Origin of the sequence: Lentzea sp. NBC_00516, from assembly GCF_036346835.1 — a bacterium.
Classification (GTDB): domain Bacteria; phylum Actinomycetota; class Actinomycetes; order Mycobacteriales; family Pseudonocardiaceae; genus Lentzea; species Lentzea sokolovensis.
The window spans coordinates 6,685,529-6,741,912 of record NZ_CP107840.1 but is presented as its reverse complement, the minus strand read 5'-3'; the positions used below and the strand labels follow the sequence as shown (position 1 = coordinate 6,741,912).

At 67.6% G+C, this 56,384-nt stretch carries 54 protein-coding genes and 1 tRNA gene (2 of these 55 running past the window's edge); 21 read left to right on the top strand and 34 right to left on the bottom strand.

Translation table 11 applies throughout. The features are described 5' to 3' along the window. Nucleotides 1-88: the start of a LacI family DNA-binding transcriptional regulator gene (locus tag OG205_RS30540; protein ID WP_093594115.1), read on the bottom strand. 950 nt of this gene lie to the left of the window's left edge; only the first 88 of its 1,038 coding nucleotides appear in the window; the start codon lies at nt 86-88; its stop codon lies beyond the left edge, outside the window. A gap of 222 nt (nt 89-310) precedes the next feature. Here OG205_RS30540 and OG205_RS30535 point away from each other — a divergent pair, with 222 nt between their 5' ends. From OG205_RS30535 to OG205_RS30525, 3 genes are all read left to right on the top strand, one after another. Further along, a complete protein-coding gene (locus tag OG205_RS30535) occupies nt 311-1,570 on the top strand; it encodes an extracellular solute-binding protein (protein ID WP_330271439.1) in 1,260 nt (419 codons plus the stop codon). A gap of 96 nt (nt 1,571-1,666) precedes the next feature. Beyond that, nucleotides 1,667-2,545, top strand: coding sequence for a carbohydrate ABC transporter permease (locus OG205_RS30530; protein WP_330278259.1), 879 nt, complete (start codon nt 1,667-1,669; stop codon nt 2,543-2,545). Continuing rightward, complete coding sequence (locus OG205_RS30525) at nt 2,545-3,441, top strand: sugar ABC transporter permease (protein WP_330271438.1); 897 nt, start codon at nt 2,545-2,547, stop codon at nt 3,439-3,441. Before OG205_RS30530 ends, OG205_RS30525 begins: the two co-directional genes overlap by 1 nt. Here the strand turns inward: OG205_RS30525 and OG205_RS30520 are convergent. Then, nucleotides 3,431-3,976, bottom strand: a complete 546-nt coding sequence (locus OG205_RS30520) for a dihydrofolate reductase family protein (protein WP_330271437.1) — start codon at nt 3,974-3,976, stop codon at nt 3,431-3,433. The genes OG205_RS30525 and OG205_RS30520 overlap by 11 nt on opposite strands. A gap of 193 nt (nt 3,977-4,169) precedes the next feature. Here OG205_RS30520 and OG205_RS30515 point away from each other — a divergent pair, with 193 nt between their 5' ends. From OG205_RS30515 to OG205_RS30500, 4 genes are all read left to right on the top strand, one after another. Beyond that, nucleotides 4,170-5,264, top strand: coding sequence for an ABC transporter ATP-binding protein (locus OG205_RS30515; RefSeq protein ID WP_330271436.1), 1,095 nt, complete (start codon nt 4,170-4,172; stop codon nt 5,262-5,264). Nucleotides 5,265-5,362: 98 nt separating this feature from the next. Continuing rightward, nucleotides 5,363-6,274, top strand: coding sequence for a metal ABC transporter solute-binding protein, Zn/Mn family (locus OG205_RS30510; RefSeq protein WP_330271435.1), 912 nt, complete (start codon nt 5,363-5,365; stop codon nt 6,272-6,274). Then, the gene (locus OG205_RS30505; RefSeq protein ID WP_319975952.1) at nt 6,271-7,062 is read left to right on the top strand and encodes a metal ABC transporter ATP-binding protein; all 792 of its coding nucleotides are present in this window, start codon (nt 6,271-6,273) and stop codon (nt 7,060-7,062) included. Before OG205_RS30510 ends, OG205_RS30505 begins: the two co-directional genes overlap by 4 nt. After that, nucleotides 7,059-7,874, top strand: coding sequence for a metal ABC transporter permease (locus OG205_RS30500; RefSeq protein ID WP_330271434.1), 816 nt, complete (start codon nt 7,059-7,061; stop codon nt 7,872-7,874). Before OG205_RS30505 ends, OG205_RS30500 begins: the two co-directional genes overlap by 4 nt. Here the strand turns inward: OG205_RS30500 and OG205_RS30495 are convergent. The 6 genes from OG205_RS30495 to OG205_RS30470 all read right to left on the bottom strand — a co-directional run bounded on the left by OG205_RS30495 (nt 7,860) and on the right by OG205_RS30470 (nt 15,316). Continuing rightward, a complete protein-coding gene (locus OG205_RS30495) occupies nt 7,860-9,218 on the bottom strand; it encodes a GGDEF domain-containing protein (RefSeq protein ID WP_319975950.1) in 1,359 nt (452 codons plus the stop codon). The two genes, OG205_RS30500 and OG205_RS30495, sit on opposite strands and share 15 nt — an antisense overlap. Before the next feature lie 319 nt (nt 9,219-9,537). Continuing rightward, the gene (locus OG205_RS30490; protein WP_330271433.1) at nt 9,538-10,764 is read right to left on the bottom strand and encodes an MFS transporter; all 1,227 of its coding nucleotides are present in this window, start codon (nt 10,762-10,764) and stop codon (nt 9,538-9,540) included. A 590-nt stretch (nt 10,765-11,354) separates the two neighbouring features. After that, nucleotides 11,355-12,326, bottom strand: a complete 972-nt coding sequence (rlmB, locus tag OG205_RS30485) for a 23S rRNA (guanosine(2251)-2'-O)-methyltransferase RlmB (protein ID WP_330271432.1) — start codon at nt 12,324-12,326, stop codon at nt 11,355-11,357. Nucleotides 12,327-12,331: 5 nt separating this feature from the next. Continuing rightward, nucleotides 12,332-13,726: a cysteine--tRNA ligase gene (cysS, locus tag OG205_RS30480; protein ID WP_330271431.1), complete on the bottom strand. Its 1,395-nt coding sequence runs from the start codon at nt 13,724-13,726 to the stop codon at nt 12,332-12,334. Next, entirely contained in the window at nt 13,723-14,346 is a 624-nt protein-coding gene (locus tag OG205_RS30475; protein ID WP_330271430.1) for an HAD family hydrolase, read from the bottom strand. Before OG205_RS30475 ends, cysS begins: the two co-directional genes overlap by 4 nt. 25 nt (nt 14,347-14,371) lie before the next feature. Then, complete coding sequence (locus tag OG205_RS30470; protein WP_330271429.1) at nt 14,372-15,316, bottom strand: toll/interleukin-1 receptor domain-containing protein; 945 nt, start codon at nt 15,314-15,316, stop codon at nt 14,372-14,374. Nucleotides 15,317-15,369: 53 nt separating this feature from the next. Between OG205_RS30470 and OG205_RS30465 the strand changes: the two genes are divergently transcribed. After that, nucleotides 15,370-15,666, top strand: coding sequence for a DUF6191 domain-containing protein (locus OG205_RS30465; protein ID WP_330271428.1), 297 nt, complete (start codon nt 15,370-15,372; stop codon nt 15,664-15,666). Nucleotides 15,667-15,671: 5 nt separating this feature from the next. Here the strand turns inward: OG205_RS30465 and OG205_RS30460 are convergent, their stop codons facing one another. The 4 genes from OG205_RS30460 to OG205_RS30445 are packed head-to-tail and all read right to left on the bottom strand — an operon-like array spanning nt 15,672 to nt 17,758. Further along, nucleotides 15,672-16,064: a PPOX class F420-dependent oxidoreductase gene (locus OG205_RS30460; RefSeq protein ID WP_330271427.1), complete on the bottom strand. Its 393-nt coding sequence runs from the start codon at nt 16,062-16,064 to the stop codon at nt 15,672-15,674. A 5-nt stretch (nt 16,065-16,069) separates the two neighbouring features. After that, nucleotides 16,070-16,537 carry a 2-C-methyl-D-erythritol 2,4-cyclodiphosphate synthase gene (ispF, locus tag OG205_RS30455; protein ID WP_330271426.1) on the bottom strand — a complete coding sequence of 156 codons (468 nt, stop codon included), beginning with the start codon at nt 16,535-16,537 and terminating at the stop codon, nt 16,070-16,072. Beyond that, complete coding sequence (gene ispD, locus OG205_RS30450) at nt 16,534-17,226, bottom strand: 2-C-methyl-D-erythritol 4-phosphate cytidylyltransferase (protein WP_330271425.1); 693 nt, start codon at nt 17,224-17,226, stop codon at nt 16,534-16,536. Before ispD ends, ispF begins: the two co-directional genes overlap by 4 nt. Before the next feature lie 43 nt (nt 17,227-17,269). Beyond that, a complete protein-coding gene (locus tag OG205_RS30445; RefSeq protein ID WP_012782996.1) occupies nt 17,270-17,758 on the bottom strand; it encodes a CarD family transcriptional regulator in 489 nt (162 codons plus the stop codon). Between the two features lie 230 nt (nt 17,759-17,988). Between OG205_RS30445 and OG205_RS30440 the strand changes: the two genes are divergently transcribed. Continuing rightward, complete coding sequence (locus OG205_RS30440; protein WP_330271424.1) at nt 17,989-18,783, top strand: hypothetical protein; 795 nt, start codon at nt 17,989-17,991, stop codon at nt 18,781-18,783. Nucleotides 18,784-18,963: 180 nt separating this feature from the next. Here the strand turns inward: OG205_RS30440 and OG205_RS30435 are convergent, their stop codons facing one another. Next, a complete protein-coding gene (locus OG205_RS30435) occupies nt 18,964-19,398 on the bottom strand; it encodes a hypothetical protein (RefSeq protein WP_330271423.1) in 435 nt (144 codons plus the stop codon). Nucleotides 19,399-19,552: 154 nt separating this feature from the next. Between OG205_RS30435 and radA the strand changes: the two genes are divergently transcribed. From radA to OG205_RS30420, 3 genes are all read left to right on the top strand, one after another. After that, nucleotides 19,553-20,947: a DNA repair protein RadA gene (gene radA / locus OG205_RS30430; protein ID WP_330271422.1), complete on the top strand. Its 1,395-nt coding sequence runs from the start codon at nt 19,553-19,555 to the stop codon at nt 20,945-20,947. Between the two features lie 506 nt (nt 20,948-21,453). Then, nucleotides 21,454-21,987 (top strand): hypothetical protein, encoded by a 534-nt coding sequence (locus OG205_RS30425; RefSeq protein WP_330271421.1) that lies wholly within the window; start codon nt 21,454-21,456, stop codon nt 21,985-21,987. A gap of 34 nt (nt 21,988-22,021) precedes the next feature. Continuing rightward, the gene (locus OG205_RS30420; RefSeq protein ID WP_330271420.1) at nt 22,022-22,792 is read left to right on the top strand and encodes a hypothetical protein; all 771 of its coding nucleotides are present in this window, start codon (nt 22,022-22,024) and stop codon (nt 22,790-22,792) included. 32 nt (nt 22,793-22,824) lie between these two features. Here OG205_RS30420 and otsB read toward each other — a convergent pair whose 3' ends face one another. From otsB to OG205_RS30405, 3 genes are all read right to left on the bottom strand, one after another. Beyond that, nucleotides 22,825-25,356: a trehalose-phosphatase gene (gene otsB / locus OG205_RS30415; protein WP_330271419.1), complete on the bottom strand. Its 2,532-nt coding sequence runs from the start codon at nt 25,354-25,356 to the stop codon at nt 22,825-22,827. Between the two features lie 45 nt (nt 25,357-25,401). Then, on the bottom strand, nt 25,402-26,835 hold the full coding sequence (locus OG205_RS30410; RefSeq protein ID WP_319976117.1) for an alpha,alpha-trehalose-phosphate synthase (UDP-forming): 1,434 nt from the start codon (nt 26,833-26,835) through the stop codon (nt 25,402-25,404). 69 nt (nt 26,836-26,904) lie between these two features. Next, a complete protein-coding gene (locus tag OG205_RS30405) occupies nt 26,905-28,248 on the bottom strand; it encodes a threonine/serine ThrE exporter family protein (RefSeq protein WP_319975934.1) in 1,344 nt (447 codons plus the stop codon). 259 nt (nt 28,249-28,507) lie between these two features. Between OG205_RS30405 and OG205_RS30400 the strand changes: the two genes are divergently transcribed. Then, nucleotides 28,508-28,580: transfer RNA gene (locus tag OG205_RS30400), tRNA-Thr, on the top strand. A gap of 62 nt (nt 28,581-28,642) precedes the next feature. Here OG205_RS30400 and OG205_RS30395 read toward each other — a convergent pair. After that, nucleotides 28,643-30,292 (bottom strand): hypothetical protein, encoded by a 1,650-nt coding sequence (locus OG205_RS30395; protein WP_330271418.1) that lies wholly within the window; start codon nt 30,290-30,292, stop codon nt 28,643-28,645. A 40-nt stretch (nt 30,293-30,332) separates the two neighbouring features. Between OG205_RS30395 and mgrA the strand changes: the two genes are divergently transcribed. Further along, complete coding sequence (gene mgrA, locus OG205_RS30390; protein WP_330271417.1) at nt 30,333-31,361, top strand: L-glyceraldehyde 3-phosphate reductase; 1,029 nt, start codon at nt 30,333-30,335, stop codon at nt 31,359-31,361. Here the strand turns inward: mgrA and OG205_RS30385 are convergent, their stop codons facing one another. Next, nucleotides 31,362-32,777 (bottom strand): sensor histidine kinase, encoded by a 1,416-nt coding sequence (locus OG205_RS30385; RefSeq protein WP_330271416.1) that lies wholly within the window; start codon nt 32,775-32,777, stop codon nt 31,362-31,364. It lies immediately after the preceding gene. Between the two features lie 8 nt (nt 32,778-32,785). Then, complete coding sequence (locus OG205_RS30380) at nt 32,786-33,484, bottom strand: response regulator transcription factor (RefSeq protein ID WP_211335635.1); 699 nt, start codon at nt 33,482-33,484, stop codon at nt 32,786-32,788. Nucleotides 33,485-33,620: 136 nt separating this feature from the next. Between OG205_RS30380 and OG205_RS30375 the strand changes: the two genes are divergently transcribed. Genes OG205_RS30375 through OG205_RS30365 form a run of 3 tightly spaced genes read left to right on the top strand, consistent with a single transcriptional unit; the run spans nt 33,621 to nt 36,234 of the window. Continuing rightward, nucleotides 33,621-34,979 carry a ferredoxin reductase family protein gene (locus OG205_RS30375; protein WP_330271415.1) on the top strand — a complete coding sequence of 453 codons (1,359 nt, stop codon included), beginning with the start codon at nt 33,621-33,623 and terminating at the stop codon, nt 34,977-34,979. Nucleotides 34,980-34,993: 14 nt separating this feature from the next. Beyond that, entirely contained in the window at nt 34,994-35,491 is a 498-nt protein-coding gene (locus OG205_RS30370; RefSeq protein ID WP_330271414.1) for an FMN-binding protein, read from the top strand. 2 nt (nt 35,492-35,493) lie between these two features. Further along, complete coding sequence (locus OG205_RS30365; protein ID WP_330271413.1) at nt 35,494-36,234, top strand: FAD:protein FMN transferase; 741 nt, start codon at nt 35,494-35,496, stop codon at nt 36,232-36,234. A 345-nt stretch (nt 36,235-36,579) separates the two neighbouring features. Here the strand turns inward: OG205_RS30365 and OG205_RS30360 are convergent, their stop codons facing one another. Then, nucleotides 36,580-37,593 (bottom strand): ADP-ribosylglycohydrolase family protein, encoded by a 1,014-nt coding sequence (locus tag OG205_RS30360; RefSeq protein ID WP_330271412.1) that lies wholly within the window; start codon nt 37,591-37,593, stop codon nt 36,580-36,582. Nucleotides 37,594-37,717: 124 nt separating this feature from the next. On the opposite strand from OG205_RS30360, the gene OG205_RS30355 reads away from it, so the two are divergent. Continuing rightward, nucleotides 37,718-40,483 (top strand): AfsR/SARP family transcriptional regulator, encoded by a 2,766-nt coding sequence (locus tag OG205_RS30355; RefSeq protein ID WP_330271411.1) that lies wholly within the window; start codon nt 37,718-37,720, stop codon nt 40,481-40,483. Between the two features lie 143 nt (nt 40,484-40,626). On the opposite strand, the gene OG205_RS30350 is transcribed toward OG205_RS30355, so the two are convergent. The 7 genes from OG205_RS30350 to OG205_RS30320 all read right to left on the bottom strand — a co-directional run bounded on the left by OG205_RS30350 (nt 40,627) and on the right by OG205_RS30320 (nt 48,804). Continuing rightward, nucleotides 40,627-41,415 carry an SGNH/GDSL hydrolase family protein gene (locus tag OG205_RS30350; RefSeq protein ID WP_330271410.1) on the bottom strand — a complete coding sequence of 263 codons (789 nt, stop codon included), beginning with the start codon at nt 41,413-41,415 and terminating at the stop codon, nt 40,627-40,629. A 675-nt stretch (nt 41,416-42,090) separates the two neighbouring features. Continuing rightward, on the bottom strand, nt 42,091-43,104 hold the full coding sequence (locus tag OG205_RS30345; protein ID WP_330271409.1) for an N-acetylglucosamine kinase: 1,014 nt from the start codon (nt 43,102-43,104) through the stop codon (nt 42,091-42,093). Nucleotides 43,105-43,109: 5 nt separating this feature from the next. Continuing rightward, the gene (locus tag OG205_RS30340) at nt 43,110-44,378 is read right to left on the bottom strand and encodes a 6-phospho-beta-glucosidase (RefSeq protein WP_330271408.1); all 1,269 of its coding nucleotides are present in this window, start codon (nt 44,376-44,378) and stop codon (nt 43,110-43,112) included. Beyond that, complete coding sequence (locus OG205_RS30335; protein WP_330271407.1) at nt 44,375-45,268, bottom strand: carbohydrate ABC transporter permease; 894 nt, start codon at nt 45,266-45,268, stop codon at nt 44,375-44,377. The genes OG205_RS30340 and OG205_RS30335 overlap by 4 nt, the downstream gene beginning before the upstream one ends. Then, a complete protein-coding gene (locus OG205_RS30330) occupies nt 45,265-46,239 on the bottom strand; it encodes a carbohydrate ABC transporter permease (protein WP_090070004.1) in 975 nt (324 codons plus the stop codon). The genes OG205_RS30335 and OG205_RS30330 overlap by 4 nt, the downstream gene beginning before the upstream one ends. A gap of 11 nt (nt 46,240-46,250) precedes the next feature. Beyond that, on the bottom strand, nt 46,251-47,576 hold the full coding sequence (locus OG205_RS30325; RefSeq protein ID WP_330271406.1) for an ABC transporter substrate-binding protein: 1,326 nt from the start codon (nt 47,574-47,576) through the stop codon (nt 46,251-46,253). 16 nt (nt 47,577-47,592) lie between these two features. Beyond that, on the bottom strand, nt 47,593-48,804 hold the full coding sequence (locus tag OG205_RS30320) for an ROK family transcriptional regulator (RefSeq protein WP_330271405.1): 1,212 nt from the start codon (nt 48,802-48,804) through the stop codon (nt 47,593-47,595). A 126-nt stretch (nt 48,805-48,930) separates the two neighbouring features. Here OG205_RS30320 and OG205_RS30315 point away from each other — a divergent pair, with 126 nt between their 5' ends. The 3 genes from OG205_RS30315 to OG205_RS30305 are packed head-to-tail and all read left to right on the top strand — an operon-like array spanning nt 48,931 to nt 51,637. Then, nucleotides 48,931-49,590 carry a DUF3159 domain-containing protein gene (locus OG205_RS30315; protein ID WP_330271404.1) on the top strand — a complete coding sequence of 220 codons (660 nt, stop codon included), beginning with the start codon at nt 48,931-48,933 and terminating at the stop codon, nt 49,588-49,590. A 59-nt stretch (nt 49,591-49,649) separates the two neighbouring features. Then, entirely contained in the window at nt 49,650-50,903 is a 1,254-nt protein-coding gene (locus OG205_RS30310; protein WP_330271403.1) for an AAA family ATPase, read from the top strand. Nucleotides 50,904-50,947: 44 nt separating this feature from the next. Next, a complete protein-coding gene (locus tag OG205_RS30305; protein ID WP_330271402.1) occupies nt 50,948-51,637 on the top strand; it encodes an HNH endonuclease in 690 nt (229 codons plus the stop codon). Nucleotide 51,638: 1 nt separating this feature from the next. On the opposite strand, the gene OG205_RS30300 is transcribed toward OG205_RS30305, so the two are convergent. The 7 genes in view from OG205_RS30300 to OG205_RS30270 are tightly spaced (at most 43 nt apart) and all read right to left on the bottom strand, a layout consistent with a single transcriptional unit that may run on beyond the window. Then, nucleotides 51,639-52,820, bottom strand: a complete 1,182-nt coding sequence (locus OG205_RS30300) for a hypothetical protein (protein ID WP_330271401.1) — start codon at nt 52,818-52,820, stop codon at nt 51,639-51,641. Continuing rightward, the gene (locus tag OG205_RS30295) at nt 52,817-54,121 is read right to left on the bottom strand and encodes a hypothetical protein (RefSeq protein WP_330271400.1); all 1,305 of its coding nucleotides are present in this window, start codon (nt 54,119-54,121) and stop codon (nt 52,817-52,819) included. Before OG205_RS30295 ends, OG205_RS30300 begins: the two co-directional genes overlap by 4 nt. After that, on the bottom strand, nt 54,118-54,444 hold the full coding sequence (locus OG205_RS30290; RefSeq protein ID WP_330271399.1) for a hypothetical protein: 327 nt from the start codon (nt 54,442-54,444) through the stop codon (nt 54,118-54,120). The genes OG205_RS30295 and OG205_RS30290 overlap by 4 nt, the downstream gene beginning before the upstream one ends. Beyond that, nucleotides 54,444-54,962 (bottom strand): YbaB/EbfC family nucleoid-associated protein, encoded by a 519-nt coding sequence (locus OG205_RS30285; protein WP_330271398.1) that lies wholly within the window; start codon nt 54,960-54,962, stop codon nt 54,444-54,446. The genes OG205_RS30290 and OG205_RS30285 overlap by 1 nt, the downstream gene beginning before the upstream one ends. 43 nt (nt 54,963-55,005) lie before the next feature. Beyond that, nucleotides 55,006-55,176, bottom strand: coding sequence for a DUF397 domain-containing protein (locus OG205_RS30280; protein ID WP_330271397.1), 171 nt, complete (start codon nt 55,174-55,176; stop codon nt 55,006-55,008). Continuing rightward, nucleotides 55,176-56,009 carry a helix-turn-helix domain-containing protein gene (locus OG205_RS30275; RefSeq protein ID WP_330271396.1) on the bottom strand — a complete coding sequence of 278 codons (834 nt, stop codon included), beginning with the start codon at nt 56,007-56,009 and terminating at the stop codon, nt 55,176-55,178. The genes OG205_RS30280 and OG205_RS30275 overlap by 1 nt, the downstream gene beginning before the upstream one ends. 23 nt (nt 56,010-56,032) lie before the next feature. Then, nucleotides 56,033-56,384, bottom strand: partial view of a class I adenylate-forming enzyme family protein gene (locus OG205_RS30270; protein ID WP_330271395.1) — the end only. It continues 1,034 nt past the right edge of the window; the window shows 352 of its 1,386 coding nt (coding positions 1,035-1,386); the start codon falls outside the window, past its right edge; its stop codon occupies nt 56,033-56,035.

Sequence of the window (56,384 nt, the reverse complement as noted above, 5' to 3'; positions counted from 1 at the left end):
CGTTCACACCGGCGCGCCTGTTGAGAACACGGCTCACGGTCGAGATGGACACCCCGGCTGCCCTCGCGATCTCGGACAGTCCGGACACGTTGCCTCCCAGCTCAGATCAGGTTTGGCGCAAGCCTGCCGTGTTAAGAAAAAATTTGCAACGAGCGTTTGCAAGACAGGGCCGTTACGGCTTGGTTACGGTCGACGTCTTGACCTGACCATGGTTCTGGTAGTGAAATCGCCCGCAACATTATCGCAAAACCTTGCAAGACCCTCGCCTCACTCGGAGACGAGGCCCCAGCTGGAGGGAACGGCAGCAACGATGCGACGGACAACCCTCGTGACCGCCATGGCGACGGGTGTCGCCCTCGTGCTCACCGCCTGCGGAAGCGGTGGATCGAGCAGCAACAGCGGAACCGACTCGGGCGAGGTGACCTTCTGGGACACCAGTGGTCCCAACGAGAGCCCGGTCTTCAAGAAGATCGCCGAAGGCTGCGCCACCAAGGACGGCTACAAGGTCAAGGTTGAGACGCAGGCGTTCGACGGCGCGCTCAACAACTACAAGACCGCGGCTCAGGGTGGTCAGGGCCCCGACGTCTTCCGCTCCGAGGTCGCGTGGGTGCCGCAGCTCGCGAAGCTGAGCCTGGTCGAGGACCTGTCGGACACCGACCTCGCGAAGGACACCTCCGACTTCCTGGAGGCCCCGCTCGGTTCCACGAAGTACGAGGGCAAGACCTACGCGGTGCCGCAGGTGACCGACTCGCTCGCGTTGATCTACAACAAGAAGAAGCTCGCCGACGCCGGTGTCGAGCCGCCCAAGACCTGGGACGAGCTCAAGGCCGCGTCCGCCAAGCTGGGCGGCGAGAAGTCGTTCTTCCTCAACAACGACGCGTACTACGCGCTGCCGTTCATCTACGGCGAGGGCGGCGACCTGGTCGACGCGTCCGCCAAGAAGATCGTCGTGAACTCCGCGCAGAACGTGAAGGCGCTCGAGACCGCGAAGAGCCTGCTCGACGGCAAGTCCGCCACCACGGCGCTCGACGCGACGAACTCGTACTCGAACATGCAGGCCGCGTTCTCGTCCGGTGAGGCCGCCATGGTCATCAACGGCCCGTGGGCCGTCGCCGACTACCTCAAGGGCGCCGCGTTCACCGACCCGGCGAACCTCGGCATCGCCGCGGTCCCCGGTCCGTCCGCGGGCAAGGGCAGCGCGCCCGTCGGTGGCCACGACTACGTGATCCGCAAGGCCACCAAGGCGAAGCAGTCGTCGATCAAGTTCATCACCTGCATGGCGTCGGTCGAGTCGCAGTCGGCCATCGCGAAGGAGCTCGGCCTGCTGCCGAGCCGCAAGTCGGCCTACCAGAACGCCGACGTCAAGGCCAACGCCATCGTCGCCGCGTTCGAGCCGGTCGCCAAGGTCGCGCACGAGCGTCCGTGGATCCCGGAGGGTGGCGAGCTGTTCGACCCGCTGAAGATCGGTTACGCCGACTTCCTGGCCGGCAAGAAGGACGCCAAGACCGCCCTTGACGACGTCGCCAAGGCGTACAAGGACAAGGTCGTTCCCGAGTACTCCATCGGCTGATTGATGCTGGACGGCCGGGGCCTCGCGCCCCGGCCGTTCGCCTGAGGGGAGATCTCGGTGCGTCGGTTCCTGGACAGGTACTGGTACGCGTATGCGATGGTGCTGCCGGTCGTGGTGGTCATCGCGGTGTTGGTGCTCTACCCGCTCGCCCAGGGCGTGTTCTTCACCTTCACGAACATCAACGAGAGCAACATCGCCAACCCGATCCTCGATCGGCCGGCCACCTACGACGTCGTCGGCTTCAAGAACTACCTCAACGTGCTCACCGGCGGTGAGTCGTTCGGCGACTTCTGGGGCACGCTCGTCCGCACGCTGATCTGGACCTTCTCGTGCGTGGTCCTGCACTACGCCATCGGTCTCGGCCTGGCGATGCTGCTGAACCGCCAGGTGCGCGGCCGTTCGTTCTACCGGGTGCTGCTGATCCTGCCGTGGGCCGTGCCCGCATTCATCAGCGCGTTCGCGTGGAAGTACATGTTCAACGCGCAGTACGGGATCATCAACCAGCTCCTGCGCTCGGTCGGCCTGCCGGACCCGGTGTGGCTCGGCCAGTCGAACTGGGCGCTGGTGTCGGTGATCATCGTGAACACCTGGCTCGGCGTGCCGTTCATGATGGTGGCGCTTCTCGGTGGCCTGCAGTCGATTCCCGGCGACCTCTACGAAGCGGCCGAAGTGGACGGTGCCACGCCCTGGCAGCGGTTCCGGCACGTCACGTTGCCAGGACTGCGTTCCGTGTCGTCGACGGTGGTGCTGCTGGGCATCATCTGGACGTTCAACATGTTCCCGGTGATCTACCTGATCGCCGGCCCGAACCCGAACGCCCGGATCCTGGTCACCTACGCGTTCGAGCGCTTCTTCTCGGGTGCCTCCCGTGACTACGCCATCGCGTCGACCTACGGCGTGCTGATCCTTTCGGTGTTGTTGGTGTTCGCCACGATCTACCGGCGAGCGCTGCGCAAGCAGGGCGAGGTGTGGTGATGACGCTCGACGCTTCGTCTCTCCAGGTGGTCGCGGCCACCGATCGCCGGTTGCGCAGGAAGGACCGGTCCAAGGGCGCGTCGATCGCCCTGCACGCCACGCTGATCGTCGCCGCGGCCATCGCGGTGTTCCCGGTCTTCTGGGTGTTCGTCACCTCGCTGAAGCCGGACGCCCGCGCGGTCGAGCCGACCCCGAAGCTGGTCAACGAGTCCTCTTTGGACAACTACACGCGGATCCTGGCTGGCGAGAAGGGCGACTTCCTCGCCTGGTTCGGCAACTCCGTGGTGATCGCGCTGATGACCACGGTGATCGGCGTCTTCATCTCGGCCACCGCCGGGTACGCGGCCTCGCGGTTCCGCTTCCCCGGCAAGCGCGGCCTGATGATGTCGTTCCTGCTGGTGCAGATGTTCCCGTTCGCGGTGCTCATCGTGCCGCTGTACAACATCCTGATCGCGCTGGGGCTCAACGGAACCTCCATCGGCCTCGTGCTGGTCTACTGCACGACCGCGGTCCCGTTCTGCACCTACATGTTGAAGGGCTACTTCGACACGGTGCCGGCCGACATCGACGAGGCCGGCCGCATGGACGGGCTCTCCCCGTTCGGCGTGTTCTGGCGGCTGATCATTCCCCTGGCCAAGCCGGGTCTCGCGGTCACGTCGTTCTACGCGTTCCTGACGGCCTGGGGCGAGGTGGCGTTCGCGTCCGCGTTCCTGTCCGCCGCGGACGAGTCGAAGACGCTGGCGGTCGGGCTGCAGGTGTTCGTGCAGCAGAACAGGACGGAGTGGGGCCACCTGGCCGCCGCCTCCATCCTGGTCGCGATTCCCGCGATCATCGTTTTCTACCTGGTGCAACGGTTCCTGGTGCAGGGCCTCGCGTCCGGCGCCGTCAAGGGCTGATCGTCTCCCGCACCGGCCGATACCGCACGTCCACCTCCGAGTGGGCGTCCGCGGTGTCGAGCCGGTGCAGGTGGATCGGCGCTCCGCCTGGGTTGTCGTAGAGCCTGAGGCCGTCGCCGAGCAGCACGGGCGCGATGTGCAGGGCGATCTCGTCGAGGAGTCCCCGCTCGATCAGCTGACGGGCGATGGTCGGCGAGAACACCTCGAGGTCCTTGCCGTCCGCGGCCTCGAGCCCGATCCGCACCGCCTCGGCCACGTCGCAGGTCAGGAACGTGACACCGTCGTGGGGCGTCGCGTCCTCCGGGTGGTGGGTCAGGATGAAGAGCTTGCCCACGAACTGACCGTTGTACGCGGCGCTGGGGTCCGGCATCTGGTCCCAGCCCTTGCGGCCGCCGAGGATGGCGCCCGTGCGCTCGGCGTAGCTGTTGACGAGCTCTGGCTGGTCCGTCGTGTGGGCCAGCCAGCCGAAGCCGTTGCCCGGGTCGGCCACGAAGCCGTCCAGTGACATCGAGAAGTGCACTCGCACGTTGCCCATCTGTCTCCTCCTGTGTTCGGTGTTCACAGGGGTGGACCGGGGCGCCGCGGAGAACTCATCGGTCGTGCGCGGAAGCGTTCCGAACGTAAGCGCTTACGTTGTCCTGCCTCGAAACGTAAGCGCTTACGTCTGTTCCCGTAAGCGCTTGCAATGCATAACGTCGCGCCCAGACAAGCGGTGAAAGGTGCGTCACATGGCAGAGGTGTCCTACGTCAAGGCTTCGCGGATCTTCTCCGGTAACCCGCCGGTCCGCGCGGTCGACGAGCTTTCCCTCGAGGTGAGCGACGGCGAGTTCCTGGTGCTGGTCGGTCCGTCTGGTTCCGGTAAGTCGACGGCGCTGCGCATGCTCGCGGGCCTCGAGGACATCGACGAGGGCGCCATCCAGATCGGTGGCAAGGACGTCACGAACGTGCCGCCGAAGGGCCGGGACATCGCGATGGTGTTCCAGTCGTACGCGCTGTACCCGCACATGACCGTCGCGGAGAACATGGGCTTCGCGCTCAAGCTGCGCGGTGTGCCGAAGCCCGAGATCAAGGCGAAGGTCGAAGAGGCCGCCAAGATGCTCGACCTGCAGAAGTACCTGGAGCGCAAGCCGAAGGCGCTGTCCGGCGGTCAGCGTCAGCGCGTCGCCATGGGTCGCGCCATCGTGCGTGAGCCGTCCGTGTTCCTCATGGACGAGCCGCTGTCCAACCTGGACGCCAAGCTGCGCGTCGAGACGCGTGCGAACATCGCCGCTCTCCAGCAGCGTCTCGGCACCACCACGATCTACGTCACGCACGACCAGGTCGAGGCCATGACGATGGGCCACCGCGTCGCGGTGCTCAAGGACGGCCTGCTGCAGCAGTGCGACACGCCTCGCGCGCTGTACGACCGTCCGGCCAACGCGTTCGTCGCGGGCTTCATCGGCTCGCCGGCCATGAACCTCAAGACCGTGCCGATCTCGGCGGAGGGCGCGAAGCTCGACGGCATCATCGTGCCGCTGAGCCGTGCCGCGCACGATGCCGCCGGCGGTCTGGACGAGGTCACCTTCGGCATCCGGCCCGAGGCGCTCGGCATCGTGCCGTCGACCGACGAGGGCATGGAGATGACCGTCGAGCTGGTCGAGGAACTCGGTGCCGACGCGCTCGTGCACGGTGCCGTGAAGATCGGCGACTCGTCGCAGCGCTTCGTCGTCCGCGTCGACGGCCGCACGCCGCCGACCCTGGGGCAGCACGTGAAGGTCGCCGTGCGCGACGACACCGAGATCCACCTGTTCCACCCCGAGACGGGCGAGCGCCTGGAGTCCTGAGTCACACGTTCGAGCCCCCGGCGTGACCGCCGGGGGCTTTTTCGTGTCGTAAGCTGAACTCGACAACGGTTTCCATTACCTGATCGAGGGACGGCGTGATGACTCTCCGCAATGCTCTGGTCGGCACTCTCGCCGTCGTGAGCCTGGCCGCCTGCGGCACTACCACGCCGTCTGCCGACAGCGGCAAGATCCAGGTCGTCGCCTCCACCAACGTGTGGGGCAGCGTCATCAAGGCGGTCGGCGGCGACGAGGTCGAGGTCAAGGCCCTGCTCGACGACCCGGCGGCCGACCCGCACTCGTACGAGAGCAAGCCCGCGGACGCGGCACTGGTCAAGGACGCCAAGCTGGTCGTGTTCAACGGCGGCGGCTACGACGACTTCTTCGCCAAGCTGATCACCAGCGACGCCACCAAGAAGATCGAGGCGTTCCCACTGCGCGACAACCACGCGGAACCGCAGACCGGCGCGCCCGACGCCGACGGTCACGACCACAGCGTGAACGAGCACGTCTGGTACGACCTGCACACCGTCCAGGCGGTGGCCGAGGCCGCGGCGAACGAACTGGGCGCCCTCGCGCCGGACAAGAAGACGACGTTCGAGAAGAACACGGCGGACTTCACCACCAAGCTCGAGGAGCTGGAGAAGAAGGTCGCCGGCATCGGCAAGGACCGCAAGGTCGCGTCGACCGAGCCGATCGCGCACTACCTGATCGACGAGTCCGGCGCCGAGGACGTGACGCCCGAGGCGTTCAGCAAGGCGATCGAGGAGGAGTCGGACGTGCCGGCCGCCGCCCTCGCGTCGATGAACCAGCTGGTCGAGTCCAAGCAGGTCAACGTCCTGGTGGAGAACACCCAGACCGAGAACCAGGTCACGAAGAGCGTGGTCGAGAAGGCCAGGGCGGCGGGCGTTCCCGTCGTCGCGGTCACCGAGACGTTGCCCGAGGGCGTGACCGGCTACCTTGACTGGATGAGCAAGCAGGTTGACGCGCTCACGCAGGCGCTCAAGGCATGAGCGCGATCTCGCTGCGCGGGGCCCGGCTGTCCTACGGGGACAGAGTGTTGTGGGACGGGCTCGACCTCGACGTCGAACCCGGTGAGTTCCTCGCGGTCCTGGGGCCGAACGGCTCCGGCAAGACCAGCCTGATGCGCGTGCTGCTCGGACTGCAGCCGCTGTCCTCCGGCACGGTCTCGATCGCGGGCGGCAACCACTCCATCGGGTACGTCCCGCAGCAGCGAGCGCTCGACCAGTCCATGACGTTGCGCGGCCGCGATCTCGTCGGACTGGGCCTGGACGGCCACCGGTGGGGTTTCGGGCTGGGCGGCCGCCGGGAGCGCAAGATCCGTGTCGACGCGGCCATCGAGGCCGTGGGCGGTACCCGATACGCGGATTCGCCGATCGGGGTGCTGTCCGGCGGGGAGCAGCAACGGTTGCGGGTCGCGCAGGCGCTGGTCGGCGACCCGACCGTGATGCTGTGCGACGAGCCGTTGCTGTCGCTGGACCTCGCGAACCAGCGGATCGTGTCCGAGCTGATCGACAAACGGCGTCGTGAGTCCGACACCGCGGTTCTCTTCGTGACGCACGAACTGAATCCCGTGCTGCCGCTCGTCGACCGGGTCCTGTACCTGGTGGGCGGGCGGTTCCGCGTAGGTACGCCGGAAGAGGTCATGAACTCCCGCACGTTGTCCGAGCTGTACCGGACGCCGGTCGAGGTCGTGCGGGTGCGCGACCAGATCCTGGTGGTCGGCGCCGGCGCCTGCGAGGAGCAGACGCACCACCTGTCGGCGGAGGCCGCGTCGTGACGTTCTTCGACCTGCTCGAACTGGACTTCGTGCAGACCGCGTTGATCGCGGCCGCGGTGCTGGGGCTGGTGGCCGGCGTTCTCGGTCCGCTCGTGGTCACGCGCAAGATGGCGTTCGCGGTGCACGGCACCAGTGAGCTCGCGTTCACCGGTGGTGCGGCGGCGTTGCTGCTCGGCGTCGGCATCGGGTACGGCGCGCTGGCCGGGTCGATCATCGCCGCGGTGCTGCTCGGTGTGCTGTCACGCCGCGAGAGCGACCGCGACTCGGTGATCGGCGCGATTCTCGCGTTCGGGCTCGGCATGGGCATCCTGATGCTCGCGCTCTACAAGGGGCGCACGTCCAACAAGTTCGGTCTGCTGACCGGTCAGATCGTCGGCGTCGACTCCACCGACCTCAAGCTCCTGGTGATCTCGTCCATCGCCGTCCTGGTGGTGATGGCGTTCATCTACCGGCCGTTGTTCTTCGCGTCGGTGGACCCGGACGTGGCGGTGTCGCGCGGGGTTCCGGTGCGGACGCTGTCGATCGTGTTCGCGGTGCTGGTCGGTGTCGCGACCGCGCTGTCCGTTCAGGTCGTGGGCGCGTTGCTGGTGCTGGCGTTGATGATCACGCCGGCGGCCGCGGCGATGCGTCTCACCGCGTCGCCTTTGCGGGCCACGATCCTGTCCGTCGTCTTCGCCGAGATCGCCGCGGTGGGAGGCATCCTGCTGTCGCTCGTGCCGGCGCTGCCCGTCAGCGCCCTCGTGACGGCCCTGAGCTTCGTGATCTACCTGGTCTGCCGGGCCGTGTCCTGGCGACGGTCACGCACTGCGTGAGCTGATCGGCTTGGTCACGTCGTCCTGACGGGGCGCGGGCATCAGCCGCGGCGGGATGTCCAGGCCTGCCACGCGGACCTGGTTGCGGCCGTTCTCCTTGGCCTTGTAGAGCGCCGCGTCCGCCGAGTGCTGTGCGGTGGCCATGTCCGGGCCGTTGTCCGGGATCACCGCCACGCCGATGGACGCCGAGATCGCCTGCAGCGACTCGCCTTCCGGTTCCGGGGGCTGGATCTCGCGGCCGTACAGGGTGACCACGTTGCGGTGCTTGTCGGTGGTCGGGACGGCCAGGGAGCCGATGGCCTCGCGGATGCGTTCGGCGATCGTCACGCCCTGGGCCACCGGGGTGTCCTTCAGCGCCACCACGAACTCCTCGCCGCCGTCCCTGCCCGCCACGTCGCCGGGGCGGAGCTTCTCGCGCAGGATCCGGCCCACCTCGGCCAGGACGGCGTTGCCCGCCGGGTGGCCCCAGGTGTCGTTGATGCGCTTGAAGTGGTCGAGGTCGATCACCAGGACGGTCATCGGTTCGCCGTCCAGGCGGCAGCGTTCGGCCAGGCGGCCCGCGTACTCGGTGAGTCCGTTGGTGTTGAGCAGGCCCGTGCGGTAGTCGGTGTGGGCGTCCGCGGCCAGGCGCTGGTGGAGCTGTTCCTGTTCGCGCAGCAGGCGTTCCAGGTGGGTGCGGCGTTCACCCGCACGCGACAGCAGCGCGTTGACCAGGATCACCGGCACGGTCAGCAACAACGGTCCGACCCAGTGGCTCGTCATGAGCATGCCGAGCATGGCGCCGGCGCCGAGCGTGCTCATCTCGAGCATGTTGTCGACCTTGGAGCCGAGGAAGTCGAGGATCTTCGAGTTCGGCGTCACGATCTTGAACGCGGCCGCGACGGTCATCACCTGGACCAGCCAGTAGACGACCGCGGCTATCGCGAGGATCAGGACGAGGCTCAGGTCCGTCGGGATGTTCCCGGTGGCGGCCAGCGAGACGCCCGACAGGTGCACCAGTGCCCAGGACAGGAGGGTCGAGGCGAGCATGGAGGCGGTGCCGAAGACGAAGCGGTAGGGCTGGCGGCGGGCGATCGGCTGGATCAGGATTCGCATCCAGATCGTGGCGATCACGGCCAGGCCGCCGGGCAGTGCCACGGCCGCGGCGAAGGTCCAGACCGAGGTCAGGTCTATGTGGGGCCCTGAGGCCTCGTTGCGGCGGGCTTCTTCCGCTCTGCGCACGACGGTCAGGTGGATGGTGATCGCGGCGATGAGCGCGGCGAATCGGAGCCAGTCGGTGGTCGCGACGTCGGTGAGCTTCGTCAGCAGCCAGATGGCGGCAACGGCCACGGCCGCTTCGAGCACGAAAAAGTATGCGATCGCACTGGGCGCAACGGTCCAAAGGTCCCAGTTGCGAATCGGAGTCAAGCCGAGTGCCCGCGATCGCCCGCGATCAGTCAAACTGTTCTTCACCACGACCCCCTACGCTCATGGCAAGTCATGAGCTAAGCCGCCGCTGACCAGGTCGTAGACCACCGCGCTGCCGCTTGTCGCAACGAGGAGGTGTCCTTCCATGTGCAACCGAGACTTCTGAACGCCACCCTTCCTCTAGTCGGCTTCAATCTCGCATCCAGATCATCATGGTGCCTCTACGACGGATATCGCTATTGGTGACCGTTCTGTTTCAGATTGCCACCGCCTTCGTGCCATCGCGACCCCGAGCACGTCGCCAGGCGAAGGTTGCCTGCGTCGCGAGCAGCAGTCCGATGCCGCCCGCGCCGGCGATCGTGGCCGTCACCGATCCGATCGAATGAGCGACGACACCGGCCAGCGCCATTCCACCACCCTGGCTCGAACGCAACGCCGCGCGCCCAATGCCATAAGCCCTTCCGCGGTACTGGTCGGGTAGCAGGCGCATCCACGCCGAACGAGCGGGTGTGTGATAAGCCCCGCCTATACCGGCAATCACGAGCAGAACGATCGTCCAGGTCAGGTTCGGGTTGAAAGCGAACATGACCAACGGCGCCAGCGACAGGATCGCCAGCGGGCCGATCAGCCGTTCTCGCTTCGCCGGATCCCGCACGAGACGGAAGAGCAGCGCCACACCCAGCACGTTCGCGGCGGGTTCGATGGCGAGGATCAGGCCGACCGCCCACACGGCGTTCAGGCTCGCCGCCAGCGGGACCGCGAGTCCTTCCGGGACCATCGCGAGGCCCGCGAGCATCCGGACGCCCAGCAGGGTCCTCAATCGCGGCTCCGACACCATCAGCGTGAGCACGCCGCGCGGTTCTTCGTCGTCCTTCTTCTTGCGGCCCAGCGGATCGGCGGCCGGGCGGTGCTTCACGGACGTCTGCACCAGGATCGCCAGGGCGGCGAACGTGACCGCGTTGATCCCGAGCGCGAGGCCCGGGCCGCTGTGGGCGACGAGGAAGCCCGCGGCGGCGAGACCCGCCATCTGGGCGATGTCGACGGACGTGCCGAAGAGCGCCACACCGTCGTCGTAGCGTTTCGGCGGGAGTACGTGAGGGAGGCTCGCCTCCTGGGCCGCGAGGTACGGCGAGGAGATCGCCAGAACCACCACGAGCAGCACGATCATGGCCCACAGGGGCATGCCGGGAATGGCCATCGCGCCCATGAGCACGGCCTGCATCCAGGCCGTCGTCACCATTACGGTGCGTCGCGGGAACCGGTCGGCGACCCAGCCGAGCAACGGGCCCGAAATCAGTGGCGGGAACAGCGTCAGCGACCACGTGAGGGCGGTCCAGGCAGCGGATTGTGTTCGCTCGAATACGAGCAGTGACAATGCGACCGCCGCGAGCTGGTCTCCGGCGGTCGAAGCGGTCGAGCCGATCCACATGGCGCGGAACTCGCGCAAACCCACGAGCTCGCGGAGCGCGCCGCGGGTCGTCATGCGGTGCTCCGGACAGCCGCTCCCCGCGCGCGGTGAATCGGCACGTCCCGATTCGCTCTACGCCGAGTCACGTCGCCCCCGCCGGTGGTAATCAATTCCTATCGACAATCACGGTAGAAGCTGTCTGACCGTTCAACGTCTGTCCTACCACAGTGTGTACCTAAACGGAGCAGGGCAGTTACCTAAAGTAGTTACAATAGCGAAACGTAGAGCTGATCTTCTTGACAGTTGACCTGGGCGTCGCCTGATTGGACCCCAAATGGTCACGGTGTGTGTCAGCCGGTGCCAAACGGATGTCTCGTGTTCCGCCGACCGGCGCAACTCGCACCGGCTCCTACCTGGTGAAACAGGCGAATTGCGATCGAGACGAAGGTACCCGCGTCCGGGAGTGGCGCGGAATAGGCCACGCCGTTTGTCATCCCGATGAGTCGCGAAGTTCTGGCAAGTGTGGAGATCCCGTTTCCCCGCCCGCGTAACGAAACCGGTTTCGCAGGCGAGGAAAACGATCACTAACGTCGGCAATGAAGGCGCTTAGCGTCGCGAACTAGCCGATAACGTCAGGCAACCGTCAGACAAGGCCGTCTGACGTGTCAGCCTTTGGCGTCGAGACGGCGGCGGCGAGCGATCTCGGCCAGCACGACACCGGACGCGACGGACGCGTTGAGCGACTCGACGCCCTTCGCCATCGGGATCGACACGGTCTGGTCGCACGTCTCCTTGACCAGACGGCCGAGACCGCGGCCCTCCGACCCGACCACGACGACGAGCGGGCCCGTCGCGAGGTCGAGACCGTCGACGTCGACGTCACCGTCGGCATCGAGGCCGACGATCATCAGACCCGCCTCCGCCCAGTCGCGCAGCGTGCGGGTGAGGTTCGTGGCCATCGCGATCGGGATCTTGGCGGCCGTGCCCGCGCTGGTGCGCCACGCGACAGCGGTCATCGACGCGCTGCGCCGCTGCGGCACCACGACGCCCTGAGCGCCGAACGCAGCCGCGGACCGCACGACAGCACCCAGGTTGCGCGGGTCCGTCACGCCGTCCAGTGCCACCAGCAACGGCGGCGTGGTGGCGCGTTGAGCGAGCTCGAGCAGCTCGTCCGCGGTCGCGTACTCGAACGGCGGCACCTGCAGGCCGAGGCCCTGGTGCATCGCGCCGGCGGTGATCCGGTCGAGCTCACCGCGGGCGACCTCCAGCACGGTGATGCCGCGGTCGGCGGCCAGGCGCACGGCCTCGGCCACGCGGTCGTCCGCGTCGATGCCCAGCGCCACGTACAGCGCCGTCGCGGGCGTACCCGCGCGCAGACACTCCACGACGGGGTTGCGGCCCGCCACGGTCTCCGCGGAGGCCTTCTCCTTGGTGTGCCGGCGCCGGGTGTTGACCGCGTCGGTCTTCGCCGCCACCTTGGCCCGCTTGTAGGCGGGGTGGTTCGGGCGCTCGATCGCCTTCGGCGTCGGACCCTTGCCGGTCAGCCCCTTGGACTTCTGCCCGCCGGAGCCGACGACCGCGCCCTTCTTGGAGCCCGGATTGCGCATCGCGCCCTTGCGCTTGGAATTGCCAGCCACGGAAGTCAGTCGTCCTTCAAAGTCCACTGCGGACCGTCGGGGGTGTCCTCGACGGCGATGCCCGCGTCGTGCAGCTGGTCGCGCAATGCGTCAGAGCGCGCGAAATCCCTGCTCTTGCGGGCTTCTTGGCGTTCGACGAGAAGTCGATCCACCAGGGTGGTCAACGCCTGTCGCATGCCGAGATCGGCAGGCGACGCGTCGTTCCACTTCGGCGACAACGGGTCGACGCCGAGGATGTCAGCCATCCGGCGCACGCACTCGGCGGCCGCACGGGCCGTCTCGTGGTCGCCGTCGGCGAGTGCCGTGTTGCCCTGGCGCACCTTGTTGTGCAGCGCTGCCACGGCTTGGGGCGTGTTCAGGTCGTTGTCCATCGCCACGACGAAGTCCGGGCACATGTCGCCGCGGAGCTCGATCGGGCCGACGCGTTCCGCGGTGCGGCGCAGGAACGACTCGATGCGCCCGTAGGACGTCACCGCCTCCTGCAACGCCTCTTCGGAGTACTCGATGTGCGACCGGTAGTGCGGCGAGACCAGGTAGTACCGCAGCTCCTGGGCGCGGACCAGTTCCAGCATCGCGGGGATGGACACGGTGTTGCCGAGCGACTTGGCCATCTTCTCGCCCGACAGCGTCACCCAGTAGTTGTGCATCCAGTAGTTCGCGAAGCCGTCGCCGGCCGCGCGGGACTGGGCCTGCTCGTTCTCGTGGTGCGGGAAGATCAGGTCGAGCCCGCCGCCGTGGATGTCGAACGTGCTGCCGAGGTACGTCGTGGCCATCGCCGAGCACTCCAGGTGCCAGCCGGGCCTGCCGTCGCCCCACGGGGTCGGCCAGGACGGCTCGCCGGGCTTGGCGGCCTTCCACAGCGTGAAGTCGCGCGGGTCGCGCTTGCCGCGCACCGCCGTCTCACCCTGCTCCACGCCGTCGAGCCGCTGCCCGGACAGCGCGCCGTACTCGGGGAACGAGCGCACGTCGAAGTAGACGTCGCCGTCGACGTCGTAGGCGTGGCCCTTGTCGATCAGCCGCTGCATCAGCTCGACCATCTGCGTGACGTGGCCGGTGGCGCGCGGCGCGTACGACGGCGGCAGGCAGCCCAGCGCGTCGTAGGCGTCCTCGAAGGCGCGCTCGTGCTTGTACGCCCACTCCCACCAGGGCCTGCCGTGGTCGGCGGCCTTGGTGAGGATCTTGTCGTCGATGTCGGTGACGTTGCGGACCAGCGTGACGTCGGCGCCGTCACGGGCGAGCCAGCGGCGCAGTACGTCGAAGTTCAGGCCGCTGCGGACGTGCCCGATGTGCGGCACGCCCTGCACGGTCGCCCCACACACGTAGATCGACGCCGTTCCGTTGACCTGCGGGTGGAACTCCCGCATGGACCGGCTCGCGGTGTCGTAGATGTGGAGGCTCACACGGGAATGGTACGGGCCACATCCAAAAGAGCGGTCGGGCGGTCACTCGTCGGAACCGGGTTGACGAGCCGGAAGGAGCAACCGATCGACTCCGCTCCGCCGTCCGCCTCCTCGCTGTCGCCGACCATTACGGCATTGCGGGGATCGACGCCCAGCCGTTCGCACGCGGTGGTGAAGATCTTCGGGTCCGGCTTGATGACGCCTTCTTCGTAGGACAGCACGAACTCGTCCACGAGGTGCGTGAGGCCGTGCAGCTCGAACACGGTGCGGATGTCCCAGCCGATGTTGCTGACGACCGCGACCGGGACGTCCTTGAGGTGCTCCAGCGTCGCCCTGGTGTCCGGGTAGGGCTGCCAGGACTCGGGGTGCAGCAGCTTGTCGTAGAAGGCCTCGGCGTCGGGCACCAGCGCGTCCTCGAGGACCTTCACGTGCACCCAGCGGTGCACGTCGGGGTCGAGGTCGCGCCGGTGCCAGCCGTCGGCCAGCTCGGGGTCCATGCCGTCGGCGATGCCGACCGGGGCGGTGAGGGCACGCATCAGGGCACCGTTGGACTCCAGCTCGGGGTGTTCGAGCCGGAACAGCGTGCCGGAGAAGTCGAAGAGCGCGGCGCGGATCGTCACGCCCCCGACTCTACGTGCCGAACGGCTAGGTGGTCTGGACCTTTTTGAGCTCGGCCTCGACCGCCGACGGGTCGTAGGAGAGGGTCAGCCGCAGGTCGCCCGTGCCGCGGACGCTGGCAGCCGCGAACTCCTCGACGAACTGCTCGATCTGCTGGAGCGGCTGGTCGGCGAGCTGGGACGCGGCCTTGTAGAGCGCGGTGAAGCGGTCCGGTGTGGTGGTGCCGCGCAGGTCGGCGGACCAGTCGAGGAGATTCTCGTAGGCCTCCACGAAGCTGTTGGCCAGGTACTTGATCTTGTCGCTGTCGCCGGGCTTGCTGGCCGGGCCGAACGCGCTCTGCAGCCTGCCGGGGGAGAGCAGGTCCGCGATGCCGTTGATGATCCCGTCGAACGTGCGGCTGCGCGCCGTGAAGGTGTCCAGCGCGTCGACGTCCGAGGTGATCATGCGCTTCGGCCGCACGCTGCCCATCTCGTGGCTGATCCGCTTGTCCTTGAGGTTGCGCATGTGCAGCCCCACGGTGTCGGAGAACAGCTGGTACTCCCAGCCGGGCGGCGGTCCGGCCACCGGGACGCCGACCTTCTTCGCGATCATCTCGGCCAGCTCGCGGGGCGTGCGGCCGCGCAGGTCCAGGTACCCGGTGCCGACGCGCAGCGCGGGGATCTCGGTGTCGTCGAACCGGACGGGCAGCACGTACTCGGTGTCGGAGGTCAGGGCGCGGTCGAACGCGGACTGCCGCTCGTGCTTGGTCCACATCTTCCTGGCGTAGGCCTCCGAAATGAACATCACGCAGAAGCGCGAGTCGTGGCGGTAGATCTGGTCCAGGTGCTCGACGAGGTTCTTGCCCCAGAGATCGGCCTGCTCGTCGGTGTCGTAGAAACGGGAGACGCCCAGCTCGGTGAGGTGGCGGGCCACCTCGTCGACGTAGGGGCGGTCTTCGCCGGCGAAGGAGAGACAAACGTCGTACTTGGGCACGAGGCGCATGTTAGTGGCGGGAACCACACCGACGTACGGGGAGTTGTCCAGGTATGAGCCTGGGGTTCCTGTTCGCGATGTCGTTACCCGCGTTGGTGGCGGCGTTGTTCGTGCTCGCCGTGGTCGAGCGCTTCGTGCGGGGCAAGAAGAAGGGCACGCCGATGTCCACCGCCGGGATCGGTGAGCTCGGCGCGACGTTCGAGGCCGGCAAGCGCGAGGAGATCGAGTTCCGCAAGGAGGAACGCCTGCTGCGCGACGACGAGGGGGACGGCGCGCCGCCGCGAAGCCGGGTGGACCTCGACGGCGGCCGTGCCGTGCTCAACGTGCCCGCGCAGAGGCAGCCGAGTTAACGGCTCTAGGCGTTTCCGGTGGTCTTGGCGACCTTGATGCGGACGATGACGCGCACGTTGTCCGTGCCGGCGTCGCCCGGGTAGTCCTTGCCGAGGTACTTGTGCGACAGCTCGTTGATGAGCTCGGCGCCGCCCTCGGTGGTCAGCGACGCGTCACCGCGGAACTCGCTGTACTGGTACGGGTTGTCCTTGTTGATGACGGTGATGCTCACCCGCGGGTCGTTCTGCAGGTGGCGCTCCTTCGCCCGGCCGACGACGGTGGAGAACAGCACGTCGTCGCCGTCGCGCTTGATCCAGACGACCGAGGTCTGCGGGCTGCCGTCCTTGGTCAGCGTCGCGACCGTGGCGTAGTTCGGGCTGTCGAGGAGTTCGCGCTGCGTTTCTGAAAGCGTGGCCATGTTCGTCAGGCTACGGGGAACAGCAAGGCTGTCGCGATCGCCGCGATGCCTTCGTTTCGCCCTGTGAGACCCAGGCCGTCCGTGGTGGTGCCGGCGACCGAGACCGGACCGCCCACGGCGTCGGAAAGCGTTTTCTGGGCCTCGTCGCGGCGCTTGCCGATGCGCGGCTCGTTGCCGATGACCTGCACTGTGGCATTTCCCACACGGAATCCGGCCTCTTCGACGAGGCGGCGCACCTCCGTGAGCAGGACCACGCCGTGCGCGCCCGACCAGCGCGGGTCTGACGTGCCGAACACGGCGCCCAGGTCACCCAGGCCCGCCGCGGACAGCAGCGCGTCGCACAGGGCGTGTGAGGCCACGTCGCCGTCGGAGTGGCCGGCGCAACCGTCGACGCCCTCCCACAGCAGACCGGCGATCCAGCACTCCCGGCCCGACTCGATCGGGTGGACGTCGACGCCCTGGCCGATCCTCACTTCTGGCCTCCGCTGAACAGTGCTTCCGCGACCGCGAGGTCGAACGGCGTGGTGATCTTCATGGCGTGCGCGTGCCCTGGAACCGTGTGCACGGCGACACCGTTCTTCTCGACGAGACCGGCGTCGTCAGTCGCGGCGATACCGGAGCAATAGGCGGCTTTGAGAGTCTCGGCGCGGAAACCCTGCGGGGTCTGCACGATCCGCAGACCGGCTCGATCAGGTGTGGAGACGACCACTCCGACCTCGTTCACCTGCTTGATCGTGTCGGCGACCGGAAGCACCGGGATGACGGCGTCGTGTCCGCCGCGCACAGCGGCGACGACGTCGGCGATGACCTCGGGAGGGGTGAAGGCACGGGCAGCGTCGTGGACCAGCACGATCGAGGTGTCCGGAATCACGCGGAGCGCGTGTTCGAGGGCGAGCCGCACCGAATCGGTGCGTTCGGCGCCCCCTGAAAGCACGTGCACCGCCCCGCCGGCCGGGGCCAGCGAGGCGGTTGCGGTGTGCACCAAGTCCACATCGGACGGTGGAGCTGCGATGACGACGTGCTGAACCTGGCCTGACTCGAACAGACCACGTACGGCACGAGTCAACAGCGGAACGCCGTTGACCGGCACGAGCGCCTTGGGCATCCCGTAGCCCAGACGCTCACCTCGCCCCGCCGCGGGCACGAGCGCGACAACACTCATGTTCGCGACTAAGTCCGATGCTCTGATTTGTTTGTTTGAAAAACTACGAGGCGGTGGCGAGAACTTCGTCGAGGAGAACCTCGGCCTTGTCCTCGTCGGTGCCCTCGGCCAGCGCAAGCTCGCTGACCAGTATCTGCCGCGCCTTCGCCAGCATCCGCTTCTCGCCGGCGGAAAGCCCGCGATCCTTCTCGCGCCGCCAGAGGTCGCGCACCACTTCCGCAACCTTGTTCACATCGCCAGAGGCGAGCTTCTCAAGATTGGCCTTGTACCGCCGAGACCAGTTGGTCGGCTCCTCGGTGTGGGGAGCACGCAAGACCTCGAAAACCTTGTCGAGCCCTTCCTGGCCGACAACGTCACGCACGCCTACGATTTCGGCGTTGTCAGCGGGAACCCGAACGGTGAGGTCGCCCTGCGCTACCTTGAGAACGAGGTACTTCTTTTCCTCGCCCTTGATCACGCGGGTCTCGATTGCTTCGATGAGAGCGGCACCGTGGTGCGGGTAGACGACGGTCTCTCCGACCTTGAAAACCATGTGTCCTCTGCCCCTTTCGATGCCTCCATCCTAACACGTCCGGCAACCCTTCGATCGCTGCTCGATGATCCGTTAGTGCTGGTCAGGGCCATGCGGGGGGTTGACAAACCACCTGTTCGCGTGCAAGGTACGTCTCATCGAAGATCGACTGGCATCCCGTCGCGTCCTCGATTCGGCTCCCGGTTAGGCTCCTTGCCTGGTGGTTGTTCCCTAGGAAGGACGCTGGAGCCGTGAACTCAGGAGTGTCTCGCCGGATGATCGTGACGGCAGCGCTGGCCGCGGGCCTCGGCCTGGTGGCGGTCGGCTGCAGCGCCGGTCAGGTCACCCAGACCGACACCCAGGTCGCCGCCGTCGACGGTGCGAGCGGCAACGCGGGCCCGATCGCGGTGCGCAACGTAATGCTCGCTTTCCCGCCGGACGGCAACCGGTACCACGAAGGCGACGACGCGCCGCTGACGTTCGTCATCGCGAACTCGGGCTCCGCCCCGGACAAGCTGCTGTCGATCAAGTCGGACGCCTCGGAAGCCGAGGCCGAGGTCGTCGGCTCGAAGGAGATCCCGGCGCAGTACGCGCTGCGGGCCGAGTACGACGCCTCGAAGGCGCCGGTGAAGTCCTCCGCGCCCTCGTCGTCCGCTGCCTCGTCCTCGTCGGTCGTGCCGACCTCGGGTGCCCCGTCGTCGAACCCGTCCTCGTCGAATCCGTCGTCGTCGGTGACGCCGTCGTCCGGTGCCCCGTCCTCGGGCGTGTCGTCCTCGAACGTGTCGCCGTCCTCGGGCGCGTCGTCGAGCGGCCGCCCGTCGGGTTCCTCCGTCGCGCCGACCTCGTCGTCGGCCGCGGTCGACCCGAGCCTCGAGGTGCTGGAGATCCGCTGCACCTTCAAGAAGCTGAACCGCGACGTGGTGGCGGCCCAGACCGTCAAGGTCACGTTCCTGTTCGAGAAGGCCGGCTCCGTGACGCTGGAGGTGCCCGTGGCGCCGTCCGAGCACAAGCGCACGAGCGAGGGCCACGAGTCCGGCGGTCACTGAGTTTTTGGCCGCTGCTCCGCAGACGGCGGCGAGTTCGCCTTTGAGTCGGTCGTCCGGCCACCGCTTCGGCCCGAATCGCCTGCGGCGGTTGACCCGAAGAGGCGACCGGACGACCGACGCGAACTCGCGACAACGCGAAAACGCCGCCTCCTGGCTTCAGGGGGCGGCGTTTCGCGTTGTTCAGGAGGCCTTGAGCATCGGCAGGAACTTGTCGCGGTACGCCCACGCCAGGCCGATCTCGGCGGCGACCACGAGCAGTCCCATGACCATGCCGCTCGGCTCCAGGAAGACGTGGAACAGGAAGATGTTCACGACCACCGGGGCGAGCAGGGCCAGCGCCAGCGGCACGAACCGGCCGATGATCAGCAGCAGCCCGGAGACGAGCTGGACGCCGGACAACAGCTGGACCATGTACCCGGTCGCGTAGAGCGCGGTGTTGAAGGCGACGCCGGCAGGGGCCATCGTGCTGGGGTCCGGGGCAGGCATGAACATGATGAAGCCGTTCAGGCCGGTCGTGGCGAACAGCAGGCCGGTCAGCACGCGGGTGACGACGGTGGGGTAGCGGCCGAGGGCGAACTTGCGGGTCTGCGTCGCGGAAACGGTTGCGGTGCTCACTGTGTCCTCCAGGTTCGTCGTGTCCTTCCACTGATGCGTCGAACGGGCCTGGGCCCGGATCGACAAACCCGCCGAAAAATCTTGAAGTTTCTCCGGCGACCGTCCTGACCTGCGGCGCACGTTTCTGTCGGTGCTGTGCTCTAACGTTCGGTTCGTGGCGAAGACAGCGCGGCCGATCTTTCGTTGTGCCGAGTGCGGGCACGAGGTGGCGAAGTGGTTCGGCCGCTGCCCCGAGTGCCAGGCGTGGGGCAGCATCGAGGAACGAGGCACCGCGTCGGTGACGCGCGTGGTGGCGGGCGCGCCGACGTCGAAGGCCCGGCCCATCGGCGAGGTCGACATCGAGTCGGCGCGGGCGCTGTCCACCGGTGTCAGCGAGTTCGACCGGGTGCTGGGCGGCGGCCTGGTGCCCGGTGCCGTCGTGCTGCTGGCCGGTGAGCCCGGCGTGGGCAAGTCGACGTTGCTGCTGGAGACGGCGCATCGCTGGGCCGAGTCGCACGGCCGTTGCCTCTACGTCACCGGTGAGGAGTCCGCGGGGCAGGTGCGGCTGCGCGCGGAACGCACCGGCAACCTGCACGGCGAGATGTACCTGGCGGCCGAGAGCGAGCTCAGCGCGTTGCTCGGGCAGGTCGACCAGGTGAAGCCGTCGATGCTGATCGTCGACTCCATCCAGACCATGTCGACGGTGAGCGTCGAGGGCGTGCCCGGTGGCGTCACGCAGGTGCGCACTGTCGCATCAGGACTGATCGCGATGGCCAAGGAGCGCGGCCTTCCGGTCGTCCTGGTCGGACACGTCACGAAGGACGGATCCGTTGCGGGGCCCAGGGTTCTGGAGCACCTGGTCGACGTGGTGCTGCAGTTCGAGGGCGATCGTCACTCCAGTCTGCGGCTGCTGCGCGGCATCAAGAACCGTTACGGCGCGGCGGACGAGGTGGGCTGCTTCGAACTGCGCGACGACGGCATCGCGTGCGTGCCGGACCCGTCCGGGCTGTTCCTCACGCGCCGAGAAAAGGCCGTCGAGGGCACCTGCGTCACGGTGATCGTCGAGGGCAAGCGGCCGATGCTCGGCGAGGTGCAGGCGTTGGTGGCCAAGACGAACCTGCCCGCGCCCCGCCGCGCGGTGAGCGGGCTCGACTCGGCGCGCATCTCGATGGCGCTGGCGGTGCTGGAGAAGCGCGGCAAGGTCAACCTGTTCCAGAAGGACGTCTTCACCGCCACCGTGGGCGGCATGCGACTGGTCGAGCCGGCGGCGGACCTGGCCGTGGTGCTGGCGGTGGCCTCCGCGGAACGCGAGATCGCCCTGCCCGCCGACCTGGTGGTGCTCGGCGAGGTCGGCCTGGCCGGTGAGATCAGGCGCGTCAACGGCGTCGGCAAGCGGCTCAGCGAGGCCGCGCGGCTCGGGTTCAAGAAGGCCCTGGTGCCGCCGGACCACGGCCCGCTGCCGGACGGGGTGCGAGCGCTGGTGGCGAACGACCTGGTGTCGGCGCTGGAACTGCTCGGCCTGAACCGCAAGCGCAGCAGCAAGTCCGAGGACAAGCCCGAGGACGACTGACCTGCCGCCGCGCCATCGTCATGAGGAAGTGGTGGCGGGGCCGCCGGACGACGGGGCGCAGGTTCGGGGAGCCGGGGCAGCCAGTCCATGATCGCGAGTTGTCCACAGGGTGTCGACTCTCTGACCTGCGACTATCCGGATTCGGCTAGCCTGTGGACAACGCGGGAACCAAAAACGGGGATCGCGCGTTGCGTCAGGAGGAATCGCGCGGGGGAGCGGCACGGCTGGTGATTCGCGTCGACCCTCGTCTCGTGTCCGGCGCTCGTGTCCAGCAGCACGGCTTCGATCCCAGGCAGGGTGAGCACAGCCCGTTGTGGAATCTGGGTGACACCGACCTCTGAGTGCAGGGGCGTCGAGCGAGTCGAGTCCGGTCCTGGAGGCAGGCGGCCGAGCGACGGTCCGGCGGCCGGCGCCGGAGAGATGGCACAGCCCCGCACCGGGCGACGTGAGCACCATGCATGAGGGACAGCCGGTGGCCGGTACGGCGACTGTGATCGAATACGCGGGTGTTGGGGAGACACGACAGCGAGATAGGTGAGTTACTGCGGTTCGCGGCGTCCTTGGTGCCCGCGGAGGTGCAGGGCTCAGAGCTGCTCGACTACCTCGACCTCGAAGAGTGGGAACTGGTCCTCACCCTGTTGGGAGACTTCGACGGCCACACCTGGCAGACCCCGCGCTACTGGGCCCTGCTCGCCGAGGCGGCGACCCAGATGGATCAGGACGAGACCTGGTTCCAGTGGCGCTGCGTGGAGTCGATCCAAGGCCTGCTGCGGGTCGAGCTGACCCTGTCGGTCGACGCGGAACCGTTGCAGGCCAGGGGAGAACGCCCGATGTGGGACGTAACCGGCAAACACCAGCGGGTGGCCGCGCTGTGGATCGAGTCCAAGCCGGTGCTGGGTCCGGGCGAACGCGCGACCGCACGGCTGAGGCCGTTCGTGCCGCCGGCGTGGGCGCATCTCATCCGGGGCGACGTGATCACGCTGCACGGCAGTTCGCCGGGGACCGCGAAAATCATCGAGAAAGTGCCGCCCCGACCCTGAATACTCCCCTTCGGGGGCGTCAGGGGGAGGCGTGATGATCAACTTCTATCAGCTGCGGGCGTGGCAGCTCGACGGCGTGGACGAGCGCGAGGTCGCGCGGCGGCTCATGCGGAGCACCATGTCGAAGGACGAGATTCTGACCGCGTGGAGCACGGCCTTCGACGTGTCGCTGGACGAGGCGGACGCGGCCATGCGGCGCGGGTACGCGGGGCAGGTCCAGTACGACTTCATGCGCGGGATGGAGCGCTTCTCCGACGGTGAGCTGGACGAGGTGGGCGGCGTGCTCAGGCTCGCCCTCGCTCAGGTGCCGCCGGACGCGCTCACCGCGACGGGGCTGACCCTGGCCGACATCGAGGACGACGCCGACGCCGACCACAAGTGGTGGGATCTGCTGGAAGCCCTGGGGGACTTCGAGGACGGCACCTGGCAGACGTACCGGTACTGGGATCTGCTGGCGGAGGTCGCGGTGCAGCTGGAGGCCGATCCCGCCTGGTTCCGCTGGCGGCGCGCCGAGACGTTGTACGGCTTCGTCCGGGCCGAGCTGACCCTGGACGCGAGTGCGGAAGCCGTGAAGGAACAGGAGACCAGGCCGGTGTGGGTGCTCGGGGAGGGCGACCGCGCGGTCGCGTCCCTGCGGCTGGGGCAGCCGGTCCTGGAGCCGGGGCAGAGCGCGTCCGTGCGTCTGCGGCCGTTCCTGATGAGCGGGTGGGAGCGTCTGAACGCGGGTGACCGGATCACCTACCAGCAGTACGGCCAGGACCGGGGCACAGCGGAGATCCTGGAAATGGCACCGCCGCGGCCCTGAAGCAGGACCGCGGCGGCAGCAGAACTACGAGATCACTGCGAGAGCAGCTGGGCGCAGCGGATCAGGCCCAGGTGCGAGTACGCCTGCGGGTGGTTGCCCAGCGAGCGCTCGGCGATCGGGTCGTACTCCTCCGGCAGCAGGCCGGTGGGGCCCGCGGCCGCGACGATCTGGCCGAACAGCTCCTCGGCCTCGGTGCGACGACCAGTCAGAAGATAAGACTCGATCATCCAGGCGGCGCAGAGGTGGAAGCCGCCCTCGTCGCCCGGCAGGCCGTCGTCGCGGCGGTAGCGGTACACGGTCGAACCGGACCGCAGCTCCGCCTCGATGGCCGTCACGGTCGACTGGAAGCGCTCGTCGGTCGGGTCGATCAGGCCCGACAGGCCCACGAACAGCGAGGCGGCGTCGAGGTCGTCGCCGTCGTAGGCCGTGGTGAAGGACTGGACCTCGTCGTTCCAGCCGTTCTTCAGAACATCCGTGGCGATCGTGTCGCGCAGCGGCACCCACGACGGGTCGAGCTCACGACCGAACTGTTCGCCGAGCTTGATCGTCCGGTCGATCGTCAGCCAGCACATGACCTTCGAGTACACGTGGTGGCGCGGCGCGTGCCGTTCCTCCCAGATGCCGTGGTCGGGCTCGTGCCAGCGCCGGGAGACGGCCTCGGCCATCGCCCCTGCCATCGTCCAGTCGGCGTCCGACAGGGAACCGCGGGCGGTGGCCAGCTGCACGACCAGGTCGACGACCGGGCCGAACACGTCGAGCTGCACCTGCTGGTTCGCGAGGTTGCCCACGCGGACCGGACGGGAGCCGGCGTAGCCGGGCAGCGACTCGATGACGGCCTCGGCACCGAGCTGGGTGCCGTGCAGCGTGTACAGCGGGTGCAGCCGCTCCGGGCCCGGGATGGTCTCCAGGACGCCGTGCAGCCACGTCAGGAAGCCGTCGGCCTCCGCGAAGGAGCCTACCGACACGAGTGCGGCGGCGGTCATCGCGCCGTCGCGCAGCCAGCAGTAGCGGTAGTCCCAGTTGCGGACGCCGCCCAGCTCTTCCGGCAGCGACGTGGTGGCCGCGGCCATGATCGAGCCGGAGTCCTTGTGAACCAGGCCGCGCAGCGTCAAAGCAGACCGCAGCACCAGGTCGGTCTGCACCTTCGGCAGGTGCAGACCCGCCGCCCAGTCCGACCAGTAGCCGGCGGCGCGGTCACGGCGCACCGACTCGGCCTGAGCGTGCTCGGAGATGTCGTCGGTGCCGCAGCGCAGCTCCAGCAACACCGGCGCACCCTCGCGTGGGCGGACCACGGCGCGTGCGGTCTCCTGCACGCCGTCCGAGGTGATCTCCCAGTCGACACCGGGGGAACGCAGCACCATCGGGTCCGAGGTGCCGACGACGCGCAGGCCGTCGCGCTCGCGCAGCAGCCGCACCGGCACCTGCCCGAACTCGGGACGCGGCGCGAACGTGATCACCGCGTTGGTCGAACCGGAGATGCGGCGCACCAGGTCGGTGCGGTGCGAGGCGAGGTCGTGCTCCAGGTAGTCCGTCACCAGGAGCCGCGACCAGCGGGTCTCCACGATCATCGTGCCCGGCAGGTAGCGCTGGCCCAGCGGCAGCGACCCGTGCTCCGGCTTGATCGAGAAGTGACCGGCGGCGGGGCCACCGAGCAGGTCCGCGAAGATCGCCGCGGAGTCCGGTTCGGGATGGCACAGCCAGTTGACCTTGGCGTCCGGGGTCACCAGGGCCACCGAACGCTCGTTGGCGAGCATGGTCAGGCGCTCGATCGGCACGGCCTGGTCGCCGTGCAGCCACGCGCGGCGCTCCTCCAGGAGGAACGCCAGCACCGTCGCCACGTCGGCGGGGTCGGCCACGTAGTGCTCGGCCAGCGACTCGCCGGCACCCACGCGGATGCCGACGTCCGGGCCGGACAGGCGTGCGAACGCCTTCTCGTCCGTCACGTCGTCGCCCAGGAAGATCGCCGCGGTGGCGCCGACCTGGTGGCGCAGGATGTCCAGCGCCTGGCCCTTGTTGGTCTCGACGACGGCGAGCTCGATGACGGCCTTGCCCTCGGTGACCTGCACACCTTCCCAGGTGCACGGGCCGGAGCGGACGGCGGTGAGCACGGCCTCCCCGATGGCCTCGCTCGCGGCACGGCGCACGTGCACCGCGACGGAGGCGGGCTTGACCTCGAGCTGGACGCCTTCTTGGCCGTCGGCGATCTCTTCGAGCTCGGCTTCGATGCGCCGCAGCAACGCCTTGGCGTTCGCGTCCAGCGCGTGGACGAAGCCGACGTCGAACTCGGAGCCGTGCGAGCCCACCAGGTGGACCTCGCCAGGCAGGCGGGAAAGGGTGGCCAGATCGCGCAGCGCGCGACCGGAGATCACGGCTGACGTGGTCTCGTGCAGGCTCGCCAGCGAACGCAGCGCGTTCACCGACTCCGGAAGCGGGCGAGCAGCCTCCGGGTCGGCCACGATCGGAGCGAGTGTTCCGTCGTAGTCGCTGGCGACCAGCAGTCGTGGGGTCCTGGCCAGCTGCACGATCGCGCGGCGCAGTTCGGCGGGGAGGGCCTCGGCGGTCAACGCCCCTCCTGGAGCACTCGATGGGTCAATGGGATCTGAAAGGATTCAGACCGAGGTCTGCGTGCCCAACGCCTCCAGGAACGACCTTGCCCAGCGATCAACGTCGTGGGTGAGGACTTGGCGGCGCAGCGCGCGCATCCTACGGCGGCCTTCAGCAGGATCGATGTCGAGGGCGGCCTGCAGAGCGTTCTTGACACCGTCCAGATCATGGGGGTTCACCAGGAACGCACTGGTCAGTTCTGCGGCAGCGCCGGCGAACTCGCTGAGCACCAGAGCTCCACCAAGATCATATCGGCAGGCCACGTACTCCTTGCACACGAGGTTCATTCCGTCCCGAACGGGCGTGACGACCATGACGTCCGCCGCGCTCATGAACGCGACGAGCTCCTCGCGGTTCACCGACTGGTGCAGGTAGTGCACGACGGGTTTGCCGACCCGCCCGAACTCGCCGTTGATCCGGCCGACCGACTGCTCGATGTCCTTGCGCATCGTCACGTAGTGGTCGACCCGCTCCCGGCTGGGCGTTGCCAGCTGCACCATCGCGACGTCCTCGGGGTCCACGCGTCCGTCCGCGATCAGCTCGTACAGAGCGCGGATCCTGACGTCGATGCCCTTCGTGTAGTCGAGACGGTCCACGCCCAGAAGGATGCGCTTGGGGTTGCCCAGGTCCGCTCGAATCTGCTTCGCACGGGCCTGCGTCTCCTTGCGCCGGGCGACCGCGTCGAGCCCCGCGCTGTCGATCGAGATGGGGAACGCGCCGACGCGCACGGTGCGGTCGCCGACCTGCACGACACCTGGCCGGGTCCTGACACCTACGGTGCCGCGGCTCGGCTCCAGGCCCACGAGCCGGCGGGCCAGCCAGAGGAAGTTCTGCGCGCCGCCGGGCCGGTGGAAGCCCACCAGGTCGGCGCCGAGCAGGCCGCGGATGATCTCCGTGCGCCACGGGAGCTGCATGAACAGCTCGACCGGCGGGAACGGGATGTGCAGGAAGAAGCCGATCTTGAGGTCGGGCCGCTGCTCGCGCAGCATCGCCGGGACGAGTTGCAGCTGGTAGTCCTGCACCCAGACCGTCGCGCCCTGCGCGGCGACCTTCGCCGTCGCGTCGGCGAACCGCTGGTTGACCTTCACGTAGGCGTTCCACCAGTGCCGGTGGAACGCGGGCTGCGCCACCACGTCGTGGTAGAGCGGCCAGAGGGTGCCGTTGGAGAAGCCCTCGTAGTAGTCCTCGACCTCTTTCGCGGACAGCTCGACCGGGTGCAGCAGGAGGCCGTCGTCCTCGAACGGCGGCACCTCGGTGTCCGCGACGCCGGGCCAGCCCACCCAGGCGCCGCTGTGTGAGCGGAGGAACGGTTCGAGAGCGCTGACGAGACCGCCAGGGCTGTGTTTCCACCGCTCGGTTCCGTCAGGCAAGCGCTCCAGGTCAACCGGCAACCGGTTGGCCACGACTACGAATTCCGCCCCGTTCTCGCCAATGTCCATGCTCACGGATCTGAGGCTAGTGCGGACGCGTGCTGTCGGCGTGCCGTGTAACCCCCGTCACAGCGAGTTTCACTCCAAACGACGCTTGGAGGGTTTGAGCGGACCGGACATGCGCGGACCAGCGAACTTGCGTTCCAGACGGCCCAGTCCCGTGCGCACCGGCTGTGCCAGGTACTCGCCGAACACGACACCTCCGGCCAGAGCGAGAGCAATGCCACTCGCGAACACGAGCGTGCTCAAACCGGCCGGATCGCCCTCCGCGGTGAGCTGGAACAGACCTCGATAGGTGGTCCAGCCGGGCAGCAGCGGGACGACGCCCGCCTGGACGACGACGAGCGTCGGGATGCGCAGCCGGCGGGTCATCGTCGCGCCGCCGAACCCGGTGATCGCGGCGGCTACGGCGGAGCCGAGCAGCGCGTCCAGGCCGAAGCTCGTCATGAGTCCGTAGGCGGCCGTGCCGATCGCGCCGGAGATGGCGGCGGCGACGAGCGCGCGGGGCCGGGCGTAACAGGCGAGCGCGAAGAACGCACTCGTCGCCGCGCCGGCCGCGAACTGCATCGGCACCGCGGAGATCAACGCGGGCAACGGGTCGCTGAGCCTGATGTCCAGTCCGAAGTGGACGGCCGCGCGGATCGCCAGCGCGACACCCGCGATCAACCCCGCGCTGAGCAGCACGGTCTCGACCGTGCGGCCCGCGGCGGTGACGTTGTAGCCGGAGATCGCGTCCTGCACGGTGCTGACGAGCGCGAGCCCGGACAGCAGCACGACGATCCCGACGGCGACGAGCAGACTCGGCCGCACCGGCAGCAACCCGGTGGAGAAGATGGCCAGCGCCGCCCCCGTGCCGAGCGCACCGCCGACGAGTTGCTGGAAGAAGAAGGGCAGGTTGCGGCGGTTGAGGATCCGGCCGACCCGGTCGACCACGGCGGTGATGGCCGCGGCGGTGAGCGCGAGCACCAGCCCGCCGCCCACGAGGAACGCCACGGCGGCGGCCATTCCGCCCCACGCGGCAGTGGCGACCCAACGCGGATACGGGTGCTTGGCGTTCGTGATGTCTTCAAGCCGTGCGTGCGCTTCTTCGATCGGCCCCAGATTGCGCACGAGATGTTCAACGTCCGCAAGCCGCGTGTAGTCGAGACTGCGCTGCCGGACGACGCGTATCGAGGTGATCGGCAACGCCTCCGTGCCGCGATGACACGACACGCTGATAGAGGTGTAGATCACGTCGACTTCGGTGTGCGGCAGTCCATAGCTCTCGGTGACCGAGAGAATCGTCGCTGTCACATCGGCCGCGCCGGCCCCACTGGACATTTGGACCTCACCGATCTTCAGGGCGAGATCGAGTACCAGGTGAACCGTGGTGTCATCGGGCAGAGCGGGGCCGTGCAGGCTGTTCGTGGAAATCTTGAGCACCTCCGTCGTGTGATCGTGACGGGGACTTCGACTGTTGCTGTGTCGTCGGCCACCTCCGATCGGGCGACCCGAAAAGGAGGACATGATCACTGTCCGTTGGTTACCCTCCTGACCTGGTCAAGGCGGTCACCCCGACGCATTGATCCACTCAGTTGGTTGGTCCGACTCCGGTCGGAGCAATCCGATCACACTGAGAGCAGTCCGTTCGCCGCAGGTAGCACCCGCAACGGGCGCTTACGATGTTCGCGAACACGAGCCGGCCGGCGTAGCTCAATTGGCAGAGCACTCGCCTTGTAAGCGAAAGGTTAGGGGTTCGATTCCCCTCGCCGGCTCCCTTGGAGAAGAGGGTTCGCCCAGGTGGGCGGACCCTCTTCTCATTCCGCTGGGACGCCGGTCAGCTTTTGCGGACGAGTCCGGTAAAGCCCGCGACACTGAGCGTGGCGAACGACCAACCCAGGATCTGCACGACCCAGCCCGCCCCTGTCGCCCACTGCCCGGCTGGTCCGTTCGCCAGTTCGCATCTCGGTGTGCCACCGAGCTTCACCAGCGGGATCGCGAGATCCGCCGCAAGACTGATTCTGTTCACAGGTGAACACGAGTCGGCGGGGCGGTCCTTGGCCGGTGTCAGGCCGTTATAGGCGTTGGTTGTCCACACGAGACAAAGCGCGAGCAGGAACGTGACGAGTAGGCCAATCACCGCCCTGGAGGGCCGGTAGCCGTAGCCCAGAGTGACGCCGAGGAACCAGTGCCACAGCTTGTTGCCGGGGTCGCCGTACCGGCGGAGGTCCTCCTGCTGCGCGATCAGGACCTTGCGGGCCTTGTGCTCGTGCCCAGCGGCGCGATGAACGGCGGCGAGTTGCTGGTACGGCTGAGCTTCGTAGAAGCGTGTGTGGTCGCGCAGCATCTTGAGCCACACATCGGTGTTCGCGGGTGGATCCGGATAGGTCAGGCCGTCCAGCGACACGATGACGTCGGCCTCGATCAGCTCCAACTCGTTGAGGTAGAGCTGGTTGCCCACCCTGGTGCCGGCGAGTTCGAGCTCGTAGCCGCTGCCGTGGTTGGTCAGCTTCGTCGACTCGACGACGAGCTGGCCGCTCACCACCGCGTCGGTGAGGTCGAGAACCGCGAATCCGCTGGTCGTCTCGATCTCGGCGGCGGTGATCGTGATGCTCGCGCCCACCTTGGTCCGGTGCAGCACCAGGGCTTGTCCGCGGCCACCGCGCACCGATCCGCTGAGGACGAGCCCGGAGCCGATACGAGTGTCGATCATGGTGATGGTGTCGACGCTGGAACGAGCGTCGAAACCGTCGTCGAGCACCACTCCCTGTAAGAACTCCGCGCCGTCGGCACACAGCGCCGTTGTGCCGCGCAGCACGGCTCCGTTCATCCGAAGGCTGGAGGCCTTGGCGTCGAACAGTTGTACGGCGTGCTTGTCGCCCGACTTGACGAACGCTCTGGTGAGATCGATGTCCGCGCCCACCTTGGCGTTGTGGGCGACTAGTGCGATGCCCGACTCACTGACGATCACGGCCTCGCGGAGGTTCAGTTCGCCACCGATGTCGCAGCCGTCGAGCACGACCTTGCGGGCGTACAAGCCGTTGGCCCGCATGCTTCGGCTGACGTGCAGACCAGACGCGAACAACCTCGTCGCGGTAGCGCCGGACATCAACAGCGAACCGTCGACGTGCGCGTTCTCCAGGTCGGCTACTCCGAGGCAGCGCGCGCCCTCCATGGTGAGGTAGCGGGTGCGCAGGTTCTCCGCGTACAGAGCCGGAAACGTGGATCCGTCGAGCGACAGCGCCGGCAGTTCGGTGTCGTTCAGCGAGAGCGCTTCCTCGAAGAGGCACTTGTCCAGCTGAAGCGCTGTCGAGGTGCGGATGAAGTCGAGGTTGAGGGTGCCGGTGACACGGGCCCCGATCACCAGGAGCCCGCGTGGATCGACCTTCCCCGAGAGCAGCAGGTCACGGATCGCCTTGGCGGGCAACACGTTGTTCCCACGCCGTGAGAGGTCGAGCACCTCACCGGCCTCGGCGGCGCGATTCATGTCCTGCACTGTCTCGTTAGGACGTGACATTCTGGGCACCATGTCCTACCTCGCGGATAGCGCGCGCTACGACCAGATGACGTACCGGCGGACGGGACGCAGCGGCCTCAAGCTGCCCGCCATCTCGCTCGGCCTGTGGCACAACTTCGGCGGCGACCGGCCCTACGAGTCGGGCCGCGGGATCGCGCGGAGGGCGTTCGACCTCGGTGTCACGCACTTCGACCTCGCCAACAACTACGGTCCGCCCTACGGCTCGGCGGAGATCACGTTCGGGCAGATCCTGAAGGATGATCTCAGGCCGTACCGCGACGAGCTCGTCGTTTCGACGAAGGCGGGCTACGACATGTGGGCCGGGCCGTACGGGGAGTGGGGCAGCCGCAAGTACCTGCTCAGCTCGCTCGACCAGTCGCTGACGCGGATGGGCCTCGACTACGTCGACATCTTCTACTCGCACCGGTTCGACCCGGAGACGCCGCTGGAAGAGACGATGGGCGCGCTCGTGTCCGCGGTCCAGCAGGGCAAGGCGCTCTACGTCGGCATCTCGTCGTACTCGCCCGCGAAAACCCGCGAGGCCGCCCAACTGCTGAAGAGCGCCGGCGTGCCGTTGCTGATCCACCAGCCGTCGTACTCGATGCTCAACCGCTGGATCGAGCCGGAGCTGCTGGACACGCTCGAGGAGGTCGGCGCTGGCTGCATCGCGTTCTCGCCGCTCGCGCAGGGCATGCTGACCGACCGCTACCTCAACGGCGTTCCCGAGGGTTCGCGCGCGTCGCAGGGCAAGTCGCTGTCGACGGACCTGCTGACCGAGCAGAACCTCGGCCGCATCCGGTCGCTCAACGAGGTCGCGAAGTCGCGCGGCCAGTCGCTGGCCCAGCTCGCCCTGACCTGGACGATCCGCGACCCGCGCGTCACGTCGGCGTTGATCGGCGCGTCCTCGGTCGGGCAGCTGGAGCAGAACCTCGCGGCCCTGCAGGCGCCGCCGCTGACCGACGACGAGCTCGCCGAGATCGACAAGTACGCCGTCGAGTCGGGCATCGACCTGTGGGCGACGAGCTCTCAGGCCGACTAGCTACGAGTGCCGCCGGGGGAGACGGATCGTGAAGGCCGTCGACCCCGGCCGGCTGGCCAGCTCGATCGTGCCGCCGTGCGCCTGCACCAGCGACTGCACCACGGCGAGGCCCAGGCCGCTGCCGCCGCGCTGACGGGTCCGCGAGTCGTCCACGCGGTAGAACCTGTCGAAGATCCGCGCCTGGTCGGCCTCCGGAATTCCGGGGCCGGTGTCGCTCACCCGGATCACCGCCCAGCCGTTCTCGGCCGTCACCTTCAACGACACCGTCGTGCCCGCGGGCGTGTGCACGGCCGCGTTGGTCAGCAGGTTGTCGAGCACCTGCCTCAACCGGGTCGGGTCGGCGGTCATGGTCACCGTGTCGGCGTCGACGTCCAGCGCGTGCGACGGCCTGCCCGCGCGGAACGCGTCCGCCGCCGCCTCCGCGATCACCGACAGGTCCAGCTCCTCCGGCCGCAACGGCGGTTCGGTCGCCGCGGAATCCAGGCGTGCCAACAACAACAGGTCGTCGAGCAGCACGCTCATGCGTGATGCCTCCGACCGCAGCTTCTCCAGGTGCTTCTCGCGCTCGCCCGGTTCGTTGGCCGCCGCGTACTTGAACAGGTCCGCGTAGCCGCGCAACGACGTGAGAGGCGTGCGTAGCTCGTGCGAGGCGTCGGCGATGAAGCGGCGCAGGCGTTGCTCGGCGGCCGTGCGCGCGACCAGCGACGTGTCGATGTGCGCGAGCATCTTGTTGAACGCCTCGCGCAGCTCCTCGACCTCCACGCCGCCGCCTCGGCTGTCCACTCGCACGGCGAGATCACCCGAGTCGGTCAGGTCGTGCGACGAGATGTCGTGCGCGGTGTCGGCCATGTCCGACAGCGGCTGCATGCCCTTGCGGATCAACGCCTGGCCGCCCACCACCAGGGCGACCAGCGCGGCCAGGAACGCGATCACGCCGACCGTGACCAGCTGGGAGATCGTGCCGTCCCTGTCCTGCATCGGGGCCGCGCTGACCACGATGTACTCGTCCTTGATGACCTGGCAGGCGCGCAGCCGGAACTTGCCCTCGTCGCGCAGGTACTCGGTCTCGAACTTGTCGGCGGTCAGCGCCTGCTTCGCGAGGGCGTCGAACTCCTCGCGGTCCTGCGGCTGCTGGTCACCGGGCAGGGGCGTGACGCCACCGTCCTCGATCTTGTAGACGACGGCGAACCAGTCCGGCGGGATCTTGGTGATCTTGCCGTAGTACTCGACCTCCTTGGCCGCGCCCTGCTGGCTGATCACCATCTGGTCGTCGAGGCGGCGGTCGAGGAAGTCCTTCATCGACGTGACCATGACCCAGCCGACGATCACGAACACCGTCAGCGCGAGCGCGCCGAGGCCGAGCGCGAGGCGGGTGCCGAGCCGCCAGTCGCGGACGGGCTTGAGTCCGAACTTCATCGCGGGGCTCACTCAGCTGCTCGGCGGAGCACGTACCCCACACCGCGCACGGTGTGGATCAACGGCTCGCGGCCGTCGTCGAGCTTGCGGCGCAGGTGGGAGATGACCAGTTCGACCACGTTCGAACGGCCGCCGAAGTCGTACTCCCAGACGTGGTCGAGGATCTGCGCCTTCGTCAGCACGGCCGGCGAGCGCCGCATCAGGTACCGCAACAGCTCGTACTCGGTCGGCGTCAGCGTCACGAGCTTGCCGCCGCGACGGACCTCGCGCGTGTCCTCGTCCATCACCAGATCGGACACCTTCAGCACCGATCGCTTCCACGACGGACCCGTCGAGCGGCGCAGCACGGCCCGGAGCCGGGCCATCAGCTCCTCGACCGAGAAAGGTTTTACGAGGTAGTCGTCGCCGCCCCTGGTGAGTCCCGCCACCCGGTCCGCGGTGCCGTCACGGGCCGTCAGAAAGACCACAGGAACCATCGCCCCGGCCGCCCGCATCCGATCAAGAACGGTGAATCCGTCCAGGTCAGGCAGCATGAGGTCGAGCACGACGATGTCCGGCTGGAACTCGGCGGCCTCTCTCAAAGCCTCCTCACCGTTGAGCGCCGTCGCGGCCTGCCAGCCCTCGTACCGGGCGACCGTCGCGACCAGGTCAGCGATGTGCGGCTCGTCATCTACGACGAGCAATCGAACCGAGTTCCCCTTGTCCACGTGCTCATGGTGCGTCACCTGGTGGCTCCCGCGCTCGATCGACAGGAAGTCGACAGCGGGTGCAAAGCGGAGCCACAGCTCGAACGCCAAGGATCGAGATCGACCGCCAGAGACCGCCCTGACCGAGGAGCCCGCCGTGACGACCACCCTGCAGCATCCCGTGCGACCGGCTCCGGCCGGCCGGGCGACGCCGCACAAGGTGCTGGCCAAAGCCGGCCTGTACGTGTTCCTCCTGGCCAACGCGGCGTTCGTGACCTACCTGTTCAACGCGGCGGGTGTCGGTTCGAACAAGCTGGTCAACTTCGGCCGGCTGGCGGGCCTGTACGGCGCGCTCGCGATGGCGTTCCAGCTGCTCCTGGTCGCGCGGCTGCCGTGGCTCGACCGGCGCCTGGGCATGGACAAGCTCACCTCGTGGCACCGCTGGGTCGGCTTCACGATCTTCTTCACGCTGATGGGCCACCTGGTCTTCATCGCGTTCGGCAACGCCGGTGCCGAAGGCCCGATCGCGGAGGTCATCCGGCAGGCGACCGAGCTGGAGGGCATCCTCCGCGCGCTGGTGGCGTGGGCGATCATCATGATCGTCGGCACCGTCTCGGCCCGCTTCGCGCGGCGCCGGATGGCCTACGAGACCTGGCACTTCATCCACCTGTACACCTACGTCGCGATCTTCCTCGCGTTCTCGCACCAGGTCGCGGTCGGCAGCACGTTCCGCAAGTCCGCGCTCGCGACCGGCTACTGGTGGGGCCTGTGGGCGTTCGCGCTCGGGTCCGTCCTGATCGGACGCGTGGTGCTCCCGTTCTACCGGAACTGGAAGCACCAGTTCCACGTCGCCGCCGTGGTGCCCGAGGCGCACAACGTCGTCTCGGTCTACATCGAGGGCAAGGACCTCGACCAGCTCGGCGCGAAGGCCGGCCAGTTCTTCCTGTGGCGCTTCCTGACCAAGGACCGCTGGTGGCAGGCCAACCCGTTCTCGCTGTCCGCGGCGCCGAACGGCAAGTACCTGCGGCTCACCGCGAAGGCCCTGGGCACCGGCAGCGCGGACATCCGCGACATCAAGGTCGGCACCCGCGTGTTCGCCGAGGGCCCGTACGGCGCGTTCACGACCATGCACCAGACCAAGCCCAACGCGCTCCTCGTCGCGGGCGGTGTCGGCATCACGCCGGTCCGCGCGCTGCTGGAGGAGATCAAGGGCCACGTCGTGGTGCTCTACCGGGTCAGCGACCCGCGCGAGGCCGTTCTGCTGCGTGAGCTCGAAGGCCTCGCCAGGGCGAAGGGCGCGGTGCTGCGCCTGGTCACCGGTTCGTCGAAGACCATCACCGCGAACGGCCCGTTGCTCGGCCCGGAGAACATCGCCGCGCTCGTGCCGGACGTGCAGGACCGCGACGTCTTCATCTGCGGCCCCGGCGGCATGACCGGCACGGTGATCCAGAGCCTCGACGAGCTGGGAGTGCCCAGCAACCAGATCCACGCCGAGCGCTTCGCGCTGGCCAACTGAGAGGGTCCGACGACGTGAAGAGGGCAATTCCCGTTCTGGCACTGAGCGTGGCCGGCCTCGTTCCGGTCTGGATCTATTCGCCGGGTGCGGCGCACGAGGGCGAGATCAACGAGGTCGCGGCGGCGCCGACCCAGGAGCAGCAGCAGACCACCACCCAGCAGACGGTCCCGAAGACCACCGGCTCCGCGCCGAAGGCGACGGGTGCCGCGCCCAAGACCACGACCCCGCAACAGCAGACCCAGCAGCAGGCCCAGAACCGCACCGTGCCCGGGCCCGCGGTGAACACGTCCGAGGGCACCGTGCAGGTGCAGGTGACGCTGCAGGGCACCAAGATCATCGACGTGAAGGCGTTGCGGGCGCCCAACAGTGACCCGACCAGGATGGCGTTGCCGCTGCTGCGGCAGTCGGCGCTGAAGGCGCAGAGCGCGGACATCGACACGGTCTCCGGCGCGACCGCGACCTCCGAGGGCTACCAGAAGTCGCTCCAGGCCGCGCTCGACGGGGCGAAGTAGAAGTGGCAGTGCGGCGCGTCGAGCAGATCATGGGGCTGCCGATCTCGGTGGACCTGCGTGACGGCGACGCCGCGCTGGCCGAGCGGGCGTTCGCCTGGCTGCGTGAGGCGGACGCCCAGTTCTCGCCGTTCAAGCCCGATAGCGAGGTGTCCCGGCTGGACCGGGGTGAGCTCACCAGGGAAGAGCTCACCCCGGATCTGGTCGAGGTGCTCTCGCTGTGCGACTGGTACGAGGAGTCGACGGGCGGCGCGTTCACGGCACGGGTGCCGGGACGCGGGCTCGACCCGTGCGCGGTGGTGAAGGGCTGGGCCGTGCAACGGGCGGCGGACATGCTGCGCGAGGGCGGCGCCACGACGTTCTGCGTGAACGCGGGCGGCGACGTGGTCACGGCCGGCGAGCCCGAGCCCGGAAAGCCTTGGCGCGTCGGCGTTCGGCATCCCGATCTCGCCGACCAGCTGAGCGTCGTGCTCGGCGTGCGGGACGGAGCCGTTGCCACATCAGCGTTGTACGAACGCGGCGAGCACATCCTGGACGGCCGTACCGGTCAGCCGGTCTCGGGAATTCTGTCGGTCACCGTTTTCTCCGACGACCTCGCGATCGCGGATACCACTGCCACAGCGGCGTTTGCGCTGGGTAGAGACGGAATCGAGTGGGCTGCCGCGCAGGAGGACTGCGAGGTCTTCATCGTCGACGAAGATCGTCGCGTCTTCTCGAGCCCTGGACTTCCGGTACACATCTGTTAACATGCTCGCCCAACGGAGCCTTGACTCCGGGGCATGATTTCGTTGATCCAGAGCTGGATCGGAGCTCGCGCTCGGGGCAAGTCCCGGCCTGCTGTCGACCAACTACTCGTGCGGAAGAGCCTGCCGCAGCGCGAATTCGGGAGCGCGCCGCGGCAGGCTCTTTCTGTATTTCTTGGCCGCTGTGTTTATTGGCCGCTGCTCCGCAGACGGCGGCGAGTTCGCCGGGAAGCTGGCCGTCCGCCCGCCGCTTCGCCGTGATTGGGCTTCGCCGAATCACGGCGAAGCGGCGGGCGGACGACCAGCGCGAACTCGCAAAAGCGCGCGCTCGGCTGCTTGGGCCGGGACTTACGCGTAGCGGTCCTCGTTGAAGTCCAGGTTCACCGCGGACATGCCGAGATCGCGGCCCATCGCGTCCAGCACGTCCACCATCTCGAGCCCCATCAGCCAGTCGCGGGGGATCGCGTCGGTGCCGTGCAACGCGCCGAGCACGTTGCCGGTCAACGCCGCCGTGGCATCGCTGCCGCCGGAGTGGTTGGCGGCGGCGCGCATCGCGTCCACGAACTGCGACGGCTTCGGGTGCGTCAGCACCGTGTAGACCGCGATGGCCAGTGCTTCCGGGCCGGTCCAGCCGCTGCCGAGCCGGTCGACGCGCACGGGTGACGAACCGTCGTGGTCGTCGGCCAGCACCACGGCCCTGGTCAGCACCGTGGCCGTGTACGTGTCGTCGCGCAGCACCCGGCCGATGACCTGGTCGATCGCCTCGCGCAACGGCCTGGCCTTCACGGCGAGCAGGTGCACCAGCAACGCCAGCGCGCCTCCGGACACCCAGCCGCCCGTGCCGCCGTGCGTGAGAGCGGCGAACCGGCAGCCGAGGTCGTAGGCGATCGCGGCGGACGGCGCGAAGCCCGCGGGGGCCGTGCGCGTGACGCCGTTGCAGCCGGACGACTCGTTGTGCGGGTTCTCCGGAGTGGACGGTGTCTCGGCGGCCAGCGCGCGCAGGCACGTCAGGCCGGGCGAGCGGCTCTCGTACAGCCGTTCGTCGGCGAGCAGCCCGACCGCGCCCCGTTCGGGGGCCGGTTGCTGCTGGGTGATCAGCCACCGCCGGTAGCTGTGCCAGACCATCTGGGACGGTTCCCAGTCGCCGGTCCGCTTCCCGCGCACCCAGGCGCGCAGATAGCCGTCGGCGGTGAAGAGGGTCAGCTGGGTGTCGTCCGTGAACAGCGCGGGCTTCGGCGGGCCGAGCACGCCCTCTGGGCCGTGTTCTCGCTGGATGTCGGCCAACCCGAGGTACTGCACGGGGGCTCCGAGCGCGTCGCCGAGGGCGCCGCCGAGGAGACACCCGGCGCCGCGGTCAACCACGGTATTTCGATCTCGCGGCACGTGTGAACAGTAGCGTCCCCTCGAACTTGGGTCTTACTTGTATCTGAGACTCGGGCTCGCGCACCTCTTGAAGTGACGAGGTCAGGCGCACCTGAGGAGGGGCATGCGGAGCAAAACCGGACTCGAGTTCGGCGTGCTCGGTCCACTCCAGGTGCTCGCGGACGGACGTCTCGTCCAGCTGGGCCGTCGTGGCATGCGCGGACTGCTGGCCATGCTGGTGGTCGAGGCGAACCGACCCGTCTCGATCGACCAGATCGTCGACGCGCTGTGGACGGACACGCCTCCGGCCACTGCGCGGACGATCGTGCACGGCTACGTCTCGCGGCTGCGCAAGGTGCTGGAGGAGTCCGATCCCGCGGGCTCCGCGACGATCCGCACCACGCCGACGGGCTACCAGCTGACCGTCGACCCGTGGCGTCTCGACCTGCACCGCGCCCGGCAGCTCGTGGCGTCGTCGCGTGGCAAGCCCGCCGCGATCAGGGCGGGCCTGTTGCGCGAGGCGCTGGGGCTGTGGCGCGGGCCGGTGCTCGCGGACGTGCCGGGCGACCCGATGACCTCTGACCTGGAAGAACTGCGGCTGTCGGCGCTGGAGGAACGCATCGACGCCGAGCTCGAACTCGGCCGCCACCTGGAACTGGTCGGCGAGCTGCGCGGGCTGTGCACCGAGTACCCGTTCCGCGAACGTCTGGTCGCCCACAGCATGCGCGCGCTCTACCGGTCCGGTCAGCGCGCCGACGCTCTCGAGGCCTACCAACGGTTCCAGCGCCGTGCCGTCGAGGAACTGGGCATCGATCCCGGCCCGCAGCTGCGGTCGCTGCACGAACAGGTGCTGCGCGACGACCCGTCGTTGAGCGTGATCGGCCCGGTCGAGTCGCGTCCCGTCGCCCCGCGCGCCGGGATCGTGGCGCCCGCGTTGCTGCCCGCGTCCGCGTCCCGGCTGTTCGGCCGCGACGAGGACAGGTCGTGGCTCGACAACGTGTGCTCGACCAGGAACCTCCTGTCCACCGCCGTCGCCGTGCTGACCGGCGCGCCCGGTGTCGGCAAGAGCGCCCTCGCGATCACGTGGGGGCACGAGAACTCCGAGATGTTCCCGCACGGCGTGCTGTTCGCCTCCCTGGGCGACACCGAGCCGGGCGAGGTGCTCACCCGGTTCCTGGTGGCGATGGGCGTGCCGGCGGACGGCGTGCCGGTCGGCGTGGAGGACCGCGTCGGGCTGTACCGCTCGCTGCTCAACCGCCGCCGCGTGCTGGTGGTGCTGGACGACGCGACGTCGTTCGACCAGGTCCAGCCGCTGCTGCCGCCCGGTTCGGGCTCGGTGGTGCTGGTGACGTCGCGGTCCCACATGGAACGGCTCGTCGTCACCAACAGCGCCCGCGTGCGCAAGCTCGGCCCGCTGAAGGACGAGGCGGCGCGTGCGCTGGTGGACGACGTGCTGGGCAGGCCGTTGTCGTCGGAGGACCCGGTGGCCGCCCGCAAGCTCGCCGAACTGTGCGGAGGGCTGCCCCTCGCGTTGCGGGTGGCCGCGGCGAAGCTCGTGATCAGTCCGGAGTGGACGGTCGAGGAGCTGGTGGGGGAGCTGGCCGACGACGGGCAGCGGATGCGCGGCCTCGACCTGCCCGAAGCGGGCGTCGGGGTGTCGCGGGCGCTGGACCTGTCGACCCGTGACCTGCCGTCCGAACTGGGCGAGGTCTTCCAGTCCGTCGGTCTCGCGCCGGGCCGCTGGATGTCGCCTCACGCGGTCGCCGCGCTCACCCGCATCCAGGTCGAGTCGGCCCGTTCGCGGCTGGCCCAGCTCGTCGGGGTCAACCTGCTGGTCGAACCGTGGCCGGACGGCTTCACGATGCACGAACTTGTCCGCCTGTACGTGCGGGGAGTGGGGCGGCCGGACCTGGACTCGTTGCGGCGCCTGGTGAACTACTACCTCGTCGCGTGCGACCACGTCCGCCGCGCCATCCGCCCGGCCCGCGACGGCCTGGACTTCGCCTTCGGGGACAACGGTTCCACGGCGCTGCCGGCGTTCGGCGACCCCGTCGACTGGTTCGACCAGGAATGGCCCAACATCGTCGCGGTCGTGCACGCGTCCGCCGAAAGGGGCCTGCACGACCAGGTGTGGCAGCTCGTCAGACTGCTGCACCCCTATGCGACCGTGCGCGCACTCACCGGCGAGTGGGTGGCACTGGTCGGGTTCGGTCTGGCCGCGGCCGAGGTGACGGGGAGCCGCCTCGGCCAGGTGCTCATGCTGGACACGACCTACACGACGAACGCCCGGCTGGGACGTCCCGTCCTGCTGCCGGACGCTCGTCGCGCGCACCGGCTCGCGACCGAGCTGGGCGAGCGCCAGTACCTGGTGCTGACGCTCGCCCAGCTCGCCGACGTCCTGTTCCGCCTGCAGCAACACGACGAGGCGCTGCTGCACTTCTGGGAGTCCGTCCAGCTCGCGCAGCAGTCCGGCGACACCGTCGGCGAGGCGCACGGGCTCAACAACGTGGCGCAGGTCGAACAGGCCCGCGGCCAGGTGGAAGTCGCGCTGCAGCACCAGGCGCACGCCGTCGAGGTGTACCGGCGGTCGGGCGACAACGTGGCGTTGATCCGCGGTCTCGCCAACCTCGCCGAACTCCACCTCCAGGCCGGAGCGCTGGACCAGGCCGAGACGCTGGCCCGCCAGGTCGTCGACCAGGCCGCCGTGGCCGAGGTCACGTACCTCGAGGGCTTCGGCAGGCACGTGCTCGGCGGAGTGTTGCTCCGGCGGGCGGAATGGGTTGCCGCGGCAGCGGAATTGACAGAGGCGCTGCGGCTGTACGCGCAGGTCAACTCGGCCCGTGCGGTCGAGGTCCGGGGTGCCCTGGACTCACTGTCGTCCGAGGTTTAGCGGACGTTTAGTCGTCTGGTCCCAAAGCATGGGATGTTGGACTAGCAGGCCGCCGAGTGGGGGATTACCGAGGGGGTAAGGCGCCTGCGTTCTGGAAGGCCCGACCGGCACTCGGGGGAGAATGCCGGTCGGGCCTTTCGCTGTTACTGGAAGTTCTCCTCGGTGCAGCGCGCGAGTGGCAGCAGTTCCGGCCTCTTCGGCGCCATGCCGTCGCCCATCGACTCACCCCGGAGCGTGCGGCCGATCCACGGCACCACGTACTCACGCGCCCACTTCAGGTCGGCTTTCCGCTGGGTGACCCAGTCGATCTGCTCCAAGGCCGGCCACGGCGCGTTCCACGAGTGGTCGTCGGCCAGTCCGAGCACCTCGGCAGCCTTGAGCGCGACCCGCTGGTGCCCCTCCGGCGAGAGATGCAGCCTGTCCGCGCTCCACGCGCGACGGTCGTGCAGCGCGTGCATCGACCACAGGTCGACCATCCGGCAGTGGTAGCGCTCGGCGATCGACCACAGGTGCGTGTTGTAGATGGCGATCTTGCCCCGCAGGCTCCTGAGCAGCGGCGTGGCCCGCGTGTCGAAGCCGGTGAAGATCACGACGTCGCACCCGGCGGCCCTGAGGTCGGCCACCGCCACCTCGTAGGCCTCGGCCAGCGCGTCGGGATCACTGTTCGGCAGCATGATGTCGTTGCCGCCGCCGCAGAACGTGACCAGGTCGGGCTTGAGCGAGATCGCCAGCGGCACCTGGTCGTCGATGATCTCCTGCAGCATCTTGCCGCGGATCGCGAAGTTGGCGTACCTGAACTCAGGCGCCTGCTGGGCGATCATTCCGGCCAGGCGGTCCGCCCAGCCCACGTAGGTGTCCCCAGGGCCGGGGTCGTCCATGCCCTCGGTGAAGCTGTCCCCCACGGACACGAGACTGTTCCATCGCAGCAGCACAACATCCCCCTTTTCTCGTGCGAGCTGGTCTGTCCGCGGGCTCCCGTCCGCAGGCGACTAGTTAGCATGCACAACGAACCGCTGGTTACGCCACCGTCGGTTACGGCATCGTAGGTTTTGTCGCTGTGGGTGACGATTCTTTTACCACTCGATCGAGGGAAGCTTGAGGGTTTTCCAGGGGATTCGTCTTATTCGGTCGCTAACTTCTGCCGGATGCGTTCTGGTTTGCCGCTTCCGTTCCTTTCGTTCGGTGTAGCGCTTGTCACAGCAGGAGTGTTCGCCGGCGTCGCGCTGACCGGTCCGGCCTCGCCAGGAGCCGGCGGGCCCGCGATCCTCACGCCGCCTCCCCATTCCAATCCGGTGGTCACTCCGCGGGACAGCGTCGCCGCGACGACCGTCGTGCCTTCCCGGTCCTCTGGTTCGCCCGCAGTCTTGCCCACCGATGTTTCGTCCGATGCCCCGAACGCGCAAAACCCCCGCAACGACCTCGGCGCGTGAGGTCGCTGCGGGGGCCGTTGGGCCTTTCCGAGGAGGCGCCGCCGCCGGTCCTGCCCCCTCGGAAAGGGGTGGGGCCACTGCTCGGGACGCCGCCGCCGATCTGCCCCGAGCAGTGGGGTTGGGACCGTCTCAGGGGGCGCCGCCGCCGATCTACCCCCTGAGACGGGGTCTGTGGGTCTAGCCGCTGACAGCCACGTCGAGTGCGGCGGCCGGAACGTGCTCGCTGTAGGCCGAGCGCAGCCTCAGCTCTGCGCTCGGCGAGGCCCCGATGTGATCGAGGCCGAGGAGGGCCGCACCCACCACGGGTGGCACGTCGACCAGGCGGACCTGGGCGAGTGGGGCGGCTTCCAGGATCTGCTGACGGACCGGGCCGACCACCACGTCACCGGTGTGGGTCAGGACTCCGCCGCCCAGCACCACGTCCACGGGCTCGTCCATCAGGTCGAGCTTGCGCATGGAGACGGTGGCGAGCACGACGATCTCCTCGATCAGGCGGTCGACCTGGGCCAGCGCGACCGAGTCGCCCTGCGCCGCCACCTCGAAGACCAAGGGACAGAGGGCGTGCGGGTCCAGTTCGATCTCCTCGAAGTGGATCTTCTCCACCACGTTGAAGATCGACGTTTCGCCGTAGTGCGCCAGCAGGGCGTCGAGCAGCAACGTCGGCTTGCCCCGGCCGTCCTCGGCGCGCACGGCGTGCCAGAGGGCGTCGTTGCCGAGCTGGCCGCCGCCACCCCAGTCGCCCGAGATCGCGCCCAGGGCCGGAAAACGGTGCGTCCGGCCGTCTCGTGCCACACCCACGGCGTTGATGCCCGCGCCGCAGACGACCGCGATGCCGCCCGCCGCCGCAGTACCCGCCCGCAGCAGCGCGAACGTGTCGTTGCCGACGAACGTCGTCTTCGACCAGCCTCGCTCGGTGATCGCCCGCGTCAGGTCCTCCTCCTCGCGGGGCAGGTCCGCTCCCGCGAGATAGGCGGAGGTGTGCGCGGCGATCGGCTCGTCAGGGGACAGTCCCGCCTGAGCTGCGGCCTCGCGTGCCAGTCCCTCGAACACGTCGAGTCCGCGCTTCATGCCCACGGTCTGCGGCGGGGCACCGGGCCCGCGCACCTGCGCGAGCACCTTGCCGTCCGCGTCGACCAGGAGCACCGCGGTCTTGCTGTTCCCGCCGTCGATGGCGAGCACACGGTCGGTCATCGTTGTCAGTTTCCCTTCACCCACGGCAGCAGGTCGCGGTTCTGCGCGATCAGCTCGTCGGCCAGCTGGTCCGCGATGGCGTGCTGGCCGATCAGCGGGTGGGCGAGCAGCGCGTTCGCCACTCGGTCGCGGCCACCGTGCTTGGCCGCTTCCAGCGCCAGGTACTCGTACGCGGTGACGTGCGAGATCAGGCCGGAGATGGACGGTTCCACCGGACGGACCGGCAGCGCCTTGCCGCCGTTGGAGTCCACAGTGGAGGACACTTCGATCACGGCGTCGTCGGGCAGGAAGGGCAGCGAGCCGTTGTTCTGCACGTTCACCACGTGCTTCTCAGCGCCAGCGCCACCGGTCAGCGCGTGCACGAGCTGCACGGCCGCCTCGGAGTAGTACGCGCCGCCGCGTTGCGACAGCTGCTCCGGCTTCGTCACGACCGACGGGTCGCCGTAGATGTCGAGCAGTTCCTTCTCGACCGCGGCCACGACCTCGGCGCGCGGCGGTGAGGTGAGCTGCTTCTGCACGACGGCGTCGTGGTTGTAGAAGTAGTTCAGGTAGTACGACGGCACCATGTTCAGGCGCCGCATCAGCTCGCCGTCGATGCCGATGTGCTCGGCGAGACCCTCGACGTGGTCCGCGAGCAGCTCCGGCAGGCGGTCGACGCCGTCCACGTACACGCCGCGTTCCCACGTGAGGTGGTTCAGCCCGACGTGCTCCAGCTCCACAGTGGACGGATCCACGCCGAGCAGTGCGGACGTCCAGCGCTGGAACGTGATCGCCACGTTGCACAGGCCGATCGCCTTGTGACCCTCCTGCAGCAGCGCGCGCGTCACGATGCCGACCGGGTTCGTGAAGTTCACGATCCACGTGTCGGGGCCCGCGATCCTGCGCACCTTCTCCGCGATGTCCAGGACCACCGGCACGGTCCGCAGGGCCTTGGCGAGGCCTCCCGCGCCGGTGGTCTCCTGGCCGACGCACCCGCAGCTGAGCGGGAACGTCTCGTCCGAGGCGCGCGCCTTCTGCCCGCCGACCCGCAGTTGCAGCAGCACGGCCGACGCGCCCTCGATGCCTTCTTCGAGCGACGTGGTCGTGCGCACCTTCGCCCCGTGACCCGCGTGCTCCAGCAACCGCTGGCTGAACGGGCCGATCAGCGAGAGGCGGTGCTCGTCCGGGTCGACGAGGACGATCTCGTCCACCGCCAGGCTGGTGCGACGGCCGGCGATGCCGTCGATCAGCTCCGGTGTGTAGGTGGACCCGCCACCGACGACGGTGAGTTTCATCCCTTGACTCCCGTGAAAGTGATGCCCTTGACGAACGACTTCTGGGCGAAGACGAAGAGGACGACGGCCGGGATCATCGTCAGGAACGTGACGGCCATCGAGGAGTTCCACTGGACGATGTGCATGCCCTTGAACGTCGCCAGCGCCAGCGACAACGTCCACTGGTCCTTGACCTCACCCGTGTAGAGCAACGGGCCGAAGTAGTCGTTCCAGGTGAAGAGGAAGCAGAACAGCGCGGTGGCCGCGATGCCGGGCTTCGCCATCGGAATGATGATCCGGACCAGTGCCTGGAACTCCGAGCACCCGTCCACCCGCGCGGCGTCCACGTAGGACTGCGGGATGGTCAGCATGAACTGGCGCAGCAGGAAGATGCTGAACGCGTCGAACAGGAAGTACGGCGCGATCAACGGCACCAGCGTGCCCGTCAGGCCCAGCGACGACCACGTGTCGTACAGCGGCACGGCCACGACCTGCGGCGGCAGCATCATCGCGCCGATGACGAGGATGAACGCCACGTTCCGGCCGCGCCACTTCAGCTTCGCGAGCGCGTAGGCCGCCGGGATCGACGAGATCAGCATGCCCAGCGTCGCGAGCAGCGAGTACGTGAGGCTGTTGATCAGGTACTGGAACAGCGGGGCCTTGTCGAAGACCTCGACGAAGTTCTCCCAGTGCCACTCGGTCGGCCAGAGGTTCGACGTGAACGCCTGGTCGTCCGACATCACCGCGGTGAGGAAGACGAACACGACCGGCGTGGCGAACATCAGGCCGAGCGCGAGCCCGATCGCATGTGTCGCGACCCAGTTCAGGATGCCGCCGACGTCGCGCTTGCGACGAGGCTGCTCCGGTTCCGCTGGGACGTCGACCGGTGGTTTGGTCAGCGTGGCGGTCATGCTCCCGGACCCCCTTCCTCAGCGGTGGAGTTCTTGCGCATCCGCTGGACCAGCACGATGGTCACGGCGAACGAGATGATGAACAGGACCGTGGCCATGGCGGCCGCGTAGCCCATGTCGAAGTAGCGGAAGCCTTGCGTGTACAGGTAAACCGGGAACGTCAGCGTGGAGTTGTCCGGGAAACCGAGATATTTGGTCGATCCTGTCGCGTCCGCTGCTCCAGAGCCGGCCGACCCCGCGACGACCGCCTGCGTGAAGAGCTGCAACGCGAGGATCACCGAGTTCACGATGCCGAAGAGCAGCACCGGGGAGATCGTCGGAAGCGTGACGTGCCACCAGCGCCGGATCGGGCCGGCGCCGTCGAGTTCGGCTGCCTCGTACTGCTCCTGCGGCACGTCCAGGATCGCGGCGAGGATGATGATCATCAGGTCGCCGGAGATCCAGAGCATGATCGCGGTGATGCCGGGCTTGGCCCATGCCGGGTCCGAGAAGAACAGCGGCGCGTCGACCCCGAACCAGCCGAGCACGCTGTCCAGTGGACCGCCGTTGGGACGCATCACCATGAAGAACACGAGTGTCGCGGCCACCGGCGGCGCCAGTGAGGGCAGGTAGCAGAGCGTCCGGATCAACCCGACGCCCGACTTGAGACGTGCGATGACCGATGCCACGCCCAGCGCGAACACCGTCCGCGCGATCGTGAGCACGACGACGAACCACAAGGTGTTCGCGATCGCCTTGGTGAGCAAGGGATCTTTGAACATGAACTCGTAGTTGGCGAGTCCGTTGAACTCCGGCGGGTTGATCAGGTCGTACTTCGTGAAGCTGAAGATGACCGTGGCGACCAACGGGTACACGAAGAACAGGACGAAGCCGATGAGTGCCGGGGCCATGAACCCGAGCACGGCTAGACGGTGGCGGGCACGTGCCCGCCCCTTGCCGGGGGCGGGCCGCGCGCCGAGCGTGGCGGTCATCTTGCTGATCCCTACTTGCCGCTCTTGGCGATCTGGTCGTCGATGTTCTTGTCGACTTCCTTGAGGCCTGCCGCCAGGTCCGGGACCTTGCCGGACTGGTAGGAGACCGAGAAGTCCGTGACGGCCTTGATGTGCGCGTCACCGATGGGGGTGACCGGGTTGCCCTTGAGCTTGTCGCTCTTGGCGAGGTCGATGAACGTCTTGAACTGCTCGTCCACCTCGAGCTTGGAGCTGTCCATCGCGGCCTTGGTGCTCGGCACGTTCTTGATGGCGTTGGACAGGTCGACGATCGTGTCGGTGTCGAACGTCAGGTGCTTGATCAGCTCCCACGCGGCGCCGGCGTTCTTGGCACCCTTGGGAATGCCCATGATCGTGCCGGTGGTGAACGCGGTGCCGTAGTCGGCGGGCTTCCAGGTCGGGAACGGAGCCGTGCCGAACTTGATCTGCGGCGCCTGCGCCTTGAGGAAGGCGGTGCGGTACTCGCCGTCGATCATGATCGCGATCTTGCCCTGGTGGAACGCGTGGTCGGCCGAGTACTCCTGGCCGAGACCCGCGCGGAACCGCTCCAGCGCGTCGTAGCCGTAGAAGTCGACGAGCTTCTTCTGGAACGTCATCATCTCGGTGAAGCCGGGGGAGCTGGAGAGACCGGACTTGCCGTCCTTCTCCCACTCCGCGCCGAACGTCGGCGCGAGGATGGTCGGGCGGTTCGCGTAGAAGCCCATCGTGGGCAGGTAACCCGCCACCTCGATGTCACCGTTCGGCGCCTTCTTGGTCGCCTTCACGGCCGCGTCGTACAGCTCGTCCAGCGTCTTGGGCGGGTTCGCGATGCCGGCGCCCGTAAGCAGGTCCTTGTTGTAGTACATGGCGTACACGTCGGTGAGCATGGGCATCGCACAGCGGTTGCCCTTGTACTCGGTGTAAGCCTGCACCGCGGGGGAGAGCTGGTTCAGGTCGACCTTGTCGCGGTCGATGTAGGACTTCAGCGGCTGGAACGCGCCGGAGGAGCAGAACTGGCCGATGTTGTCCGTGGTGAACGACAGCGCGACGTCCGGCGTGTTGCCCGAACGGATGCCCGCGGTGATCTTGTCGTCGTCCTGCGAACCCTCGTGCTTGATCTCGATGTTCGGGAACTTCTTGTTGAAGGTCTTGAGAGCCTTCGTGACCTCTTCGTACTCGCGGTCGGAGTAGTTGCTCCAGACCGTGAGCGTGAGCTTGTCGTCCTTGCCAGGAGCAGCGGCGGCATCGGAACTCGCGCCGCCACCCTTGCCCGCCGCACATGCGGTGAGGGTCAGCGCTGCGGCGACACAGAGCAAGGCAGCACGGGTGTGCTTGCGCATGTGCACTCCTTCTCGATCAACGTGGGGACCCGGCGACCACTGGGCCGCGGAATGGAGCCGTGGTGGCTGCCGGGAGGCCGAACACCTCTTCGCGGGCGAAGGCCAGCGCCGAGTGCAGTGCGCCGCTGCGCACTGGTTTCCCGGTGACCAAAGCCAGCTGAATAGGTGTTCTCGGCACCACCAGTTGCCGCAGTTCCGCGGCAACGAGGTCGTTCAGCGTGGTTCCGCCTGCCTGCGCGATGTCGCCGGACAGGAGGATGAGTTCCGGGTCGAGCACCGCGACGACGCTAGCCACGCCCGTGGCTATGCGCTTGGCGAGATCGGCCATGAACTCACGGCCCGACGGACCCGCGGCCAACGCCTTGCGCACGGCACCGTGGCCGTTGCGCGCGGCGAGCCCGTGGGCGCGTGCGAGCTTGCAGATCGACGTGTTGCTGAGCAGTTCACCGAACGTGCCGCCGGAGCGGTCCGTGTCGGTGTCGGCCGCCGCGCGGTCGGGGATCATCAGCCCGTCGATCTCGCCCGCGCCACCGGAAGCGCCGCGCAGCAGCGATCCGTTGACGACGACGGCGGCACCGACGAGGTCCGCGGGCCAGATGACGACGAAGTCGCTCACCTTGGTGGCCCGTCCGGCGACCATCTCCTCCAGCGCGACGAGGTTGACGTCGTTCTCTACGCTCACCGATGTCGCGAGCTGCTCCCGCAACTGGCCGGGCATGTCGAAATTGCTCCAGCCGGGCAGATGTGGTGCGTAGGCGAGCTCACCGTTCGCGGGGTTCACCGCTCCCGGACAGCCCACCACGACGTGCAGCAACTGGTCGGCGCTCAGACCCGCTTGCCCGCAGGCCTTGCCGACCGCGCTCACGAACGCCTCCAGCACGCCGTGCTTCGCGGGCATCGGCGCCTTGTACTCGGTGAGCACGGCACCGGAGATGTCCGCGATCGCGATGTCGACCGTCTCAGGGGTGAGATCGACAGCGGCGATGTGCGCAAGCGCCCCGTTGACCGACCACAGCTGAGCTCGTGGCCCGCGTCCGCCGCCACGCAGTCCGTTGCGGACCACGGTGTCGGCGTCTTCGAGCCGGGTGAGCAGCTGTGCGGTCGCCGGCTTGGAGAGGCCGATCAGACCTTCCAACTCCGACCTGGTCAGCGGCCCGTTGCGCAGCAAAGCCTCGATGGCTGCGCGGTCGTTGATCTCCCGCAACAGTCGTGGGCTTCCGGCACGCATTAGGTCCGCTCCTGTCTGTTAACTTTCCAGACGATTTCGGCAGACGGTAGTGACCTGGTTCACCGGGGTCAATCCCCGATATGGGTCCGTTACCTGAGTTAGGTTCGCCTAAGGCACCCTGGAACCATGACCGACGTGCGCCAGGAGTCGCTCGCATCACTGCTCGGAGGCCGAGGCGGCGCCCTCGACGCCTCCCTGCCACCTCTGGCGTTCGTCGCGGGCTGGCTGCTGTTCGGGCACTCCATCGGCGCGGGTGCGGTGATCGCCGTCCTGTGCGGCGTGGCGATCGGCGTTTTCCGCCTGGTGCGTGGCGAGAAACCCCGCGCTGTTCTGCTCTCGGTCCTGCTGGTCGTGGCGGCGGCGTTGGTCGCCCTCTACACCGGGCGCGTCGAGGACTTCTTCCTCATCCAGCTGTTGTCCAACGTGGCCTCGGCCCTCGCGTGGGCGGGCTCGATCGCCGTGCGCTGGCCGTTCCTGGGGCTCGTCGTCGGGACGCTGCTCGGGCAGAAGACCCGATGGCGCCGAGATCCTGCCCTTTTGCGCGCCTACTCGGTCGCGTCGTGGGCCTGGGTCGGTCAGTACGTGCTGCGGGTCGCCATCTTCACGCCGTTGTGGCTCGACGCGCAGGTGTTCTGGCTGGCGACCTTGCGGGTGGCGCTGTCGTGGCCGTTGCAGATCGTCTGCATCCTGGTGTCGGGGTGGCTGCTGAAGCGGGCGCTGCCGAACGGGCATCCCGGGTTCCGGCATCCGCGGGTGCCAGAGTCCACTGCTAGGTCGGCGGACTAGGGGTATGCCCTACTAGGGTTGCAGAAGGATCCTTTTGCAACTTGACGGCCGGAGTGGACATGTACGTCTCGCAGGTGAAGCTGCGGAACATCAAGGGGTTCCACGGCGCCCGCGAGGTGGATCTGACTCTCACGCGTCCGGACGGCTCGCACACGGGGTGGACCGTCATCGCGGGTCGAAATGGCTCGGGAAAGTCCACGTTGCTGCAGGCGATCGCATTGACGCTCGGTGGCTCGCGTGCTGTTTACGCGTTCATGCAGGATTTTGATAACTGGATCACGCACGGGACATCTCGGGCACTGGCAGATCTGCAGATCGCTTCGAATCCAGATCTCGATTCCATCGAGCCAGCGCTGTTTCCAGCGGACAAGTTTTTTCAGTTGAGGCTTCACTGGGGCGAGCAGTCACTTTTCGGGACTAGTGAAGGCTTGAACAGGCCTCGGTCAGTTGCGTCGATGTATGCCGCATACGGACCGTTTCGTCGAATGACAGGTGCGGTCCGCAGATCGTCCAGCCGAGTGGCGAGCATCGCAAGCTTGTTCAATGAGGACGCATCACTCGCGGACGGCGTCAGCTGGTTGATCCGGCAGCATCTGAGGGCACTCGAAGGTGAGCCGGGCGCGAACGAACTGAAACAAGCCGCGCTTCGCCTTTTGAGCGATGGCCTGCTCCCCGATGACCACAAGGTCGACGACGTCACGTCGGACGGGCTTTGGGTCACTTGCGGCGAGAGCAAGTTTCCGTTGCGTGAGACAAGTGACGGATACAGGACCGTGACGGCTCTCGTTGTGGATCTGCTCAAACAGATTCATGACATCTACGGGAGGCTTCAGATAGAGGGCAATGTCATCACTTCACCTGGCGTGGTGATCATCGATGAGGTTGATGCCCACCTCCATGTGTCATGGCAGCAGCGCATCGGCGGCTGGCTCAAGGCTCACTTCCCCAACATCCAGTTCATCGTGACGACGCACAGTCCGTACATCTGCCAGGCCGCAGACCCCGGCGGCCTGATCCGGTTGCCTGGGCCTGAGGAGCAACTGCCTCCGCACGTCGTCGACCAGGATCTGTATGAGCGTGTTGTGTATGGCAGCGGCGACGACGCGGTGCTCACCGAGCTGTTCGGCCTCGACTCGGCCTACTCGGAACAAGCCGAGCGACTGCGCAAGCAACTTGTCGAGCTGGAAGTCAAGGTCATCGGTGGCAAGGCCGACGAGCAGGAAGTCCAGCGGTACAAGGAACTCAGGGAGAAGCTCACGAGTTCGCTGACTGCCCGTGCGGACGAGGTGGCTGCTCGATTGCACGACGAATGATCAGGATTGTTCGTTCTGATCTTCCAGTGCACACGGTGGCCAAGATGGGCGAGCTGACCCAAGCGATCAACTTGATCCCGTCCACCGAACGGCCTGAGAAGGCTCGTGCTTCGTGGGGTAGCCACTCGACGGTTCGGAAGTCCGTCAGAACGGTGCTCGGCGAGATGGCCGTGGGGTTCACGACGTGCATGTACTGCGGCGAGAGTCGTGGCACCGACGTCGACCACTTCGAGCCCATTGCTCGCAACCCACTGCGCACCTTCGATTGGCTCAACCACGTTCTCGCCTGCTCGATGTGCAACAGTCACCGGAAAGGCAAACTGTTTCCGGTCGACGTGGACGGCGAACCGTTGCTGATCGACCCCACGGCCGAAGATCCGTTCGACCATCTGCTCCTGACGTTGTCGCTGGGTGTCTACAGCCCGTTGACGCCGAAGGGCGAGACGACGATCGAGGTGCTCGGGCTCAACGACCGCGGACTCCCGAAGGGGCGCATGCACGCCCGAAAAGTGGTTGGGCTTGCTCTGCGTGAATGGGACCGGGCGCGTGATCGCGAGCGTGCGGACGAGATGTTGGAGCAGGTTCACACGGTGCAGGATCAGCCGATGGCGGACGTGTGCCAGTCCATGTTGCGGCAGGCGCTCAGCCCAGGCGCGGACATCGTGTTCAGCGAATCGCCGGACCTGCTCGCCCTTCTGCGCAGAGAAGACCTGCGCGAGGCGTTGCTGAGGTAGGTCAGCGCTTCTTCCTCTTCTTGCCGGAGCCGGGCACCGTTCCGGTCTTGGCCGGTGCGGGCGGCGGTTCGGGGAAGGCCTCGATGTAGTCCTGGATCCGCATGCTCTTGAGGAAGACTTTGATCACGAAGCGCTGCAGCAGATAGAGGAACACGACGGCGGCGATGCCCAGAGTCACGACCGAGGCCGGATCCACCACACCGCCGGACGCGAAGAACTGATCCTGCATCTTCGCCGAACCGGTGATGAGCGACAGCGTCATCCCGGACAGCATGACCAGAGGCATGAGCAGAAACGCACCGACGAGCCCGAGGACGTAGGGGCGGCTGTCAGTGCGAACGACTTCCTTCGGCCGGGATTGCGGGGAGACGCCCGTGACGGTGTTCCAGCTCCTCTTCTCGAACGGATCTTCGATGAGCTCAACGGCTGAGGACCGCGCCCGCACCACGGCGAGTGCGGTCTGGCCGTGGTGCGTGGTCACTGGAATCAGCAGCTCTCGCGCGGTGCCGACGACGTGCAGCGCCGGACCGGGGGTCACGACGAACTCACGTGTGCACGCCCAGACCCAGTTCGAGAACACTCGCACCTGGCAGACCGTCTCCTGCTCGACCTCGATCAGCTCGATCGACCGCAAAGCCGTCCAGGGCACTGCGATCACGTCCCGTGAACGTTTGCGCCGCGACGCCAGACTGTCCAGGACCAGCCGGTCCGCCCTCACGCACAACCGGGCTTGGAGATCTCTGATGGGAAACGGGATCTCCAGTTTCGACGAGATCAGCCTGGTCGTGACGGGCCGGGTCAGCACGAGCCGCGCTGCTTCGCTGGCCAACCAGCAGGTCACGACCAGGCCGACGCCGATCGCGAGTGCGATCGGCGCGCCTCGCTTGCCGGCGATGAAGAAGCAGGTGATGACGGAGAGGAACAATCCGGGGAACGCGGCCCAGCGCGCCCAGATCGGCCACATCGTCGAGCGACGCCAGTGCCACCCCAGTCCGATGGCGATGATCAGCCAGATGGCACCGCCTCCGAGCACGAGTTCGAGCACGCTTCGCGTGGGCTGACCGCTACGTCCGGCAAGCCTCGCGTCCCACTCGGTGAGGCTCGGATACGCGGCGACCGGGATGAACGCGGCCAGGGCGACCAGCAGCAGCCCGGCCGCCCTGCGCACGAAGACTTCGATCACAGGTCGCCCTCCATGCGCTTGAACGCCCCAGGCTGCTCCACGTTCGTGCGCTGACCCTCCCAGTACTCGCGCCAGGCGTCGTTCTTCTCGTCCTGCTTCACCTCGGCGTCCGCCTCGCGGTGCGTCTGGTCGCTCCACTCCTGGACCGCCGCGTTGCCGAGGATCTTGGGGTAGTTCGGCAGGGAGATCTCGGGGAGTTCGTGGCCGAGCACCTTCGGGGTGATCCCACGTTCGAGCACATCGCTCGCGTTGTCGAAGCGCGGATTTCCCACGTTCAGGCTGTCCCGCAGATTCGCGTTGCGCGTTTCCTCCAGCGACTTCACCGCGTCGGCCTTGGTGTTCTTGAGGGCGTCGCCCTTCTCGCCGAGTTCCTCCAGGCGCTTGAGGTCTTTGGCGTCGAGCTTGCCCTGCTCCGCCTTCTTCGCGAGGTGCACCACGTCAGTGGCCTGGCGGGCGGCCTTCTGGTTGTAGTCGGTCACGGTTCGCTTGAGGTTCTTGGTGGTGTTCCCCATGGTGTCCCGCGAGTGCCTGGCCTTCTCGGCGACCTTCTCGAGCTGCTTGACCACTTTGCTGATCTTCTTGGCGTTCTTGCCCGCCGTGATCGCGCCCTGAGCCACCGTGTCCGCGATGAACGCGGCTTCCGACGCACCGAAGGTGATCGGGGCCAACGCCGTCGCCGCGGCGAACTTGATGATCGTGTTCGAGACGAACGACGCGATGGCGTCCCGGACCGCTCCCCGTACAACGCCGACCGCTGATGCCGCGACCGTCATGGCCTGGGCTGCTGACGTGGCGTGGCTCGCGCCGCCCGCGACCACGTTCGAGAAGTCCTGCACGGCCTTGCGATAGCCCTCGACCGCAGGACCTTGCGAACCGCTCAACGTGTTCAGCGTGCCTGAGTACTTGTCCGCGGTTTCCTGCATGCGCTGGGCGATGTTGCTCCACGTGGTCGCCATCGCGTTGACGGCGTCCGGGTCACCCGCGAGCAGGTCGAGGCCTTCCTTGAGAAACCCGATGTGCTCGATCAGCCAGCCGATGCCGGCCGACAGCAGACTGCCCAGCGGGTTCGTCACGAACCCGAGGAGATCCATGCCGAATCCCGCCAGGTCGCCGAGAACAGCCGTCCAGTCGCCCTTTGCGCCGTCGTAGATCAGGTTGGCCGAACTGCTGAAAATGCCCGCCGCGTCCCACGCCTGGGTGGGACTGTCGAAGTTCGAGAACCCGGTCGCGTCTCCGGCCTCGAACTCCTCGGTCGCGTTGAGGGGGTTCAGTTCTCCGATGTTCTGCGGTTCGTCGCTCACGGCTTCGTCCTGTCCAGGCCCTCGCGCAGTTTCGCGAACATCTGCGACGTGGCCTCCTCCTGGTCGGCGTAGGTCTGACGCATGCCGGAGAACCTCTCCACGACGGAGTCGCCGGCCTTCTTGACGGTGTCGACGTAGTCGCCCGCCTCGTTCGTCCAGTTCTGCATGATCTCGGCGAAGAACATGCCGACGACGCCCCACGTCTGTGGGTTGCCGATGTAGGACGAAGCCGCGTCGGCCGCGCCGGGAAGGCCTGCGATGAGGGCCTTGAGTTCACGTTCGTGCACTTCAAGGGCCTGAAGGTCTACCTGGAAGCCCGACATCACCAGCCACCTTCCTTCTTGAAGAGGCTGCGCTGGTCGTAGTCGGTGTCGTCGTCCTCGGCAGGGCGCCGGGCCGGACGAGGTGCAGGAGGCTGGGTCGTGGCCGCGTCCTGCTGTTCCTCGTTCACCACGAACTGTTGTGGTGTCGGAGGTTCGGGGTCTTCGTCCGGGATGTCGATCGGTGGGATCTGGGACTGGACGAACTGCATGGCTTCGCTGTTGTCGCCGATCAGCGGCGCCATGATCGTGGCGATCTGGCCCACGGCCTGGGCTTGAGCGCGCTTGGCCGTGGACATGACGAGAGCTGCCAGGCGGTCTTTGGGAAGGTCGTCGGCCTTCGTGCCGAACGACAGGCTGAGCAGCGCACCCCCTGCGCTCACGCTCACCGTCACGGCGCCGTCGGTGCTGGTGGCGGCGCCGGTCAGGTTCGCGATCTGGGACTTGGCTTCTTCCGCCTGTTCGAGCAGGGCTGCGGTGCGCTGCTCGTAGTCCTCGATGAGTTGGTTCGGATCGGTCATGTGGGCCCCCCTTGCACGTGCGTGAGGGGGACGCTACCGAGAGTTACCGTGCCGTGCCGGGGAAACGAGCGAAGCGCAAGAAGGCGGACCAGGTCTCGGCGGAAAGTGGGAGATGGGTGGTCGGCGCCTTGCTGTCCCGGATGCCGACGCCCTTGCCGACCTCGACACAGTTGTCGCTGCTGCCGCTGTAGCTGCTCTTGCGCCAGGTGGTCATCAGGGACCCTCCAAGATGTTGTCGATCACCGCCCTCGATTCTTCCTCAGTCAGCGCGATGGCTGCGAGGGCCGTCAGGATGTCCTCGTGGACCTTGACGGTGTCCGGGTCGTCGAAGAACAGACATGAATTCACGCTGTCGACGTAGACGACGGGCGGGTACTTCGGGAACTTCATCACCCGGAAGTCACCACAGGCACCCGCGTGCATTCCGGCCGAGCGAGGAATGATCCGCAGGCTGATGTAACTCCGCACGGACATCCTGAGCAGGTGGGCCAACTGTTCCCGCCACACCTCGGGTCCGCCGACCTGGAGCAGGAGCGCCTGTTCGTGCACGAAGAACGTGAACTTCCGGCCTGGTTCCAGGATTTCCGCTCGTGCCGCTCGTGCAGCGGCGACCTTGGGGACGTCCTCCGCTTTGATCACCGTCGAGTGCTCGGTGACGACGTAGCCGTATTCGGGCGTTTGCAGCAGGCCAGGAACGATGATCATTGACCAGCAGTCGATCTCGTCGGCGTCTTGTTCCTGGTCGATCAGCGTGCGGACCTGGTCCGGCACGCCGTCCTCCGGCATCTGCAGCCAGGCGTTGCCGGACTCTCGGAAGAGTGCCAGCAGGTGTTCGCGTTCCTCGACCGTGGCCCGGCAGTACCCGAGCAGCAGCAGGACGTCCGCCTCGGTCACGCCGCCCTTGCCGAGCGTCATGTCGGAGATCTTGGCTTCCTGCCAGCCGAGGAGTTCGGCGAGCTTGCGGTGGGTGAGGCCGGTCCTGGCGATGATGGCGCGAATCGTGCCACCGAACTCCCGGCCCACCACACTGGACGATCTTTTGGGCATGCGGGAAAGCTAGGCCCGGCAGGTCATCCTTCTCCATTGTTTCCGGTCAAATGTGCCTGAAGGTAGGACGCATGGAGCGGCTCCATGTTTCGGATGATCTTGCCGCTCGACGTTCTCGGAAGTGTGTCCATGAGGTGGAAATGTGCCGGGAGCTTGAATTCCGCGAGCCTTTCCGTGCACCACTCCGTCAACGCCTGCGCGGTGAGCGGGTTGCTGCCGGTGCCCACGTACGCGCGGATCTCCGCCTTGCCGACCGCGACGGCCTCCGTTACCTGCGGGTGTCCACACAGGACGTGTTCGACCTCGGTCAGGTCGATCTTCTTGCCGCGCACCACGACCAGCGAGTCGGCGCGGCCGAGCAGCCGGATCTCGCCG

Bases quoted from the DNA above. Each gene is read 5' to 3' on its own strand.
- OG205_RS30535 (WP_330271439.1), top strand. From the start codon at position 311: ATGCGACGGACAACCCTCGTGACCGCCATGGCGACGGGTGTCGCCCTC.
- OG205_RS30530 (WP_330278259.1), top strand. From the start codon at position 1,667: ATGGTGCTGCCGGTCGTGGTGGTCATCGCGGTGTTGGTGCTCTACCCG.
- OG205_RS30525 (WP_330271438.1), top strand. From the start codon at position 2,545: ATGACGCTCGACGCTTCGTCTCTCCAGGTGGTCGCGGCCACCGATCGC.
- OG205_RS30520 (WP_330271437.1), bottom strand. From the start codon at position 3,976: ATGGGCAACGTGCGAGTGCACTTCTCGATGTCACTGGACGGCTTCGTG.
- OG205_RS30515 (WP_330271436.1), top strand. From the start codon at position 4,170: ATGGCAGAGGTGTCCTACGTCAAGGCTTCGCGGATCTTCTCCGGTAAC.
- OG205_RS30510 (WP_330271435.1), top strand. From the start codon at position 5,363: ATGACTCTCCGCAATGCTCTGGTCGGCACTCTCGCCGTCGTGAGCCTG.
- OG205_RS30505 (WP_319975952.1), top strand. From the start codon at position 6,271: ATGAGCGCGATCTCGCTGCGCGGGGCCCGGCTGTCCTACGGGGACAGA.
- OG205_RS30490 (WP_330271433.1), bottom strand. From the start codon at position 10,764: ATGACGACCCGCGGCGCGCTCCGCGAGCTCGTGGGTTTGCGCGAGTTC.
- OG205_RS30465 (WP_330271428.1), top strand. From the start codon at position 15,370: ATGAGCCTGGGGTTCCTGTTCGCGATGTCGTTACCCGCGTTGGTGGCG.
- OG205_RS30460 (WP_330271427.1), bottom strand. From the start codon at position 16,064: ATGGCCACGCTTTCAGAAACGCAGCGCGAACTCCTCGACAGCCCGAAC.
- ispD (WP_330271425.1), bottom strand. From the start codon at position 17,226: ATGAGTGTTGTCGCGCTCGTGCCCGCGGCGGGGCGAGGTGAGCGTCTG.
- OG205_RS30445 (WP_012782996.1), bottom strand. From the start codon at position 17,758: ATGGTTTTCAAGGTCGGAGAGACCGTCGTCTACCCGCACCACGGTGCC.
- OG205_RS30420 (WP_330271420.1), top strand. From the start codon at position 22,022: ATGATCAACTTCTATCAGCTGCGGGCGTGGCAGCTCGACGGCGTGGAC.
- OG205_RS30410 (WP_319976117.1), bottom strand. From the start codon at position 26,835: ATGGACATTGGCGAGAACGGGGCGGAATTCGTAGTCGTGGCCAACCGG.
- OG205_RS30395 (WP_330271418.1), bottom strand. From the start codon at position 30,292: ATGAATCGCGCCGCCGAGGCCGGTGAGGTGCTCGACCTCTCACGGCGT.
- mgrA (WP_330271417.1), top strand. From the start codon at position 30,333: ATGTCCTACCTCGCGGATAGCGCGCGCTACGACCAGATGACGTACCGG.
- OG205_RS30385 (WP_330271416.1), bottom strand. From the start codon at position 32,777: ATGAAGTTCGGACTCAAGCCCGTCCGCGACTGGCGGCTCGGCACCCGC.
- OG205_RS30355 (WP_330271411.1), top strand. From the start codon at position 37,718: ATGCGGAGCAAAACCGGACTCGAGTTCGGCGTGCTCGGTCCACTCCAG.
- OG205_RS30345 (WP_330271409.1), bottom strand. From the start codon at position 43,104: ATGACCGACCGTGTGCTCGCCATCGACGGCGGGAACAGCAAGACCGCG.
- OG205_RS30340 (WP_330271408.1), bottom strand. From the start codon at position 44,378: ATGAAACTCACCGTCGTCGGTGGCGGGTCCACCTACACACCGGAGCTG.
- OG205_RS30335 (WP_330271407.1), bottom strand. From the start codon at position 45,268: ATGACCGCCACGCTGACCAAACCACCGGTCGACGTCCCAGCGGAACCG.
- OG205_RS30330 (WP_090070004.1), bottom strand. From the start codon at position 46,239: ATGACCGCCACGCTCGGCGCGCGGCCCGCCCCCGGCAAGGGGCGGGCA.
- OG205_RS30325 (WP_330271406.1), bottom strand. From the start codon at position 47,576: ATGCGCAAGCACACCCGTGCTGCCTTGCTCTGTGTCGCCGCAGCGCTG.
- OG205_RS30320 (WP_330271405.1), bottom strand. From the start codon at position 48,804: ATGCGTGCCGGAAGCCCACGACTGTTGCGGGAGATCAACGACCGCGCA.
- OG205_RS30315 (WP_330271404.1), top strand. From the start codon at position 48,931: ATGACCGACGTGCGCCAGGAGTCGCTCGCATCACTGCTCGGAGGCCGA.
- OG205_RS30310 (WP_330271403.1), top strand. From the start codon at position 49,650: ATGTACGTCTCGCAGGTGAAGCTGCGGAACATCAAGGGGTTCCACGGC.
- OG205_RS30305 (WP_330271402.1), top strand. From the start codon at position 50,948: ATGGGCGAGCTGACCCAAGCGATCAACTTGATCCCGTCCACCGAACGG.
- OG205_RS30290 (WP_330271399.1), bottom strand. From the start codon at position 54,444: ATGTCGGGCTTCCAGGTAGACCTTCAGGCCCTTGAAGTGCACGAACGT.
- OG205_RS30285 (WP_330271398.1), bottom strand. From the start codon at position 54,962: ATGACCGATCCGAACCAACTCATCGAGGACTACGAGCAGCGCACCGCA.
- OG205_RS30280 (WP_330271397.1), bottom strand. From the start codon at position 55,176: ATGACCACCTGGCGCAAGAGCAGCTACAGCGGCAGCAGCGACAACTGT.
- OG205_RS30275 (WP_330271396.1), bottom strand. From the start codon at position 56,009: ATGCCCAAAAGATCGTCCAGTGTGGTGGGCCGGGAGTTCGGTGGCACG.